The organism is uncultured Selenomonas sp., assembly GCA_905372355.1.
GTDB lineage: Bacteria > Bacillota > Negativicutes > Selenomonadales > Selenomonadaceae > Selenomonas.
Map to the genome: position 1 here is coordinate 113878 of CAJPOT010000004.1, position 56229 is coordinate 170106.

At 58.7% G+C, this 56229-nt stretch carries 58 protein-coding genes and 2 tRNA genes (2 of these 60 cut by a window edge); 13 read left to right on the plus strand and 47 right to left on the minus strand.

Going from position 1 to position 56229, the window contains the following annotated elements; genetic code table 11:
* The 8 genes from rph to ispE all read right to left on the minus strand — a co-directional run.
* A protein-coding gene (gene rph / locus QZ177_RS03670; RefSeq protein ID WP_294175559.1) for a ribonuclease PH crosses the window boundary here: on the minus strand, positions 1-232 show its start. Its footprint begins 515 nt before the window's first position; 232 of the gene's 747 nt are visible here — the first part of the coding sequence; it begins with the start codon at positions 230-232; the stop codon falls past the left edge of the window.
* A gap of 57 nt (positions 233-289) precedes the next feature.
* Positions 290-946, minus strand: coding sequence for a coenzyme F420-0:L-glutamate ligase (locus tag QZ177_RS03675; protein ID WP_294175560.1), 657 nt, complete (start codon positions 944-946; stop codon positions 290-292).
* A 12-nt stretch (positions 947-958) separates the two neighbouring features.
* Positions 959-1501: a hypothetical protein gene (locus tag QZ177_RS03680; protein ID WP_294175561.1), complete on the minus strand. Its 543-nt coding sequence runs from the start codon at positions 1499-1501 to the stop codon at positions 959-961.
* Between the two features lie 34 nt (positions 1502-1535).
* Positions 1536-1973, minus strand: coding sequence for a thioesterase family protein (locus tag QZ177_RS03685; protein ID WP_009645602.1), 438 nt, complete (start codon positions 1971-1973; stop codon positions 1536-1538).
* Between the two features lie 11 nt (positions 1974-1984).
* A complete protein-coding gene (locus tag QZ177_RS03690) occupies positions 1985-2926 on the minus strand; it encodes a ribose-phosphate pyrophosphokinase (RefSeq protein ID WP_009645597.1) in 942 nt (313 codons plus the stop codon).
* Entirely contained in the window at positions 2923-4311 is a 1389-nt protein-coding gene (gene glmU, locus QZ177_RS03695) for a bifunctional UDP-N-acetylglucosamine diphosphorylase/glucosamine-1-phosphate N-acetyltransferase GlmU (protein ID WP_009645600.1), read from the minus strand. The genes QZ177_RS03690 and glmU overlap by 4 nt, the downstream gene beginning before the upstream one ends.
* 104 nt (positions 4312-4415) lie before the next feature.
* Positions 4416-5111 (minus strand): GntR family transcriptional regulator, encoded by a 696-nt coding sequence (locus QZ177_RS03700; RefSeq protein WP_265070108.1) that lies wholly within the window; start codon positions 5109-5111, stop codon positions 4416-4418.
* 29 nt (positions 5112-5140) lie between these two features.
* Positions 5141-6004: a 4-(cytidine 5'-diphospho)-2-C-methyl-D-erythritol kinase gene (gene ispE / locus QZ177_RS03705; RefSeq protein ID WP_294175562.1), complete on the minus strand. Its 864-nt coding sequence runs from the start codon at positions 6002-6004 to the stop codon at positions 5141-5143.
* 169 nt (positions 6005-6173) lie between these two features.
* On the opposite strand from ispE, the gene QZ177_RS03710 reads away from it, so the two are divergent.
* From QZ177_RS03710 to sstT, 6 genes are all read left to right on the plus strand, one after another.
* Complete coding sequence (locus QZ177_RS03710; RefSeq protein WP_294175563.1) at positions 6174-8147, plus strand: HAD-IC family P-type ATPase; 1974 nt, start codon at positions 6174-6176, stop codon at positions 8145-8147.
* Between the two features lie 229 nt (positions 8148-8376).
* Positions 8377-9741, plus strand: a complete 1365-nt coding sequence (locus QZ177_RS03715; RefSeq protein WP_294175564.1) for a cytochrome ubiquinol oxidase subunit I — start codon at positions 8377-8379, stop codon at positions 9739-9741.
* Positions 9741-10757, plus strand: a complete 1017-nt coding sequence (gene cydB, locus QZ177_RS03720) for a cytochrome d ubiquinol oxidase subunit II (protein WP_294175565.1) — start codon at positions 9741-9743, stop codon at positions 10755-10757. Before QZ177_RS03715 ends, cydB begins: the two co-directional genes overlap by 1 nt.
* 7 nt (positions 10758-10764) lie before the next feature.
* The gene (cydD, locus tag QZ177_RS03725) at positions 10765-12408 is read left to right on the plus strand and encodes a thiol reductant ABC exporter subunit CydD (RefSeq protein ID WP_294175566.1); all 1644 of its coding nucleotides are present in this window, start codon (positions 10765-10767) and stop codon (positions 12406-12408) included.
* The gene (locus QZ177_RS03730) at positions 12405-14048 is read left to right on the plus strand and encodes an ATP-binding cassette domain-containing protein (RefSeq protein WP_294175567.1); all 1644 of its coding nucleotides are present in this window, start codon (positions 12405-12407) and stop codon (positions 14046-14048) included. Before cydD ends, QZ177_RS03730 begins: the two co-directional genes overlap by 4 nt.
* Before the next feature lie 244 nt (positions 14049-14292).
* Positions 14293-15546 carry a serine/threonine transporter SstT gene (gene sstT / locus QZ177_RS03735; protein ID WP_265070114.1) on the plus strand — a complete coding sequence of 418 codons (1254 nt, stop codon included), beginning with the start codon at positions 14293-14295 and terminating at the stop codon, positions 15544-15546.
* Between the two features lie 60 nt (positions 15547-15606).
* Here the strand turns inward: sstT and QZ177_RS03740 are convergent, their stop codons facing one another.
* Both QZ177_RS03740 and hpnK read right to left on the minus strand, forming a co-directional pair.
* Positions 15607-17274, minus strand: a complete 1668-nt coding sequence (locus tag QZ177_RS03740) for a DUF6056 family protein (RefSeq protein ID WP_294175568.1) — start codon at positions 17272-17274, stop codon at positions 15607-15609.
* A complete protein-coding gene (gene hpnK / locus QZ177_RS03745; protein ID WP_294175615.1) occupies positions 17271-18116 on the minus strand; it encodes a hopanoid biosynthesis-associated protein HpnK in 846 nt (281 codons plus the stop codon). Before hpnK ends, QZ177_RS03740 begins: the two co-directional genes overlap by 4 nt.
* A 268-nt stretch (positions 18117-18384) precedes the next feature.
* On the opposite strand from hpnK, the gene QZ177_RS03750 reads away from it, so the two are divergent.
* Positions 18385-19089 carry a hypothetical protein gene (locus QZ177_RS03750; RefSeq protein WP_009647063.1) on the plus strand — a complete coding sequence of 235 codons (705 nt, stop codon included), beginning with the start codon at positions 18385-18387 and terminating at the stop codon, positions 19087-19089.
* 59 nt (positions 19090-19148) lie between these two features.
* Here QZ177_RS03750 and tadA read toward each other — a convergent pair whose 3' ends face one another.
* Positions 19149-19616, minus strand: coding sequence for a tRNA adenosine(34) deaminase TadA (tadA, locus tag QZ177_RS03755; protein ID WP_265070117.1), 468 nt, complete (start codon positions 19614-19616; stop codon positions 19149-19151).
* Positions 19606-19887: a rubrerythrin gene (locus QZ177_RS03760; protein WP_265070118.1), complete on the minus strand. Its 282-nt coding sequence runs from the start codon at positions 19885-19887 to the stop codon at positions 19606-19608. The genes tadA and QZ177_RS03760 overlap by 11 nt, the downstream gene beginning before the upstream one ends.
* A 156-nt stretch (positions 19888-20043) precedes the next feature.
* Here QZ177_RS03760 and QZ177_RS03765 point away from each other — a divergent pair, with 156 nt between their 5' ends.
* Positions 20044-20739: a nuclease-related domain-containing protein gene (locus QZ177_RS03765; protein ID WP_294175569.1), complete on the plus strand. Its 696-nt coding sequence runs from the start codon at positions 20044-20046 to the stop codon at positions 20737-20739.
* A gap of 60 nt (positions 20740-20799) precedes the next feature.
* Here QZ177_RS03765 and QZ177_RS03770 read toward each other — a convergent pair whose 3' ends face one another.
* The 4 genes from QZ177_RS03770 to QZ177_RS03785 all read right to left on the minus strand — a co-directional run bounded on the left by QZ177_RS03770 (position 20800) and on the right by QZ177_RS03785 (position 24772).
* Positions 20800-21450 (minus strand): DUF4352 domain-containing protein, encoded by a 651-nt coding sequence (locus QZ177_RS03770; RefSeq protein ID WP_294175570.1) that lies wholly within the window; start codon positions 21448-21450, stop codon positions 20800-20802.
* A 109-nt stretch (positions 21451-21559) separates the two neighbouring features.
* Positions 21560-22528, minus strand: a complete 969-nt coding sequence (locus QZ177_RS03775) for a malate dehydrogenase (RefSeq protein ID WP_009647064.1) — start codon at positions 22526-22528, stop codon at positions 21560-21562.
* A gap of 188 nt (positions 22529-22716) precedes the next feature.
* Positions 22717-22878, minus strand: coding sequence for a rubredoxin (locus QZ177_RS03780; RefSeq protein ID WP_009647070.1), 162 nt, complete (start codon positions 22876-22878; stop codon positions 22717-22719).
* A 97-nt stretch (positions 22879-22975) separates the two neighbouring features.
* The gene (locus QZ177_RS03785) at positions 22976-24772 is read right to left on the minus strand and encodes a heme NO-binding domain-containing protein (protein WP_294175571.1); all 1797 of its coding nucleotides are present in this window, start codon (positions 24770-24772) and stop codon (positions 22976-22978) included.
* A gap of 100 nt (positions 24773-24872) precedes the next feature.
* Here QZ177_RS03785 and QZ177_RS03790 point away from each other — a divergent pair, with 100 nt between their 5' ends.
* Positions 24873-25274 carry a GtrA family protein gene (locus QZ177_RS03790; protein WP_009647066.1) on the plus strand — a complete coding sequence of 134 codons (402 nt, stop codon included), beginning with the start codon at positions 24873-24875 and terminating at the stop codon, positions 25272-25274.
* A gap of 20 nt (positions 25275-25294) precedes the next feature.
* On the opposite strand, the gene QZ177_RS03795 is transcribed toward QZ177_RS03790, so the two are convergent.
* From QZ177_RS03795 to QZ177_RS03810, 4 genes are all read right to left on the minus strand, one after another.
* Positions 25295-26173, minus strand: a complete 879-nt coding sequence (locus QZ177_RS03795; protein ID WP_294175572.1) for an NAD(P)-dependent oxidoreductase — start codon at positions 26171-26173, stop codon at positions 25295-25297.
* Positions 26174-26293: 120 nt separating this feature from the next.
* Complete coding sequence (locus QZ177_RS03800; RefSeq protein WP_294175573.1) at positions 26294-26761, minus strand: dihydropteroate synthase; 468 nt, start codon at positions 26759-26761, stop codon at positions 26294-26296.
* 27 nt (positions 26762-26788) lie between these two features.
* Positions 26789-27775 carry a flotillin-like protein FloA gene (floA, locus tag QZ177_RS03805; protein ID WP_294175574.1) on the minus strand — a complete coding sequence of 329 codons (987 nt, stop codon included), beginning with the start codon at positions 27773-27775 and terminating at the stop codon, positions 26789-26791.
* A 14-nt stretch (positions 27776-27789) separates the two neighbouring features.
* Positions 27790-28434 (minus strand): NfeD family protein, encoded by a 645-nt coding sequence (locus QZ177_RS03810; protein WP_009647068.1) that lies wholly within the window; start codon positions 28432-28434, stop codon positions 27790-27792.
* Between the two features lie 202 nt (positions 28435-28636).
* Here QZ177_RS03810 and QZ177_RS03815 point away from each other — a divergent pair, with 202 nt between their 5' ends.
* Both QZ177_RS03815 and QZ177_RS03820 read left to right on the plus strand, forming a co-directional pair.
* A complete protein-coding gene (locus QZ177_RS03815; protein ID WP_294175575.1) occupies positions 28637-30016 on the plus strand; it encodes a sodium:solute symporter family protein in 1380 nt (459 codons plus the stop codon).
* Positions 30013-31317, plus strand: coding sequence for a M18 family aminopeptidase (locus QZ177_RS03820; RefSeq protein ID WP_294175576.1), 1305 nt, complete (start codon positions 30013-30015; stop codon positions 31315-31317). Before QZ177_RS03815 ends, QZ177_RS03820 begins: the two co-directional genes overlap by 4 nt.
* 102 nt (positions 31318-31419) lie before the next feature.
* On the opposite strand, the gene QZ177_RS03825 is transcribed toward QZ177_RS03820, so the two are convergent.
* From QZ177_RS03825 to QZ177_RS03835, 3 genes are read right to left on the minus strand one after another with little or no spacing between them, the layout of a single operon-like run.
* Entirely contained in the window at positions 31420-32112 is a 693-nt protein-coding gene (locus tag QZ177_RS03825) for a PilZ domain-containing protein (RefSeq protein WP_264918629.1), read from the minus strand.
* Between the two features lie 20 nt (positions 32113-32132).
* On the minus strand, positions 32133-33413 hold the full coding sequence (locus QZ177_RS03830) for a metallophosphoesterase family protein (RefSeq protein ID WP_294175577.1): 1281 nt from the start codon (positions 33411-33413) through the stop codon (positions 32133-32135).
* A gap of 51 nt (positions 33414-33464) precedes the next feature.
* On the minus strand, positions 33465-34409 hold the full coding sequence (locus QZ177_RS03835) for a sirohydrochlorin cobaltochelatase (protein ID WP_294175578.1): 945 nt from the start codon (positions 34407-34409) through the stop codon (positions 33465-33467).
* Between the two features lie 135 nt (positions 34410-34544).
* On the opposite strand from QZ177_RS03835, the gene QZ177_RS03840 reads away from it, so the two are divergent.
* Positions 34545-34621, plus strand: a tRNA-Pro gene (locus QZ177_RS03840).
* A 2-nt stretch (positions 34622-34623) separates the two neighbouring features.
* A tRNA-Arg gene (locus tag QZ177_RS03845) sits at positions 34624-34700 on the plus strand.
* Positions 34701-34848: 148 nt separating this feature from the next.
* Here QZ177_RS03845 and QZ177_RS03850 read toward each other — a convergent pair.
* The 24 genes from QZ177_RS03850 to QZ177_RS03965 form a co-directional block, all read right to left on the minus strand.
* Complete coding sequence (locus QZ177_RS03850; RefSeq protein WP_294175579.1) at positions 34849-35892, minus strand: hypothetical protein; 1044 nt, start codon at positions 35890-35892, stop codon at positions 34849-34851.
* Positions 35893-36001: 109 nt separating this feature from the next.
* Positions 36002-36319 (minus strand): hypothetical protein, encoded by a 318-nt coding sequence (locus tag QZ177_RS03855; protein ID WP_009644907.1) that lies wholly within the window; start codon positions 36317-36319, stop codon positions 36002-36004.
* A 77-nt stretch (positions 36320-36396) separates the two neighbouring features.
* On the minus strand, positions 36397-37788 hold the full coding sequence (locus tag QZ177_RS03860) for a FapA family protein (RefSeq protein ID WP_294175580.1): 1392 nt from the start codon (positions 37786-37788) through the stop codon (positions 36397-36399).
* Between the two features lie 24 nt (positions 37789-37812).
* Positions 37813-38571: a FliA/WhiG family RNA polymerase sigma factor gene (locus QZ177_RS03865; protein ID WP_009644937.1), complete on the minus strand. Its 759-nt coding sequence runs from the start codon at positions 38569-38571 to the stop codon at positions 37813-37815.
* A 23-nt stretch (positions 38572-38594) separates the two neighbouring features.
* Entirely contained in the window at positions 38595-38981 is a 387-nt protein-coding gene (locus QZ177_RS03870) for a hypothetical protein (protein ID WP_009644942.1), read from the minus strand.
* A gap of 13 nt (positions 38982-38994) precedes the next feature.
* Positions 38995-39480, minus strand: coding sequence for a chemotaxis protein CheD (locus QZ177_RS03875; RefSeq protein WP_009644990.1), 486 nt, complete (start codon positions 39478-39480; stop codon positions 38995-38997).
* Between the two features lies 1 nt (position 39481).
* Complete coding sequence (locus QZ177_RS03880; protein ID WP_006191336.1) at positions 39482-40099, minus strand: chemotaxis protein CheC; 618 nt, start codon at positions 40097-40099, stop codon at positions 39482-39484.
* Positions 40100-40180: 81 nt separating this feature from the next.
* Positions 40181-40642, minus strand: a complete 462-nt coding sequence (locus QZ177_RS03885; RefSeq protein ID WP_009644993.1) for a chemotaxis protein CheW — start codon at positions 40640-40642, stop codon at positions 40181-40183.
* Positions 40643-40657: 15 nt separating this feature from the next.
* Positions 40658-42754, minus strand: a complete 2097-nt coding sequence (locus tag QZ177_RS03890) for a chemotaxis protein CheA (protein WP_294175581.1) — start codon at positions 42752-42754, stop codon at positions 40658-40660.
* 197 nt (positions 42755-42951) lie between these two features.
* Complete coding sequence (locus QZ177_RS03895) at positions 42952-43635, minus strand: flagellar brake domain-containing protein (protein ID WP_009644924.1); 684 nt, start codon at positions 43633-43635, stop codon at positions 42952-42954.
* 17 nt (positions 43636-43652) lie between these two features.
* On the minus strand, positions 43653-44582 hold the full coding sequence (locus QZ177_RS03900; protein WP_265070132.1) for a MinD/ParA family protein: 930 nt from the start codon (positions 44580-44582) through the stop codon (positions 43653-43655).
* Positions 44583-44585: 3 nt separating this feature from the next.
* Entirely contained in the window at positions 44586-46316 is a 1731-nt protein-coding gene (flhF, locus tag QZ177_RS03905; RefSeq protein WP_294175582.1) for a flagellar biosynthesis protein FlhF, read from the minus strand.
* A complete protein-coding gene (gene flhA, locus QZ177_RS03910) occupies positions 46317-48389 on the minus strand; it encodes a flagellar biosynthesis protein FlhA (RefSeq protein WP_294175583.1) in 2073 nt (690 codons plus the stop codon).
* Between the two features lie 36 nt (positions 48390-48425).
* Entirely contained in the window at positions 48426-49508 is a 1083-nt protein-coding gene (flhB, locus tag QZ177_RS03915; protein WP_294175584.1) for a flagellar biosynthesis protein FlhB, read from the minus strand.
* Positions 49509-49512: 4 nt separating this feature from the next.
* A complete protein-coding gene (gene fliR / locus QZ177_RS03920) occupies positions 49513-50295 on the minus strand; it encodes a flagellar biosynthetic protein FliR (protein WP_009644969.1) in 783 nt (260 codons plus the stop codon).
* 16 nt (positions 50296-50311) lie between these two features.
* Complete coding sequence (fliQ, locus tag QZ177_RS03925) at positions 50312-50581, minus strand: flagellar biosynthesis protein FliQ (RefSeq protein ID WP_006191321.1); 270 nt, start codon at positions 50579-50581, stop codon at positions 50312-50314.
* A gap of 11 nt (positions 50582-50592) precedes the next feature.
* The gene (gene fliP, locus QZ177_RS03930) at positions 50593-51348 is read right to left on the minus strand and encodes a flagellar type III secretion system pore protein FliP (RefSeq protein ID WP_037369275.1); all 756 of its coding nucleotides are present in this window, start codon (positions 51346-51348) and stop codon (positions 50593-50595) included.
* Positions 51349-51366: 18 nt separating this feature from the next.
* A complete protein-coding gene (gene fliO, locus QZ177_RS03935; protein WP_294175585.1) occupies positions 51367-51921 on the minus strand; it encodes a flagellar biosynthetic protein FliO in 555 nt (184 codons plus the stop codon).
* Positions 51921-52283, minus strand: coding sequence for a response regulator (locus tag QZ177_RS03940; RefSeq protein WP_006191318.1), 363 nt, complete (start codon positions 52281-52283; stop codon positions 51921-51923). The genes fliO and QZ177_RS03940 overlap by 1 nt, the downstream gene beginning before the upstream one ends.
* 177 nt (positions 52284-52460) lie before the next feature.
* Positions 52461-53645, minus strand: a complete 1185-nt coding sequence (gene fliY / locus QZ177_RS03945) for a flagellar motor switch phosphatase FliY (protein WP_294175586.1) — start codon at positions 53643-53645, stop codon at positions 52461-52463.
* Entirely contained in the window at positions 53638-54642 is a 1005-nt protein-coding gene (gene fliM, locus QZ177_RS03950) for a flagellar motor switch protein FliM (protein WP_009644962.1), read from the minus strand. The genes fliY and fliM overlap by 8 nt, the downstream gene beginning before the upstream one ends.
* 36 nt (positions 54643-54678) lie before the next feature.
* On the minus strand, positions 54679-55188 hold the full coding sequence (locus tag QZ177_RS03955) for a flagellar basal body-associated FliL family protein (protein WP_006191312.1): 510 nt from the start codon (positions 55186-55188) through the stop codon (positions 54679-54681).
* Between the two features lie 58 nt (positions 55189-55246).
* On the minus strand, positions 55247-55447 hold the full coding sequence (locus QZ177_RS03960) for a flagellar FlbD family protein (protein WP_265070137.1): 201 nt from the start codon (positions 55445-55447) through the stop codon (positions 55247-55249).
* A 156-nt stretch (positions 55448-55603) separates the two neighbouring features.
* Positions 55604-56229 carry the 3' portion of a flagellar hook protein FlgE gene (locus tag QZ177_RS03965; RefSeq protein ID WP_009644948.1) on the minus strand. Its footprint extends 928 nt past the window's final position, so 626 of the gene's 1554 nt are visible here — the last part of the coding sequence; its start codon lies off the right edge, out of view — the gene reads right to left on this strand; it ends in the stop codon at positions 55604-55606.

A 56229-nucleotide genomic window follows, 5' to 3' on the forward strand; every position in this document is an offset into this window, starting at 1 on the left:
CGCGTGGCGTGCGCGTCGAAGTCGCACTCGGCAAGAGCGCGTACTCTGCCTTGATCCAGCCCGTGCCCGTGCCGCGCAGAAAGTACGGCACGCGATCTTCGACGGACGCAGCGCAGATGACGCGCGTGCGTCCCATCTCGATGAGCACCGAACCCGCCGGCCCCTTTTGGAAGCCTCGCGTGATCTTCAAGGGACGCAGCGCCTCAGCGGCACGTCCGCGTATTCTCTGCATAGCGCATGTTCCTCTCCTCTCACGGGAAAAGGGCAGGGCGCCAAGCCCTGCCCCTCTTTATCCCTCCTGATATTGCCGGAAGTTCTTTATGATGCAGATCGGCGTCTTCTGCGAAGCGTTGCCGAACGGGTTGTCAATGAGGAGCTTCGCGACGAGCTCGCCCTTCGTGCCGTCTGTCACGCCGACGATGCGCGAGCGCTTGAGATCGTTGACATCGGCGATGACGGCGCCGAAGCAGCCGAGCCTCTCTTTGAGACGCGCGACGACATCCTCCGGATCGCGCGGCCCGTAGACGATGTGCTTGTCAAAAGGCGGCATCGTGCCCGTCACATCGTCGATGAGCGCCGTCTGCTCGCCGCCCCATTTATAAAAAAGGCCGCTCTTTCCCACGATCTTTCCCAAAGATCCCGCGAAGAGCGCGGCGGCGACGCGCCACTTGCCCTCGACGTTCATCAAGGACTGCATGCCGTGCGGACTCGCTAGGCTGCCGACATCCGGGATGAAACGGCAGCAGAACTGTGCGAGGCAGGAGATCTTCAGATCCTCGGGACGCACGATGCGTCCCTGCGTGATGGCGACGACGCTCTCTGCCACAGAAATCACGTCATCCTTGCCGATCTTGCCGCGCGTATACTTCTCCACGCAGTCGACGATGTCATCCCTGTCCGTCAGAATGCGCGTGGGAACGGGCAGAATCTCTACTTTCTCTTTCATGTTCGCCCCTCCTCAATCGTCCGCCAAAGTCACGCCGACGAGCGCGGCGACCTCCGCCGCACGCACGGGAATCGTCACCTTCGAATAACGCCACGGCCGTCTGCCCGTCTCCTGGTAGATGAGATCCGCCGAGAAATCGGCCATGTGCGCGACCGCCTCCTTGATGCTCCTGCCCTTTCGTGCCGTAAGCGTCACATACGCTTTGACGAAGATGCTTTTACCCGCTTCGATGAGCACCGCCTCGAAGTAATCATCCTCGCGTGGTGCGCCCTCTCGCTCGGCTCTGCCGCGCACTTCAAGCCCGTCGTACTGTTCGTAGGGCACGAGCGGACGCACAAGGGCGTCCATGATCGTGCCGACCTGCTTGCCGACATTGGCGAACTCCAGCTTCGTGACGAGCGTTACGCTTTTTTCATCCTGCGCCGTTACTTCGAGGGGCGTGCGCTCCGTAAGCTTCACGACGACCTCTTCCGTTCCCTCCTTGGCAAAGAAGAGTTTCACCACGATGATGCAAAGGAAAATCGCAGCGAGAACAACACCGATTGCAATATACAACTTTCAAGACCTCCCAAAGCTTCCTGGCGAACGTTCAGAGATTTTCTGCGCCCGTCGGCGCATCCTCCGAAAGCGCGGCATGAAGCTTTTCATAAAACTCTGCAGGCAGTTTCGTGATGCGCCCCGTCTCTCGGCTCGTGAAGACGTTCTGCGTATGACCGAGGACGAGCAATGCGTCGTCCGCCACGCGCCGCACCTCGTAGTCGAATGCCATCTTGACCTTTGTCAGCGCCGTCGGGCGCGTGACGATGGCGAGTTCATCGTCGAACTTGCCTGAGGCGACGAACTTTGCGCTGACATCGGTCAGCGGAAAGACGTAGCCCGCCTCCATCAGATCGCCCAATGTGATGCCGAGCGCGCGCAGGAACTCGACCCTGCCGATCTCGAACCAACGAATGTAGTTCGCATGATGCACGACGCCCATGGCGTCCGTATCGTAGAAATTCACACGATGGTATGCCTTGACCTCCATGACGCTCTCCATCAGCGAAACAGGTGACTGACCGAACGATGCTCCTGTATGCTGATGAGCACGTCGCCGATAGCGTCCGCCATCGAGAGCACGACGATCTTGTCTGACTTCTTGTCGCCCAAAGGAATCGTGTCCGTGACAATCAGCTGCTTGAGCACCGACGCGTTGATGCGCTCGATGGCAGGATCGGTCAGGATCGCATGGGAACAGGCGGCGTAGACTTCTTTTGCACCAAGCTTTGCAAGTGCCTTCGCCCCCTCGCAAAGAGAGCCTGCCGTGTCGACGATGTCGTCGATGAGGATTGCCGTCTTGCCCTCGACGTCGCCGATGAGGTTCATGACCTCCGCCACGCCCGGCTGCGGGCGGCGCTTCTCGATGATGGCGATCGGTGCGTGCAGGCGGTCGGCAAGATTTCGCGTGCGCGTGACGCCGCCGAGATCGGGTGAGACGACGACGGCATTTTCGAGATTGTGCTCCTTCAGATACGCGGCGAGGACGGGAGCCGCTCCGAGATGATCGACGGGAATGTCGAAGAACCCCTGGATCTGACCTGCATGCAGATCGACCGTCACGACGCGCGAGACGCCCGCCGTCTCCATGAGGTTCGCGACGAGCTTCGCCGAGATCGGCTCGCGCCCGCGCGTCTTGCGATCCTGACGCGCGTAGGCGTAGTACGGCACGACGGCCGTGATGCTGTGCGCCGACGCCCTCTTGCAGGCGTCCGTCATGATGAGAAGCTCCATGAGATTGTCGTTGACCGGCTGCGAGGTCGGTTGAATGATAAAGATGTCCTTGCCGCGAATGCTCTCGCTGATCATCACCTGCGTCTCGCCGTTGTTGAAATGACCGACGTATGCATCACACAGCGGCACGCCGATATGCGATGCGATCTTCTTCGCGAGCTCGGGGTTGGCGTTGCCCGTCATGATGCATAGGTTGTCAAGGTTCGTCATTTTCCAGTAGCCTCCATTTCTTCTTTGCGCTTGTCCGCCCAGCCCGTGATATTCTTCTGGTGGGCGCGCGCGATGGCGAGATCGCCTGCGGGGATGTCCTTCGTGATCGTCGACCCTGCGCCGATGTAGGCGCCGTCGCCGACGCTGACGGGTGCGACGAGGTTCGAGTTGCAGCCGACGAAAGCGCCGTCGCCGACCTTCGTGCGGAACTTCTGCCTGCCGTCGTAATTGACCGTGATCGTGCCGCAACCCATGTTGACGCCCGCACCGATGTCGGAATCGCCGATATACGAGAGATGCGGCAGCTTCGTCCCCTCGCCGACGACGGAGTTCTTGACCTCGACGAAATTGCCGATCTTGACGTGCGCGGCGATTTTCGTCGCGGGGCGAAGATGAACGTACGGGCCGAGCGTCGCACCGTCGGCGATTTCGCATTCATGCGCATAGCAGAAATGCGCCGTGACATGCGCGCCAACCTTCACGTCCTGAAAGCGCGAATTCGGGCCGATCTCGCAGCCCTCGCCGATGACCGTCGCACCCTCAAGCCACGTGCCCGGATAGAGAACGGTGTCGCGGCCGACGATGACATCGACGTCGACGTAGGTCGTATCGGGATCCATGAGTGTCACGCCCTCTGCCATCAGCGCCTCATTCTTGCGGCGGCGCAGGATCTTCTCCGAGGCGGCGAGCTGGGCGCGCGAGTTGACGCCGAGCGTTTCCTCGTAGTCGTCGGCCGTGGCGGCGAAAATCTTCTCGCCCTTCTTTCGGAGGATTTCGAGCACGTCGGGCAGATAGTACTCGCCCTGTGCATTGTCATTTTTGACCTCGTGCAGGGCGGCGAAAAGGTCGGGCGCTTCAAAGCAATAGATGCCCGAATTGACCTCGCGCACATTGCGCTCCTCCTCCGTCGCGTCCTTGTGCTCAACGATTCTTTCCACCGTGCCGTCTGCGGCGCGGATGATGCGGCCATATCCCGTTGCATCGGGCATGACCGCGGTCAGAACGGTCGCCTTCGCGCCCGATGCCGCGTGTTCTTTCGCGAGCTTCTTGAGGAGCTTCCCCGTCAGGAGCGGCGTGTCGCCGCAGAGCACGAGAACCGTGCCCTTTTCCTCGTGCAGCAGCGGTTCCGCCTGCAGGACGGCATGCCCCGTGCCGAGCTGCTCTTCCTGCGTGACGAAATCCGCCTCACCCGCAAGCGCCTTTTCCACCGTCTCGCCGCCGAATCCCACGACGACGATATTGCGCACGGCGCCCGCCTCCTTCGCGGCCGCGAGCACATGGGCGAGCATCGCCTTGCCGCCCGCCTTGTGCAGCACCTTCGGCAAAGACGACTTCATGCGCGTCCCCTTGCCCGCCGCCAATATGACTGTTGTCAGATCTGCCATTCGTTCAGCCTCCATTGCTCAAAGACATTTCCTCAGCATCGTTCTCAGGGAACTTTGCAGCCGATCCCTGCAGAGTTCTGAACACATCCTTTCCTGCCATCTTTTTAGATGCCGGCATTCTTCGCTGCCTCCATGCTCAGAAGAAGCGTACGCTCCGCCTTTTCCATATGGGCTTCCGCCGCCTGCTTCGCGCCCTGCACGTCGCCCTGGGCGATGGCGTCGACGATCTCTCTATGCTCCTCAAGCGTCTCCTTGAGACGACCCGGAAACGACATCGAGGCGGAACGAAAGCGCGTGAGCTGCTCGCGCAGGTTCGAGATGATGCCGACGAGACGCGTGTTGCGGCTCGCCTGATAGAGGAGGTCGTGAAAGCGCATGTCCGTTTCCACGATCTTTTCCATGTCGCCCGCCTCGATCTGTCCACCGATGGCGACGAGGAGACGCTGCAGGCTTTCCAGCTCATTCTCCGTGATGCGCTCCGCCGCGAGGGCGCAGGCGAGCGAATCGAGCGCCGTGCGAATCTCGAAGACATCGTTGACGTCGCGGATGGAAAGGTTCGCGACGTAGGTGCCGCGCCGCGGCATCATGACGACGTAGCCTTCCAGCTCCAGCTTTCGGATCGCCTCGCGCACGGGCGTGCGGCTGACGCCAAGTTCTTCGGCGAGCTGGATCTCCATGAGCCTCTGTCCTGGCGCAAGCGTGCCGCTCTTGATCGCATCGCGCAGAGCCTCAGCAACCACCTCGCGCAGAGGCTGGTAGCTGTCGAGGCGGATCGGTGCGAGCTTTGTTTCCTGTCCCATCGTTTTTCCCCCTGCACAGGTACGGCGCTTCAGAACATCTGCGCCCCCTGCGTCTTTGTGCAAAAGACGGCGGCATCCGTCTCTTCGCGCAGTCTCTTCGTCAGATTCTGCGCCGCCCCCTCGCTTTCCATCAGTGCGAAGACCGTCGGCCCTGAGCCGGACATCATGGCAGCGAGTGCGCCCTGCTCCAGCATCCTTTCCTTCAGACGACGGATCTCCTCATGCTCCTCTATGGTAACACTTTCGAGCACATTGCACAACTCCCGGCAAATGCGCAAGCGATCGCCCGCACCGATGGCGGCGAGCATCTTCTCCGTGTCCGGGTGGCGCACCGCCTTCTGCGCATCGTAGCGCCCATACGCCCAAGCGGTCGAGACGTCGACGGGCGGCTTCGCCAGCACGACGGGAAAGGGCGGCAGATCGGCAAGGCGGCGCAGAATCTCGCCGCGCCCCGTCGCCAACTGCGTGCCGCCCGCAAGGCAAAAGGGCACATCAGAGCCGATCTCGGCTGCAAGCTTCGCAAGCGCCGCCTCATTCAGCCCCTTCTTAAAAAGATCGTTCATCCCGAGGAGCACGGCAGCAGCGTCCGCAGAACCGCCCGCAAGCCCCGCCGCCATCGGAATCGTCTTTTTCAAGCGGATCGCTATGCCGCCCTCCGACGGAAAACGGCGCAAAAAGAGCGCCGCCGCACGCCACGCGAGATTGCTCTCGTCCGCAGCGAGCGCCGCGCTTTCGACCTCCAAAGAAATGCCCTGCGCCGTCTTTTCCAGCTCGACCTCATCCGCGAGCGCGACAGACTGCATGACCATCGCCACCTCGTGATAGCCGTCGGGACGTTTCCCCAGAATGTCAAGCGTCAGATTGATCTTCGCCCGCGCCAAAAACTTCAGCAAAAGAAATGCACCATCCTTCCCTATATACCATCATAAATTCTATCAATTTTTTCTCTTTACAGCAAGTCTTAGAAAAAATTTTGGTAGGAATTAACCGGCAAAAGGGCGAATCAAACAAAATAGATTCTATTCTATATTTATTATGCCTTGGAAAAGAGGGAACTTTATTATGGATGAAAAGTCTGCAGCACCAGAGGAGACGGAACGCATCAAAAAGGACGTGCGCTCCTCCCTCCTCATCGTCCTGCCCCTGACGCTTCTGGCATTCGCCTTTTCGCCGGGGCTGCTCGCAGCCTCCACGCTCGGCATAGACCTGGGACCAATCTCGCCCGAAGGAGCGCCGCTCCTCTTTGCAGGAATCGAGCTCTCCCTCGCGCTCGCCATGCTGCTCGCGTGCAAATCCATCCTCGTGCGCGGCGTCCGCCTGCTCTTCAAATCGCCGTGCGCCGATTCACTCATCGCCGTCAGCGCCATCTCCGCCGTCATCGCGAGCCTCCTCCTCATGGTGCAGATGATGCTGACGGGAGAAGCGCTCTTTCACCAGCTTCTCTTCACGCCGCTCGGCCTCTTCCTGACCTTCACGCTCGGCGGCAAATACCTCGAAGTGCGCCTCGCCGCACGGAAGCTCTCGCTCGACGAGGACGAGGGCATCGTGCCGCCGGGCGCAGAGGAGATGATGGCGGAGCATGAAGCCGAGCGCCAGAGGCGCGAGGAGGAGGAACGTCGAAAGAAGGAGTCCGAGGCGCGCTACCGCGAACTCGAAGCGCTGCGCGCCGAGGAGCGCCGCCTCGCCGAACTCGAAGCGAGGCGTGCGCGAGGCGAGGTGCTGCCCGCAGAGGAAGAGGAAGATGAGCCTGCCGCAAGCGACGCGCCCAGGCAGGAGGAAGCGGCGAAGACGCCCGAGCACACACCGCTGCTCGCCGTCACGGACAATGCCGCCCTGCGCTTTCTCGCCTTCGGCCTGCTGCTCGCCATCGCCGATGCTGCCCTCTGGCAGACCATGGGACTCGATCTTCTGCAGACGGCGATCTTCTTTTTCTCCGTGCTCTTCTTCGCTTGCCCTGCCGCACTCTTCTTTGCCTCCTCGTTCGCCCTGCCCGAAGCGCTGAAAAAGTGCCGCGCACAGAAGATCTTCGTGAAGAACGCCGGCGTTTTCGGCACTCTCAAGCACATCAGCGCCATCGCGCTCTCGAAGAGCGGCGGCATCACCGAAGGCAGGCCGTTCCTCGCGACCATCGTCGGCGAGGGGCTTTCCGACAGTGCGATCCTGGGACTCGCCGCGAGCGCGGAAAACGGCGTCTCCCATCCGCTCGCACGCGTCCTCGTCGCCAGCGCTGTCAGTCGGGGCGCTCGCCTCATGCGCACCTCGGCGACGAGCAGCATCCCCGGCAAAGGCGTCGAGGCGCTGATCAACGGCCGAGCCGTACGCCTCGGCAAGCGCGAATGGCTCGAAGAAGAGGGCGTCCAGATCAGCAATTCCCTCTTGACGCAGGGCGACCAATTCGCCTCGCGCGGCAAGATCGTCATCTATCTCGCCACGGGCAAGATCGCCAAGGGCCTCCTCGTGTTCTCCGACGAGGCGCGAAGCGACATGCCGCGCACGATCCGCCTGCTGGAATCTCTGGGCGTCCAGACCGTCATGATGACGGGCGACTGCCGCACTGCAGCAAAGCGCACGGCGAAGGATGCCGGCATATCCGTCTACCGCGCCGATCTTGCGCCCGCCGACAAGGCGAAGGAGGTGCAGATGCTTCAGGCGCACGGTCACTCCGTCGCCCTGCTCGCCGCCAAGAAGGAGGACGCGGAGGCAGCCTCGATGGCTGACGTCGTGCTCGCCATGCAGACGAGCGAGAGCGAGATCGCGCCTGACATCCTCATCGCCTCAGGAGATCCCTCGCACATTCCTCAGCTCATCACGCTTTCAAGGAAGACCGTCCGCACCGTGCGCCTCGCGCTTTCTCTCGCCTTCCTCGCCGCCGTCCTGGCGGCCGTCCTGCTGCATGCCTCGCTCTTCTTCCTCGGCGACCTGCGCTTTTTGCCGCTGCTCTCCGTCCTCTCCATGCTCGCGGGCATCGTCGCAGCGACGCTCGTGCCGCTCGGACTCAAGGGCTTCAAATTCGCGCCGCACACGCTCGACTACTGAGCTTCACGGAGCACGAAACATACGAGCATATCCTCTTCGCGGGGGCGGCTTTCTTCAACAATTTCAAGGAAACGCTGAGTTTGCCTGAAATCCCTTAAAAAAGTACGGTGATTTCCTTATCCAAAGATTCAAATTCACCGATACACTTATGCCTTGTTTTTTGCTGTCCCTTGTTTTATAATGGACGCATAAAAAATAATTATTTTCTGAAAGGAAGGGGTATCATCCTATGAGCACGGCTGTCCTATCACAATGGCAGTTTGCCATCACCTCGACGTATCATTTTCTCTTCGTCCCGCTGACGCTGGGGCTGACATTCTTCCTGGCACTTCTCGAAACCTGTCATGTCCGCACGAAGGACGCGCAGTGGAAGAAGGAAAGCCGCAAGCTGCTGCAATTCTTCAGCACGGTCTTCCTCATCAACTTCGCCATGGGTGTCGTCACGGGCATCGTACAGGAGTTCCACTTCGGCATGAACTGGTCGGAGTACGCGCGCTTCATGGGCGACATCTTCGGTGCGCCGCTCGCCTTGGAGGCACTCTCCGCCTTCTTCCTTGAGTCGACGTTCCTCGGCATCTGGATCTTCGGCTGGGATAAATTGTCACCGAAACTTCACTGCGTGACGATGTGGCTCGTCGCCATCGGCGGCAACCTCTCGGCGCTCTGGATCATCGTCGCCAACTCCTTCATGCAGCATCCGACGGGCTATGCCATCGAAGGCGGCCGCGCCGTCATGACGGACTTCGGCGCTCTCCTCTCGAATCACTACGTCATCGGCGAGATCACGCATACGTTCTTCGCGGGCATGTCGACGGCGGGCGTCCTGCTCGCAGCCATCACCGCCTACAAGATCCTGCAGGGAGGCCCTGCCGCCGACCTCTTCCAGAAGGCCATCAAGGGCATCCTCGCCTTCACGCTCATCGGCCTTCTTGGCGTCGCGGGTGCCGGCCACATGCATGCGCAGTACCTGAAGGAAGCTCAGCCCATGAAGCTCGCCGCCATGGAGGCTCTGTGGGAGACGGAAGATCCCGCACCGTTCGCCGCCTTCGCCATCATCAACGAGGACAAGATGCAGAACGACTTCGAGATCACGATTCCCGCGATGTTCTCCTTCATGGTCTACAATAAGCCTGCCGGCGAAATCAAGGGCATCCGCGACCTGCAGGAAGAAGCCGTCCAAATGTACGGCTCGGATAACTACGTGCCGAACGTCACGGCGCTCTTCTGGGCGTTCCGCATCATGGTCGGCGCGGGCGGCCTCATGATCCTCATCACGGGCGCCGCACTCCTTCTCGCGATGCGCGGCAAGCTCGCAGACAAGCGCTGCATGCTCAAGGTGCTGCTCTACAGTCTGCCGCTTCCCTTCATCGCCAACTCCGTCGGCTGGTTCGTCACCGAATCGGGACGTCAGCCTTGGATCGTCGTCGGCCTGCAGAAGACGGTCGACGCCGTCTCCCCGAACCTCACCGCAACGGATATATGGCTGACGATCATCGGCTTCACGCTCATCTATCTCGTGCTCATCGTCTTCGCCCTCGGCGTTGCGATCCGCTTCATCAAGACCAGTCCTTCGCCGGAAAGGAGTGCAGCATAATGGATTTGAACATCTTATGGTTTGTCCTGATCGTCGTGCTCTTCACGGGCTTCTTCTTCCTTGAGGGCTTCGACTACGGCGTCGGCATGCTGCTGCCCTTCGTCGGCAAGACCGACGAGGAGCGCCGCATCACGCTGCGCACGATCCTGCCCGTATGGGACGGCAACGAAGTCTGGATGATCACGGCGGGCGGCGCGAGCTTCGCGGCCTTCCCGCACCTTTACGCGACGATGTTCAGCACGTTCTACCTCGCGCTCTTCTTGATGCTCGTCGCGCTCATCCTGCGCGGCGTCGCGTTCGAACTGCGCGGCCACAAGGACTCCGCCGTCTGGCGCAGCGGCTGGGACAAGTGCATCGTCTTCGGCAGCGTCGTTCCCGCCTTCCTCTGGGGCGTCGCCGTGACCGATCTCATCGCAGGCCTTGCCATCGACGCGAACATGACGTACACGGGCGGCTTCTTCGGTCTGCTCTCGCCCTATTCCATCGTCGGCGGCCTCGCCTTCGTCTTCGTCTTCGCCTTCCACGGCGCGGCATTTTTGACGATGCGCCTCGCTGACCGCCACCTCATCATGCGCGTGCAGGACGTGGCGAAAAAGGCCGGCGCTCTCGCCGTCGTCTTCTTCGTCTTGTGCATGGGACTCACCTACGTCTATACCGACCTCTACGCGAATCCCTTCGCTGCAGGCGCTCTCGTCCTCGCCGCCGTCGTCTGCCTCGCTTCCTATGCGAATGTGATCAACAAGGCCTCGACGAAGGGCTTCGTCTGCAGCGGCCTCGCCGTCGCCCTGACGGTCGTCGCCTTCTTCCTCGGGCTCTTCCCGCGCCTCATGGTGTCGAGCCTTTCGCCCGAGTACAGCCTGACGATCTACAATGCATCCTCGACGCCCTACACGCTGTCGATCATGACGATCGCTGCCGGCTGCCTCGTCCCGATCATACTCTGCTATCAGATCTGGACGTACTACATCTTCCGCAAGCGCGTGACGGCTGCCGACGCCAACCACCACGGCTATTGAGCAGCACATGAAGAACAGTCTGCTCTTCCTCACGCTCAAGGAACAAAAGCATATCGTCCTCTGCCGCGCCTTGCTCGAAGCACTCTCGGGCGTCTTCGTCATCGCCGCGGCATGGCAGACGGCTTCCGTCGTCAACAAGGTCTTCCTCCATGGCGCGGGAATGCACGAAACAGCATCAGATTTTCTGGTGCTGTTTTTGTGCGTCCTGGGCGCGGCTCTCCTGCGTCTGCCCAAAAGCAGCCTCGAAGACCGTCTGTCCGAGCACATGCGTCTCTTCTGCCGCAAGACGCTGCACCGTGCGCTTCTTGCAGAGGGGCGCGATACGCACGGCGTCCTGACTCTGGCGTTAGAACGCGTGGATGCACTCGAGCCGTGGTTTCATACCGTCGTTCCGACGGCCATATCGTTCGCCGTGCTCGTGCCCTTCATCCTCGCAGTCAGCGCCGTCTTCGATCCGCTCTCGGCATTGCTCTTTTTTGCGACGCTCCCCATAGCGCCCTTCTTGCTCATGCTCATCGGCAAGGCGACGCGTCGCGCGAGCGAGCGCCAATGGTCGAAGATGGAGGCTCTGACCGCGGGCTTCGGCGAGATGATCCGCGCGGCGATGACCTTGAAGCTCTTTCGCCGCACGGAATCTGAAGGTGCACATCTAAGGGCAAGCAGCCGCTCCTTTTCCGAAGCATCGCTCGCCGTCCTGCGCCTCGCCTTCGTCTCCTCCTTCGCGCTCGAACTCATCACGACGCTCTCGATCGCACTGATTGCCGTATCGATCGGCCTCAGGCTCATCGACGAACAGATCAGCTTTCCTACGGCATTCTTCGTGCTGATTCTCGCGCCGCTCTTCTACCAGCCGCTCAGAGAAGGAGGCATCGCCTTCCACGCCGCCATGGACGCGCACACGGCAGCAAAGGCGCTTGAGCCGTGGCTCGCCGCTCCCCTCGACAGAGAAGACGGCAGGAGCGAGCAGATCCTCGTGCCGCCGCGCCTCCTTGCCGAAAAACTTTCCTATCGCTATCCGCTGACGCAAGAAGCTGTCCTCCAAGGACTCGATCTCAACTTTCGCGCGGGCAAGAAGACCGCGCTCATCGGTGCGAGCGGTGCGGGCAAGACGACCCTGCTCAATCTTCTCGCCGGTCTTCTCACGCCGACCGAAGGAACGATCGTCCTGCAGGACGGCGCAGGCGACGGAAAGTCTTACGACCTCGCGCATCTTTCGCCTGCCTCGCGCCGTGCGCTCATCACCTATGTGCCGCAGGAAACGCATGTATTCAACGCGACGCTCGCCGAAAACATCAGCCTGTGGCAGGAGGGCGCGACGAAAAGCGCCCTGAGCGCCGCCCTTGAGCAAGCGGCGCTCGGCGGCTTCCTGGCGGCACTTCCCCAAGGGCTTGCCACGCCGCTCGGCGCTGGCGGACATCCGCTGTCCGCCGGTGAGAGGAGACGTCTCGGCCTTGCGCGCGCCTTCTTCCAAGCTCGCCCCCTCGTCATCCTCGACGAAATCACAGCAGGGCTCGACGAGGAGACGGAAAAGGCGGTTCTCGCCGCCCTCAACGATTTCTCTCGCCGCCGCACCTTGATCCTCGCCTCGCATCGTCCCGCGCTCATCGCTTGGGCCGATCATATCATCGACATAGGAGGTGACGCCGAATGACGGAAATCCTGCATCTCATGCGCCTCGCTTCTCCTGCCAAAGGACTGCCCGCGCTTCTCGCGGCATTCTTCGCCGCCCTCTCGGGTATCGCGCTCATCGGCGCCGCCGCGTGGATCATCGCGAGCGCCGCACTCGCGCCGCCCCTCTCGGCGCTGACGCTCGGCATCACCTGCGTGCGTGCCGCAGGCGTCGCGCGCGCCGTCTTCCGCTACCTCGACCGCCTTCTCTCGCACCGTCTCGCCTTCGCCTGCTACGAAAAGCTGCAGCTTCTGACCTACCGTCAAGCGGCAGAAAAGCTGCCGCTCAAGGAGGGCACAATGCGCGAGGGCGAATTCCTGCACGACCTTCTGACGGGCTGCGAGACGCTGCGAAACTTCTACCTGCGCACCGTGCCGCCGCCGCTCCTCGCGGGACTCGTCGCGTTCTTCACCGCTGTCGCGCTCCTGCCTCTTTCCACACTCGCAGCGGTCCTCGTCGCGGCGCTTTACCTGCTGCACCTCGCCCTGCCCCTCTTGCTCAGGGAGGAAAGCCTGCGCGAGGAAAGCGCCGCCTATCGGGACACGCTCCTCGATCTCATCGACGGGCGCACCGAACTTCATCAGGCGGGCGCACTTCCCCATGCCCGGCAGATGCTCGACGACGCTGCCAAAACCTTTCAGGAAAAGCAGTCAGAAAAGCGCCAAAAGCGCGAGCGCCTGTTCACGCTGCTCGACGCCTCGCGCGTCAGTCTCTGGGTTGGGCTGCTGCTGCTCCTCCTGCCTCATGCGCAGGCCGGCGAGATCAGCGGCATCGAATACGCCGTCTGGGCGCTCGCCCTTGAGGCCGCCCTCGCCGAATACCGCGCTCTTCCCGCCGCCGTTCTCGGCGCCTCGGCCGCCCGACAAGCGGCACAGAATATCCTGCCCTCGAAAGGCGAGATGCAGCCGGAAGCAGCTCCAACGAAAGAAATGGCGACAAGAAAGCCGCCCATGCCGGCGCTCCCCGCCGCCGACAGCGCCGTCCCCCTCTTGGAAGTACGAAACATCAGCTTCGCCTATCAAGCGGGACTGCCCGTCCTCGAAAACCTCACCTTCTGCATCCGACGCGGCGAGCACACGGCGATCATCGGCGAGAGCGGCGCGGGCAAGACGACGCTCGCGAGCCTTCTCCTGCGCCTTTGGGACATCGACAGCGGCACAATTTTCTATAGCGGCGTAGCCCATGCTTCTCTGACGGCAGACGCAGTGCGCTCCCTCTTCGGAGTCTCCTTGCAGGGCAGCTATCTCTTCAGCGCGTCGGTGCGCGACAACTTCCTGCGTCTGCACGAAAGCATCACGGAAGACACGATGTGGCAATCGCTCGAAACGGCACAGCTCGCCGACGTCGTGCACTCCCTGCCGCAAGGACTCGACGAACCGCTCGGCGAAAACGCCTCGCGCCTCTCAGGCGGCCAGAGAAGCCGTCTCTTAACGGCACTGGCGCTCGCCGCAGACGCTCCCCTGCTGCTGCTCGACGAGCCGACGGCAGGCCTCGACGCCGCACGCGGCGCAAAACTCATCGCCGCCGTGCTCGAAACCCTCGACAAAAGGGGCGGCACGCTCATCGTCATCACCCACGACCTGCCGCTCCTCAGCCGCATGAAACAGGTTATTTCGCTCTGAAGCGTACGGATCATCAACTTGCACACCAATGAGAGTATGCTATACTAAAGGTGGCAAACATGGATAACGTCAAGGCACACGAAATCCCCCCAAGCTGCCATCTTTGGGGGGATTTCTAGTCTCATTGTGCAGAAAGCCCATCGTGTCCACTGTGTAAATACACAAAGGCAGAAAAAACTTGCATATTTTCTGGCTTTATACTATACTGTCAAAGTACTTTACAATTATTAAAGGAGGAATTTCTTTGTTCAGTTCCATCGGCAGAAAGTATCAGGAAACTGCCTTGATCAAGCTCATCGCCATCGGACTCGTCCTCGGCATCATCGTCGCCGTTGCCTTGCCGCAGGTCGTTCCTGCGATCTCCATCCTCGGCGACCTCTTCGTAAAGGCGCTCAAGGGCGTCGCGCCCGTTCTCGTCTTCGTGCTCGTCATGAACGCCATGGCACAGAAGAACGCGGATGCCAGCGCTTCGATGCGCCCCATCGTGCGTCTCTACATCATCAGCACCTTCCTCGCCTCGATGGTCGCCGTCAGCTACTCGTTTCTCTTCCCGACGACGCTCCATCTCGCCGTCGCCTCGTCTGAGGTGTCTCCGCCGAGCGGCATCATCGAAGTTCTGCACAACCTCATCCTGAGCGTTGTCGACAACCCGCTGCACGCCATCGTGACGGCGAACTACATCGGCATCCTCGCATGGGCTGTGCTCGCGGGCGTCGCACTTCATTCAGCGAACGACTCGACGAAGGAGACGATCGCCGACCTCGCCAAAGCTGTGACGAAGATCGTGCAGTGGGTCATCCGCTTCGCCCCCTTCGGCATCTTTGGCCTCGTCGCGAACGCCATCGGCGAAAGCGGCATCGCTGCCCTCATCGGCTACGCGCAGCTCCTCGCCGTCCTTCTCGCCGCATTCTTCTCCGTCGCGCTCATCATGAACCCGCTCATCGTCTTCCTGCACATCCGCCGCAACCCCTTCCCGCTCGTCTGGACGACGCTCCGGGAAAGCGGCATCTACGCCTTCTTCACGCGCAGCTCTGCGGCGAACATCCCCGTGAACCTCTCGCTGTGCAAACGTCTCGGACTGTCGGAGGACACCTATTCGCTCTCCATCCCGCTCGGCGCGACGATCAATATGAGCGGCGCCGCCATCACGATCGCCGTCCTCTCGCTCGCTGCCGCACACACGCTCGGCATCGAGGTCGACATGCCGACGGCGCTGCTCCTCTGCGTCATCTCGACCGTCGGCGCCTGCGGCGCCTCGGGCGTTGCCGGAGGCTCGCTGCTCCTCATCCCCGTCGCCTGCTCGAGCTTCGGCATCCACAACGATGTCGCCATGCAGGTCGTCGGTGTCGGCTTCATCATCGGCGTACTGCAAGACTCGTGCGAAACGGCTCTGAACAGCTCCAGCGACGTCCTCTTCACCGCCACCGCCGAATTTGCCGAACGCGCCAAGGAGGGCACCCTCGAATCCACTGACCTCGTACCGCACCACGAAAGCTGAACGGCATACATACGAAAAGACCTCGGACTGCAAGTTCAAGTCCGAGGTCTTCTCATTTCATTATCGTTCCACACGAATGTCCTTGATGCCGTAATACTGACAAAGGCCATCCTTCGTCACGCCGTTGTCGAAGTCGACGAAGAAGACGTGGCGCAGAGCGCGATTTTTCAAAAGGATGGGTTTCATATAGGCGATCTCCTCGCCATTTTCTGCTGCCTGCTTGACGATGGCGAGGCGCACGTCGTTCTCCTGCTGCATCGCCGCCGTAATGAAGAGTGCAGCGGTCATCGTGAAGAGGCCGATGGATAGAGATGCCACCAGGAGCGTCTTCTTCGCGCGATTCCACAGGCAGTCGCGGACGAGGGGATCGCGCAACACAGCACAGGCGGCGATGAGGATCATGGCGACGGAGCTGAAAGTCGCCCGCGCCGGAAATGTCGGCGCGGCAATCATGACAAAGTTGTTGAAAAGCGCCAGCGCGATGAGGAACGCTGCATAGCGTGCTGCAGGAAAAGCATGGAGCACACTGCGCCACGAAACCGTGCGAACGGCAGCAAGCGCCTTGCGCGAGAAGCCCAAAGAACGCTTCAAAAGGCCATAGAAGAAGAAGATCGTGAGCCAATAGATCGCCATCTCCTCGAATCCTGCCATGACATTGGCAAAGTGCTCGACGGTGCGTGGCTTATCAAGCCCCAGCGGTGCGAGCACATGGGCGACGAGAAAATCGCGCAGCGCATTGGCAAAGAAGCTGCCGTTGAAATAAGAAACGACGAGCAGAACAATGACGGCAAGGCAAAGCATCCTGCCCCAGCCAAAAGCTTGCCCGGAAGGTTCCGCCGTCTCACCGCCAGCCCTTGCATCCTCCGCAAGATGCAGTCGATAGATCCGTCCCGCGGCGATCAGCAGCAAGATGACGGGCAGGAGATAAAGTACCATCTCACCGTTTCCCGCAAACTGGTTGCCGATATGGGTGAAGATTCCTTTGCCGCTTCCCTGCGCGTCGTAGCGCACGAAATTGCCGGGCGCCGCCACGAGCAGCACGAGTCCTGCGAGTGCGCCGAAAGCCCCCGCCGGCATCCAAAGGGGCAAGTCGCCCTTGCGCCTCGCCCACCAAGAAAGTCCCGCCGCCAATACGAACACCGTAACGGCAAGGTTTTCCACCGACCAACCCGCCAGGACGCCAAGCGCGAACATCGGCGCGATGAGCCAATACTTTTCGGGTGCCTGCCCCTCATCCATTGTTTTGCAATGAAGATTGTACGGCACGAGAAAGAGGGCGACGATCACCCCCGTCCACAAGTAGACGGCAGCGCCGCATTTCCAAACAGCCACCTCGCCAAAATGCGGGAACGAGAGCCAGGCAAGAATCCCCATGGCAGCAAAAATGCCCGGCTCCTGCCAGAAGCGTCCATCGCGCCGCGCATGGATTGTCAGCAATACGATGAACACAAGGAACATCAAGGCGTTGGCAACGTCGAAGATCCCTTTGCCCAAAAGGAGAAAGACGTCGAGAAAGAAGAATGCTGCCATGCGTCCGCCATGCAGCAGGTAATGACGCTGCAAAGATTCCATGACGTCCGAAAGAGAAGCGATGTGCCGCCCCGTCTGCCAGATCATCGAATAGTCATAGTCGTCGCGATGCAGCGGCATGAGATGATTGAGCGCATACATCAGCGCAAAGATTCCCGCCGCCACAAGAACTGTCTGCCAGACTCTTCCTCTCGTCATGCAATCCTTCCTCCCAATGCCTGAAAGTTCACGATCTCAACGCCCTCTTCTGCCGCCAGCTTCGCGACCTTCGGCGAGAGGATCGCGCCAAGCTCCGCTTCGAAGTCGTGCTGCCAACCCGAGGCGCGCACGATTTCCTCATTCGCCGTGCCCGGATGCATCATGACCTCGGTCACACCTTCTCGAAGGTTCTTGATCGCATGAAGCAGCTCCGCCTCATCGACGGCCTCTCCCGCGACGATGCCCGCAAAATGATTGGGCACAGAAATCCCCGCCTTCCTCGCCAGACTCGCGGCGTTCCTCGCGAGGAGCGCAAGTCCGGCGCGGCCTGCGAACTGGCCGATGCCGCCGAACTTTCCGGCAAAGAGCGGCGCAAACGGTGCGCGAAGCGCGGGGATCCCCGCCTCGCGGCAAAGCCCGATGACGATTTCGATGATTCCCGGCAGGACGTGCATGTGCTGATGGCTGTCGGCATGATCGAGCGAAAGTCCCGCCGCCTCAAACTTTTTCAACTGCGCGGCAAGCTCGGCGCGCACCTCCGCCAGGTGCACGCCGCCCTTCGCATAACGCTTGGAAAAAGTGCCATAGTTCGGCAAAAAGACGCCGCTTTCATCGACGAGTGACGGAATCTCCTCGGGTGGCAGGACGGGAAAACCATCGACCAGCGTGAAGTGTATGCCAAGACCGAGTTTCGGCAGGCGTCGCACGCGCTCCGCTGCGTCCTCGAACGCCGCGCCGCCCGCCATCAGCGTCGCCGAACGCAGCACGCCCATCTCGACACCCTTTTCCACCGCCTCATTGATGCGCACATGGCGACCGAAATCATCGGCATTGACGATCATCCGCTTCAATATTTCCTCACATCCATTTCATACAGGACAGATTTTTTCCTTCGTACATCTTGATTATACCGCAAGAAGAAGATGTTTTGCAAACGGCAGGGAATCGCAGGCGAAGGTCGAATATAAACTACACGCACAAACGTCCACTTTGTGGACATTGTGCGCCGCCCTTAATGAAAGTTACCCAATCAGTCTGCGCCCTTCGGGCTTGACTTCTTGGACTTTCATAGTAAAAATGTATATGAGAGATTCAAGGGAGGATTCATCCGTGACAAAAGAGGATTTTGATGCGCTCGTCGCCCTTGTGCTCGCGAGCAAGAGGAAACCGCCCGAGGCGCTTTTTGCGAGCGGCTTCGGCGACTGGCATGCGCGCGCACGGCTCGGTCATTTTCTTGCCATGCAGGAAATCGGCAAAGCACAGGAGGCGCGGGAGCTTTTCTGCTCCGTTCTCGATGAGGACGTCGACGAGGGAAACAGCGAGGATATCGAAGAAAAGATCTTCGCCCTGCAGCGCCTCAGCGAAATCGAGCATGCGGCGAAGGAGAACGAAGATGCGCTCACCCATATAAACCTCGCGATCGAGCTTGCTGAAGAGACGGACTATCTCTACAAGTTCATCCTGCGCGGCGAGCTTTGGGCAGCGCGTTGGAACATCCTGCACGCGATGGGACGCGCCGCCGAAGCCGAAGCCGAATGTGATGAGCGCATCGCCGCCTACGAGAATATTCCCGTCAAGCACAACAGCTATCTCTATTACGGCTACCGCTTCAAGGCACAGCTCGCCGCCGAGCGCGGCGTCGTCCTCGTCGCAAAGGACTACATGCACATGGCGCTTCACGAGATGGAGATTCCCGCAGAATACGAAGACGCACTCGAAAAGGCGTTCTCCGCCACACATGAGAACGCCTCTTGGATCTTGAACGAAATCGACCGCGCAACACCGCGCCCCGAGCTTCTTGCCTGGGATATTTAAGGAAACAAGACGGGCATCCGATCACTCGGGCGCATCGAACGCTTGATTCACACGATTCTTCAAAGCACTGCTTTTTTGCGCCGCTGCCCGAAGAATCGCTTCATGATGGCTCTGCATTCGTCCTCTAGGACGCCTGCACGCATCTCCAGCTGATGGTTGAGCGCGGGATGGCAGACGATGTTGAAAAGCGACTCGCACGCGCCCGCCTTTGCATCCGTTGCACCGTAGACGACGCGATCGACGCGGCTCATGACGAGCGCGCCCGCACACATCGGGCAAGGCTCGATCGTAACGTAGAGCGTCAGCCCCGAAAGGCGCCAGCGGCCAAGCTTCTTCGCCGCTTCCTGCAGAGCGATGATCTCGGCATGTGCCGTGCCGTCGTGCCAAGTTTCGCGCATATTGTGCGCACGCGCGACGACCGTGCCAGCCGCATCGACGAGCACGGCGCCAATGGGCACCTCGCCCGCTTGGAAGGCCTCCTGCGCCTCCTTGAGCGCCTCCTTCATAAAAGTGACGTCATCCAGCATGAATTCGACTCACAAGCCCGCGCAGGTCAAGCGCCTGCCGGTTCCGATAGAAGAGCGACTGCGTAGCGCGGTGCACATCGAGATGATAGGCGTCTTGCTCCGCCTCTTTCTCCCTTTCCTCGCGATTCTTCTTATTCTTCTCCATCGCCGACTCGAGCATGCGCTTGAAGTTTTCCTTCTTGTTCCCGCTCTCGCCGTCCTTCGCCTCGCGGCGACGTACATCATAGACGGCGCCCTTCATGCGCGCGATCTTTTCAACCTTGTCAATCATGGCGGACACCTCCTGAAAATGAAAAAGGATTCCATCAAAGGAAAATCGTTTTCCCTTATGTTTCTTATATCGTTCAAAATAGTCTGCACCTTAATAAAAAACCTATGCTTCTTAGGCTTTTTGTCTTATTAGATTTCTCCAAGAAAGGAGTCATTCATGACCACAGTTCAACCACAAAACACACTTCCTGCCAATACGGCGCAACTGACCTACCGTTTCCTCGCAGGAGTCTGCCTCATCGTCTTCCTGCTCTGGCTCGTAGGACTCGTCTTCCTTGAGCCCGATCCCTACGCGCTCTACATCTTCACAGGAATCATTCTCGCCATCGTCACGCTGGCCGCCGGAAGCAGTGCACGCGGACCGAAGGCGACCACGATGAAGAGCTCGGAAAAAGTCGAATTTCTCAAGAGTCTGCCCGAATCCTTCCAGATCTTCACGAACGTGAGCATCGGCGTGCGCACGAACCTCGATGCCGTCATCGTCGGAGCGAACGGCGTCTTCATCGTCGACGTCAAGACCCGCTCGGGCAAGATCGAACCGACGGCTGGCAGCGACTGGATTCGTCACAAGGTCGGCAGCAAGGGCACACCGTACCGCGTGCCGATGAAGAATCCCCTGCAGCAGATGAAGCGCGACATTCGCGAACTGCAGTCGTACCTTGCCTCCTGCGGCGTCCGCCCATGGATTGACGGCAGCGTCTGCTTCACGCGTGCAGAATTCGATGAAGAAATCGAGGGCTGCTACACATCGGAAGAGGCGGTACTCGATCATATCAAGAACTTCCCCGACGAACATCCGCTGTCCGACGAAGAACAGAATACGGTTGCCGCAGCGCTCGCGGAACGACTGTAACCTGAGCACGCCAATACTCGCTTTGCGTGCAGGAAAAAAGGAGCCAGCCGGCTCCTTTTTTCATATCCCTTTCACACTTTCCGGCAGATGGAACTTCATCACGTCGCCTCCGCCTGCAGGCTGGATCGTCAGCACGGAGGGATGCTCGTCCGCATCGAGCTTGAAGACGAGGCTCGCCGTCGCCGCTGCCCCCGGTGGGATGTCGACGGCGTTGAACACGGGCGTCTGCCGCGCAGCGAGAGCCGCCATGCCGTCCTTCGATACGCTGTGACGCTCCTGATCGCTGTCCGTGAGCGATATGCCCTGCGGCACGACGCTCACGGGCTGCTTGTCGGCATTCGCGATCGAGGCCTTGACGATGAGGAACGGCCCATCCTCCTTCGCGCCCTCGATTGATTCGACGCGCTTCGCCTCCAAGATCATGACCTGCAGCGAATACGGACTCTTGCCTTCCTTCTTTTCCTTGTCCGCTTCTTCCTTCGCCTTTTCCTGCGCTTCCTTCACGTCCTTGGCGTCCACAGCGGCCGCTTCGCCGCCCTTCGCCGCCTTCCCTTCCTGTGCCTTCTCCTGAGACGATGTGCTCGCCGCCTGCTGCGAACTGCCTGCAAGAAGCCTTGCACTGCCGCCCGCAAAGAAGAACCAATAGCCGCCAATGCAAAGGACGACAGCCGCCAGCGTGATGGCGGCGAATCTCCCTGCCAAAGCCTTCATACATCCACTCCCCTTTTTCCACTCGTATGACATTATATCGTCAAAAAAGCCATTTTCCCAAAGAAAAAGCTCCCGCAAGATGCAGGAGCTTTTTTTAACGTATGAGAGATTACTTCAGCGCATCGCCGAGCTTCGAGTTCGTGTTGCGTGCAGCAGCGACGCTCTCCTCGAACTTCGCCTTCTCCTCGTCGGAGAACTTGACCTCGATGATCTTCTCGCAGCCGCCCTTGCCGAGGATGACGGGCACGCCGATCGCGAGATCCTTCTCGCCATACTCGCCGTCCAAGCCGACGCAGCACGGAATGAGCTTCTTCGCATCGAGAGCGATCGCCTCGACCATCATCGCCGCCGCAGCGCCCGGAGCCATCCATGCGGACGTGCCGAGGAGCTTCGTGAGCGTTGCGCCGCCGACCTTCGTCTTCTCGACGACGTCCGTCAGAGCTTCCTTCGAGAGAAGCTGAGTCACGGGAACGCCGCGCAGCGTAGCATGGCTTACGAGCGGAACCATCGTCTTGTCGCTGTGGCCGCCCAGCACCATGCCGTCGATGTCCGTCGGCGTCGCAGGATAGCCAGCTTCCGTTAATGCAACGGAGAGGTAATAGCGGAAACGGCTGCTGTCAAGCATACCGCCCTGACCGAGGATGCGGTTGCGCGGCAGGCCGGAATCCTTCAGCGCCAAGTACGTCATGGCGTCCATCGGGTTGGAGATGATGATGAAGTACGCATCGGGGGAGAACTTCAGAGCCTGATCGACAACGCTCTTGACGATCTTTGCGTTGACGCCGATCAGATCCTCGCGGCTCATGCCCGGCTTGCGCGGCATGCCGGACGTGATGACGACGACCTCGGAGCCCGCCGTAGGAGCATAGCCGTTCGGATCGTCCGGCAGAGCCGTGACGCCCTTCACCGTCGTGTCAAAGTTCAGCATGTGAGCCGTCTGCATGATGTCGATGGCCTTGCCTTCAGGCACGCCTTCCTTGATGTCAACGAGGACGACCTCGCTGCAGAACGCCTTCGTCGCAAGAACGTTCGCAACGGTAGCTCCGACATTACCTGCACCAACAACTGTTACTTTCATGTAAAATCTGCCTCCTTTGAAATTCGGCGAGACATCCCCCACTTGCCGGGACGCATCTCCAGTGCTTGGATGATAAGTAAAACCCAAGTTCATCGCCTTTGATTATACCAAAATTTACAGAAATAATCAATTTGTTTCATGCAAATTTTGATGAAATCATTACTCCCATTTATCAGTATGCGCAAAGGCTATGCTTGCTCTTCAAACATATCCTTGCCCACACCGCACAAGGGACAGACGAAGTCCTCCGGCAGATCTTCAAACTTCACGCCCGGCGCAAGATCATAGTCGGGATCGCCCTTCGCCTCATCGTACACCCAGCCGCAGACCGTGCAAGTCCAAGTTTTCATAAGAAATTCCTCCTTGTCAGAATGAAATCTTCGGGGCAACGCCCCGCTACGCTCCTATGATACTATGCACGGTCAGACAAAGCAAGCGTTTTGAAAATCATATTTTGAAATTCTTGATGTCGTCCGTGAACGACACGGCGATCTTTTGGAAATCCTGGATCTTTTCCATCATGTCCTGCAGCTTCCCGTGATGGTCGCCCACCGTCTCGTTGACGGACTTTGCTGCAGCGGAATTCTCCTCGGAAAGTCCTGCGACATTTTTCACCTGTCCGATGGCGTCATTCATGCGTCTCATCTCGTCGTTGAGACGCTCTATGATGCCGCCGATGCTCGCCGACACCTCGCGGATATTCGCGACGAAAGCGTTGTTGCTCTCAACGACCTGCACGAGTTCGCCGCTCTCCTTGCCGAGCGCATGGTATTCCGTGTCGATGCTCGCGACGACGTCATTGATGATGCGCGTGATGTTGCGCACGTCAGATGTGATCGTGTCCGCCTGATCGCGCGACTCGGCGGCGAGCTTGCCGATCTCCTGCGCGACGACGGCAAAGCCCCTGCCCTGCTCGCCGGCGCGCGCCGCTTCGACCGAAGCGTTGAGGGCGAGGAGATTCGTCTGCGAGGCGATTTCTGTCACCATGTTGGCGATGGAGATGATCTTCTCCGTCTCACTCTTCAAGGAGTCGGCGGCGTTGCGCACGGCAGCGAAGTTTTCCATGCTCCTGCCCAGCGCATCGCTGGAGGCGCGCACGCCGTCGAAACCGCGCGCCACATTTTCCACGGCTTCCGCAAGGCTCCGATTGTTCTTCTCCTGCGAGGAGACGACCTGCTGCAGCGCCTCGACGTTTCGGTTCAGAACCTCCGCCACCTGCCCCGTCGAAGAAGCGCTCTCTGTCGTCGCTTCCGACACGCTGTCGACGACCTCCGCGATGTGGGCGGAAGCATGACTCATGTTGCTCGCCAGTTCATTGAACTTGCCGCCATAGGCGATGAGCTCATCCCCCATGCCGCGAAATCCGGTGAAGTCTGCACGCACCGACTTCTTGTAGGCGTCGATCAGCGCCCCCAGCTCCTCAAATTCATCGCGCGAGGTCAGCACGAGATCAGCGGAGAAGCGATGTTCGGCGATGTCCGCAAGCTCGCGGCGCAAAAGGCGCAGCGGTGCGAGCAGCAAAAATGCGCCGGCGCCGCCCACGATGCCCATGAGAAGGGGAAAGGCGAATACGACAGAAGATGTGCCGAAAAACCAAAAGAGCACGCTGAGCACGAGCGAAGCGGCGAAGGACATGACGGCGAACTTGACGGGCAACGAGCGAGAAAACAGGCCAAGCGCACAGCTGAACGAAAATCTCCGCTTTTCCAATATGCGCTCCTTGAAGCGCAGCCGCAGGCGCACGACGCCGTTTCCTTCCTCCACGACATTGACCTCGACCGGCTCCTTGAAGTAGTCGATCGCGCCCTTCAACAGGCCGCGGAAGTACGGAATGAGGCTGCGCTTCGACTTGTAAAGAAGCTCCGCCTCGTGCTCGGACAGCGGCGTCACCTTCAAGAGCGGCGGATTCGCGCCCGGAATCTTCTTGACGATTTCCACATGCACATTGTAAATGGACGCGAGGAACGTATAGATGTTCTTGCCTTCAAAAAAGGACGGATATACAGCGGCAAAGGTCAGGACGTTGTCGCGCCCCAATTCGTACCAAACGTCATCCGGCGTCTGCCCCGTATGCCTTGCCAGAGCATCGACAAAGGTGCGGATCTCACTGTCCGGCACATCTTCCAACGGGGTGAAGATGCGGCCCGGCGCCCATCCCGCCTCCCGGCATGATTCTTGGACGGCCGTCCCATCCCAAAGCTTCTGCGCCGTATCCATCCACGTCGCCACAACAGTTCCCTTCATGATCCGCTCCTCTTCTTTCATCATATCCTGCGGCGCATTTCCTTTCCTCTCCTGCCCTTCTTATGCTATACTGACAACAAACAGCAAGGGGAGGATTTTCATGTCCGCATTTTCCAAGACGATGCGCCGTCACTTCTTCACACGCGAGTTCCTATTGTTTCTCGCCGTCGGCTGCCTCAACACGTTCAACGGCAGTCTGCTCGCCAAAATTTTCGAGCTTCTCGTCGATACGAATCTCGCGTTCAACATCGGCTACATCCTCGCAAACATCATCGCCTACGCGCTCAACAGCCGCTTGATCTTCCACGAACCGATGACGCTCGAAAAGTGTGTGAAGTTCGCGATTTCCTATATTCCGAACTATGTGATTCAGAACGTCATCGTCTTCCTCTTCTACAACCAGCTCGGCTTTCCCAGTCTCGCGGCTTTCATATTAGCCGCCGTCCTCGGCGTGCCCATCACCTTCCTCGCCGTAAAGCTCTTCGCCTTCGGCAGGAAGTGAGCCGCCCTCAAAAAGCTCCTTCATTCGCCTTCGTACCAGCAAAAGATTGCCTGCGTGCCGCAGTCTTCCATGCCTCGCGCGGAAAGCTCCTCGTAGAGCTTCTTGGCGAGTTTGAGACCCGGAAGGTCAAGCTCCATCTCCTCAGCCGATTCGACGGCGATGCGCATGTCCTTGAGGAAATGCTTGATGAAGAAGCCCGGCGACCAGTCGTTCGCGAGCATCTTCGGTGCGAGGTTCGTCAGCGACCACGAGCCTGCCGCGCCGCCTGCAATCGTCTGCTGCACCGCCTCAGCGTCCAAGCCGCTCTTCTTCGCATACGCCATGGCCTCGGCAACGCCGAGCATGTTCGAGGCGATGGCGATCTGGTTGCTCATCTTGACGAACTGCCCGCTGCCCGCCGCACCGAAATAATGCGCGGTCTTTCCCATGGCGGCGAAGAGGTCTTTGCACCTCTCGAATGCTTCTCGCTCTCCGCCGACCATGATGGCGAGCGTCGCGTCTCTCGCGCCGATGTCGCCGCCCGAGACGGGCGCATCGAGCGCTGCGACGCCTTTTTCCTTCGCCGCAGCGAAAATCTTCTTGGCGAGCGCAGGGCTTGACGTCGTCATGTCGATGACGATGCCGCCCTCCTTCGCTGCGAGGACGCCTTCAGCGCCCAGGTAAATCTCCTCGACGTCCTTCGGGTAGCCGACGATGGAGATGACGATGTCCGCCTCCTTCGCCAATTCTTTCGGCGAGGCCGACCAAGCCGCCCCTTCCTCGATGAGTTTTTTCGCCTTTTCCTTCGTGCGCGTGTAGACGCTGACGGGATAGCCGGCCTTCATGAGGTTCCTCGCCATACTGCTTCCCATGACGCCCGTGCCGATAAAACCGATTTTTTCTCTTGCCATACGATTCATCCTCCCTTGAAAAGCGCGATTTCGTCCCGCACTTTCCTGGATGCTTCTTCCTGTTTCCTACATATTGCAAATCCCCGCCGCCTGCCGCTGCTGCGGAGTGTCGGGGATTCTTCTCTCCTCTCACGAACGGAAATACGGACTCCGCCTGCGCTGCGCCTTGGGACGTCCGATGACCTCGGCGAGCACGACCGCCTGCAGCAGGCCGGCGGGCGTAAGATCGAGCGCGAGGGCGCGGGGGCGCGCCGCCTCTTCCGGCGAATGCTGCAGCTTTTTCCCCCTGCTTTCCGCATGGCGCAGAGAAGCGGGCGAGCGGGCAGCAGAAGCAGACTCGATTTCGGAGAGCGCCTCGCTCGGTACATCGCTCGTCTCAACCGCTGCCGCCCGCTCGTCCAAGAAGCGGCGCAGCAAATCCCGTACTTCTGCGGGATTCTCGGCCATGACCTGCGTCGTTTCAGCCGTTCCTCCCATTTCGTCCGGAGATGCCGAGGATTCGGGCGCTTTCTGCCGACGCGCCTCTTTTTTCTTCTTGTCCAACAGACTTTTTACGAGGAGGAATATGACGAAGAGGACGATGCCCGTGACGCTCATGTCGACTGCCTCCTTCCCTCTTCCATCTTACTTCGCCGTATGCGGCGGATTCGCGCCCGCCTCGCTGATCGCCGTGCGCATGTCGGTGTCCGCCTGCACGTTGCGCAGGTTGTAGTAGTCCATGACGCCGAGGTTGCCGCTCTTCAAGGCTTCCGCCATCGCGTGCGGCACTTCCGCCTGCGCCTCGACGACCTTCGCTTCCATCTCCTGCGTGTAGGCCTTCATCTCCTGCTCCTTGGCAACCGCCATGGCGCGGCGCTCCTCGGCCTTCGCCTGCGCGATGCGCTTGTCGGCCTCCGCCTGATCGGTCTGCAGCTCCGCGCCGATGTTGCGCCCGACATCGACGTCCGCGATGTCGATGGAGAGAATTTCAAACGCCGTCCCTGCGTCAAGCCCCTTGCCGAGCACGGTCTTCGAGATGACGTCGGGATTCGCGAGCACCTCGCCGTGGCTCGTCGAAGAGCCGACCGTCGTGACGATTCCCTCGCCGACGCGTGCGATGATTGTCGGCTCGCCCGCGCCGCCGACGAGGCGGTCAATGTTGGCGCGCACGGTCACGCGCGCCTTGATTTTCAGCTCGATGCCGTTCATGGCGACGGCGGAGACGATCGGCGTCTCGATGACCTTGGGATTGACGCTCATCTGCACGGCGTCGAGCACGTCGCGTCCCGCAAGGTCGATGGCAGCCGAGCGTTCAAACGGCAGGGGAATCTGCGCGCGGTGCGCGGCAATCAGGGCGTCGACGACCTTGTCGACGTTGCCGCCCGCAAGGTAGTGCGCTTCGAGCTGATTGACCTGCACGTCAAGCCCCGCCTTGTTCGCCTTGATGAGCGGCATGACGATCTTACCGGGCGGCACGCGGCGCATGCGCATGCCGATGAGCGTGATGATGTTCACGGGAACGTTCGCCGCAATCGCCGAAATCCAAAGCCCAATGGGCACGAAATGCAGGAACACCATGACGACGAGGACAGCGACGACGAAAAGAAATGCCAATGCTATGACGCCTTCCATAAAGAACCCTCCAATCAATCCTTTTCCCTGACGCGGCGCACGACGATGCGGCTGCCGTGCACCTCCGTCACACAGACGCGCTCGCCCTTCTCGATGTAAGCGCCCTCGGAGACGACATCGACGGGCACGCCGTCGACGAGGATCGATCCGGCAGGACGCACGTCGGTCAGAACAAGAGCTTCACGTCCGATGAGATCCGTGCGCTCCTCAGCGCTCACATAGCCCTTTGCACTCGTCGAAGCGTCGTGCAGCACGACCCTCTTCCAAAGGCGGCTCTCGGGCAGAAAGCGCGCGATAAGTGCGAAGAGAAAAAGCGCGAGCGCGAATGCGGCAAAAAGCGCGTAGACGGCATTGACGTCGCCGCCAAGCGCGAGAACGACGCTGTAGAGCATCGCCGCGACGCCGAGAGCGCCCAAGACGCCCGTAGCAGGCAGGAGCACCTCGGCTACGATCAAAAGGATGCCCACGAGAAAGACGGCGACCTCGTAGAGACTCACGAGTCCCTTCACATACTGACTGCTGAAGAAGACGCCCGCCGCAATGAGTCCGAGCAAGACGCCGAATCCCGTGCCGCCCGTCTTGACCTCCATGAGTACCGCAAGAAAGATCACGGCGACGAGGAGCACCTGCAGGGCGGGAGTCCCGCCGACAAATTCCATACGATCACATCCTTTCCCACGAACCTTCTCCCTATATCTATTCCATGAAGAAACACAAAAACCTGCCGAAAATCCTTAAAATCACAGGAGAAATGCCCAGTACAAGCCAACGGAAGAATCATTTGCCTGTCGACTTTCGTAGGCGTATAATGGCAGAAAGGAAAATCTTCCGACAAAAATCGTTCTGGGAGGCTCACTTTCTATGGCAATTTCTACAACACAGCTTGCACTCATGCTCGCGACCATCGCACTCGTCCTCGCGAGCGGTCTCTATGCCGCCCGCTCCATCCGCTCGGCGGAAGGCTTCAGCCTCAATGGGCGCAGTGCTGGTGCGCCGCTCGTCGCAGGCACGATCGCCGGCACCTGCGTCGGCGGCGGCGCGACCGTCGGCACGGCGCAGCTCGCCTACTCGCTCGGGCTTTCCGCGTGGTGGTTCACGCTCGGCACAGGAATCGCTCTCGTCGTCATGGGGCTTTTCTATGCGAGACCCTTGCGGCGCACCTCGCTCGAAACGATCCCCGAGTTCCTCGGCATCCGCTACGGCAAGAGCGCGAGTGTCTTTTCGAGCCTCGTCTCCTCCGTCGGCATCTTCTTCAGCGCCGTTGCAAGCATGCTGCCGGGGCTTCATCTCATCTCCACGCTCTTCGGTGTCGGCTACGGCACGGCGGCATTCGCCCTCATTACCCTCGTTGCCTGCTACGTCTTCTTCGGCGGCATGAAGAGCGCCGGCGTCGGCGGCATCTTGAAGATGATCGTCCTATGGCTGAGCCTTTGTCTCGCAGGCGTCACCGCCTGGCGCGGTCTTCCCGCGCTCACAGCGGCGGCGCCGCTCGCGTCCGGTACATGGAGCCTCGGACATGCCGGCGCCCAGAGCATCGCCGCCGGACTCCTCTCGCTCATCGTCGGCATCATCTCCACGCAGTCCTACATCCAGGCCATCTTCTCCGCCGCCAACCCACGCACGGCAACCGTCGGTGCATTCACCGCCGCGCTCATTGTCATCCCCGTCGGGCTGCCGAGCTCGATCATCGGCATCTACATGCACGCGGCCGCGCCCGACATCGCGCCCATCCTCGCACTGCCCACCTACCTTTTTACGCACGCGGGAACACTCATCGGCAGCATCGCCATGGGCGGCATCGTGCTTTCCCTCGTCGGCAGCATCGGCGGACTCTCGCTCGGCATCGGCACCATGCTCTCACACGACGTATTCGCACCGCTCCTCGCCGTGAAGAGCGAAGGCCGGCTTCTCCTTCTGCACCGCCTCATGGTGCTCCTCGTCATGGCGCTTGCCGCCCTCTTCGCCATCTGCTTCATCGACAGCGAGGTGCTCGTCTGGAACTACCTGTCGATGGCGCTTCGCGGCGGCGGCATCTTCCTGCCGCTGACACTGGCGATTTTCTTTCCTGAGCGGCTTTCCCCGCGCTGGTCCATCGCCTCCATGCTGCTTTCTACGGCAGCCGCTACGGCGGCAGCCGTCGCAGGAAGCGCCATCCATCCGCTCTTCATCGGGCTGATCGTCAGTGCGGCACTCATCTTGCCGGGAATTCGTAAAAACCATACACGGAGGAATCTCTCATGACAAATACAGCCATACCCGCAGCGGCGGAAGAACTGCTCGGTTTCATCCAATGCTCGACCTCCCCTTTTCATGTCGTAGAGGAGAGCGCCAAGAGACTTCTTCGTGCGGGCTTTCAAGAACTCAAACCCGCGGACTCGTGGCGTCTTGCCGCCGGCGGACGCTACTTCCTGCGCGTCTACGGTTCGACGCTCCTCGCCTTCGTCGTCGGCGAGAAGCCGCTCAAGAGCCACGGCACGCCGCTCCTTATGGCGGCGGCGCACACGGACTTCCCGTGCTTTCGCCTGAAGCCCGAGGCAGGCATGACACGCGACGGCTGCGGCACGCTCAACGTCGAAACGTACGGCGGACTCATCCTGCGCACCTGGCTCGACCGGCCGCTCTCGCTCGCGGGCAAGATCGTGCTGCGCGGCAAGGACGCCTTTCATCCCGAGGTGCGGCTCGTCGACTTTCAAAAGCCGCTCATGACGATCCCGAGCCTTGCCATCCACATGGACCGTGACGTCAACAAAGACGGCGCGCTGAACGCGCAAAAAGACATGCTGCCGCTCGCCGCGCTCGTCGGTAGGGACGCAGAAGAGGACTTCTTCCTCGCCTGGCTCGCCGAAGCCTGCGAAACAGAGCGGGACGCCATCCTCTCCTACGATCTCGGCGCTTACCCTTGCGAGACGGGCTGCACCTTCGGACTTCGCGACGAATTCATCTCCTCGCCGAGGCTCGACAACCTCACCTCCGTGCTCGCCTGCCTCAAGGGCATCGAAGAAGCGCATCCCACACAGGGCATCCGCCTCATCGCGCTCTTCGACAACGAGGAGGTCGGCAGCCGCACGAAGCAGGGCGCCGGCTCCGCCGTGCTCGGCGATGCGCTGCGCCGCATCTATCAAGAGCTTTCGGGCGAAAGCGACGCCGTCTGCCGTGCGCTCGCCGACGGCTTTTTGCTCTCCGTCGACGTGGCGCACGCCGTCCATCCTTCGCACGCGGCGAAAAGCGATCCCGTCGTGCGTCCCGCGCTCGCAGCAGGCGTCGTCCTCAAGCAGGCGGCGTCACAGAGCTACGCGGGAGATGCCGAAGCCTCCGCCATCGTGCGCGCGCTTGCCGAAGAGCATGAGATTCCCTGGCAGAGGTTCGTGAACCGCGCCGACAGCCGCGGCGGTTCGACGCTCGGCGCCATCGCCTCCTCCTTCGTCCCCGTGCGCACGATGGACATCGGAGCTCCCATTCTCGCCATGCATTCGGCGCGCGAGACGATGGGCGTCGCCGACCAAGAATCGCTTGAGCGGCTTCTCACGGCCTTTCTCGCTTGAAAAAGCAAATACCCTCCTGCGCGAAACCGCAGACACGAAATACTCCCCCGAAAGCCATCCTCGGCTCTCGGGGGAGTATTTCGTCGCAATCTTGTTCCACGTTCAAATGCCAAGTCCGCGCTCCAAATACTTGCGCTGCAGCAGGAAGATACATCGCACGAGCTGGTTCTGCTGCCTCTTGTCAAGATATGCCGCGAAGTGTGCGCCGATATGATAAACGGGCGTCGCAAGCGCCGTGCGGTCGAGCGAGCGCATGACGATGGCCGTCGTCTTCAGCTCGCCGACGGCGGGCAGATCGGGGATGGCGATCTCGATTTCCATGCCGTCTTCCAGCGGCTCTTTCCACACGAAAGAAACGCCGTTGCCGCTGATGTCGACGAGCGTCGTGTCCTTCGCCTTGTTCTTGCCGCCGTAGAGATTCGACAAGGTCACCTGCATGGGAAGCGGCACGGGCACGCGCACGAAATCGCGCTTCTGCTGGCGCTCGACCTCCGCCGGAAGTTCCATGTACCAGATATGATCGGGCAGGGGACTGCTCGCGCAAAACACCGAAGAAAAGCGATAGGTGCACTTCTCACTCGGCATGGCACAGTGAAAACGTGCGCCGGACTCAGGGCCGTGCGCATATTCGGCATCCGTCAGGCGCATCTCGACGATCAGACGGTCTGCCGTCATCTCCTTGAGAATTCCTATACGCGTCTTCTTTCCGCCCTCCTGCAAAAAATAGATCTTCTCCTCCAGCGCGAGCACTTCTTCAGGCGCAAAACATTCTGCCGCCATACTCTCCGTCGTCATATCTCCTCTTCTTCCTGTCATCACTTCCGCAAACTCACTTCATCGACAAGGCTTCCGTCGGGCAGAAAGCACGAAAAGTGCAGACGCTCTGCCGACGCCTCCAATGTCATATAATTGCCGCGCTCAGGCTGGGCGAGCACCTTCTTGTCGAAACGCGCATTCACAGGCACATCGTAGTAGCAGTTGCCGCAGTTTCCCGTATCGATATAGAAAGGCCCTTCCTTGCTCGGCGCAAAATTCACGATAGACCCTAGCCGCCGATACGTATGCTGATGCGCCGTCAAAACGACATCGGGACGCAGTTCATCGAAGAGCGGCATGAGAAGACGCCCCGTCGCACTGATGTCACCCGTGACGGGATCGCTCAAATCGGGGTAGTCGTACTCGATGACGTCCTTGTGCATCAAGACGATCTTCCACTTCTTGCGGCTCGCCGCCATGTCGCGGCGCAGCCAAGCCATCTGCTCCTCCAGGAGTCCCGCACGCAATGCCTCGACTTCCTCCCACTGCGTGTTGAGCGCGACGAAGTGGCACGGCCCGTAATCGAAGGAATAGTACCAATGCGAGAAGCGCAGACTGCCGTTGCCGGGCACGGGAAAGTAGCCAAGCCAAGCCAAGGGCAGGCGACATTGCCAGTCGAGATCATACGCTTCATGATTGCCCATCAGCGGAGCGCACGGCAGGCGGCTGATGAGTCCCGCCGCCCCCTCGAACCACTGCCGCCACTGGTAGGCGGCCTCCCCATTGTCGACGAGATCACCCATCATGATAAAGAAGTCCGCGTCCGGGTGCTGCGCCGCCGCACTTTCCGCCGCCTTCTTCCATGTGCGATATCCATCCGAGCACTGCGAATCGGGAAAGATCAGCGCCTTGAATGCACCGTCCCCCGCTGTCCGCAAGGAAAACCAAGGCGACGATGTATCGCCCGTGCGCAGGCGGTATTCGTAGGAAGCACCCGGCGAAAGCCCTGTCAGAAGCGCCTCATGCGAAAACAGCCGCTCGCCGCCGTCATCGAGAAGTTTCTCGCTCACCGCGAAAGAAGAAAACCCTGCTGCACCCACAAGTCGCAGATCGACGACAGCCTGCACCTCACTCACCGTGGACTCCCATGCAATCATGCGCGAGGTTCGACTGTCCTCGGTGACGATCTGCCGCACGAAGAACGCTTCCAGCCCCTCAGCAGCAAAAGCCCTGCGCCAGCGCGCGGGGAACAGACTGCCGATTCCCAGCGAGAACAGCGTCCGCAGCGATATTTTCAAAAACCCGCGCCGCGACAGCGCCGGTAAAGAGGCAGACAGCATGGCGGAACCTCCTTCGCACCATCCGATGCAGGCCTTCTGCATCCGTTGCCCTCAAAAACGCTTGCTCTCTGCCGCGTCAAGCAGCGCCTCATACGCCTCGGCTGCCCGTGTCGCAAAGATTTTGCGCACAGCGGCGTTCTCTCCGATGCCCTTGAGAATCGTCTGCACGCAAAAGCCTTCGCGCTCCAAAAGCGATTTGTGCGAATCCGGCTCGTCGCCCGCCATATCGTTCGTCGCATGATCGCCTGCCACGAGCATCAACGGGGCGAGCGTGACCTTCCTTATGCCCGCCTCCTTGAGCTTCGGCACGACATCGTCCAGATTCGGCCGTCCCTCGACGGTGTAGATGCAGACGCGCTCTTCACCGAGATTTTCCAAGCGCTCCTGCATGACAGCGTAGTAGGCATTTGCCGGATGCGGCGTACCGTGCGCCATGAGGAGCACGGCTTCGTCTTCTGCACGCGCCGGCAACTCCCTCACAACGGCCGCCATGACCTCTGCGACATCATCGCGCTTCTCCTCCTGCCCTTGCCAATAGACGAGCGGTGTGCCGAGCGTCATACGACGAAACCACGGCTTACACTCGTCGAAGACTTCCCGCTTATAGGCGTACTCGATGCCTGGGATGATGTCGAGCGAGACGAGAGCGACGCGCGTACAGCCCTCTTCCTTGAGCTTCTGCAGCGCCTCTTCGGGCGTTGGATAGCGGATGCCCTCGTTCTTTTCCACGCGCTCAATAACGATGTGCGACGTGAAGGCGAGCATGACCTTGACGGCGGGATGCATGCGCCGCACCTCCTCCGCCACGGCGTCAATCGTCTTCTCGCGCGTCTCCTTGAACGTCGTGCCGAAACTCATGACGAGGATGGCATCACGTTCCTCACCAGCAGCGAGCGCGGCATTGTCCGCCACAAGCACGCCGAGGCTTGCGGCTCGCCGCAAAGCGGCGCCCGCCGTCTTGACCTCCTCGTGGAGCTTGTAACCTGTATGTGCCATAGATCTGCCTCCTTTCTTCCATCATAATTCTCTCAAGAATTCCCTGTCGAATCGCCGTTCTCCGACAAATCCTTGACAAAGCTCACGGTGTCCTTTATAATTTCTTTATTGCGCGATGCGATACATCGGCATTTTCGGGGCATGGCTCAGTTTGGTAGAGCACCTGGCTTGGGACCAGGGGGTCGCAGGTTCAAATCCTGCTGCTCCGACCATCGCGTCAGTAGCTCAGTCGGATAGAGCAACGGCCTTCTAAGCCGTGGGTCGGGGGTTCGAATCCCTCCTGTCGCACCAAGGATATTGCGGGGCTTGGCATTTTTGCCAAGCCCTTTTGTTTACTATGAAAGTCCAAGAAGTCAAGCCCGAAGGGCGCAGACTGATTGGGTAACTTTCATTAAGGGCGGCGCACAATGTCCACAAGGTGGACGTTTATGCGTGTAGTTTACTCTTCGTGCGCACGCTTTTCCATGTGACGAACGAGTTCGATGGCGCCGAGTCCAAGTCCCAGTCGCTGAGAAATTTCCTCCGCGCTCATTCCTTGGCGCAGAAAGGCACGGATCTGTTCTTGCTGACGGCTCGGAGGCACATCAGGCGACGGGCTTTTCACATCGTCTGCCTCGTCCGCTTCCCGCACAGCGGTCAAATCCTCGTCCGAAAACTCCGGCGGCTCTTCCTCGTCCGCCGGTTCGTCCTCTTCGTATTCGTCCGCCTCTTCTTCCATCACTGCCTCTTCGTCTTCTTCCTCCGACTCGTCTTCCTCGTACTCCTCGTACTCATACGCCTCATCATCCTGCGTCTCATCGGGCATTTGGGCCGTCGACAACGCACGGGATGCGGCATCTTCGTGGACGGGAATCTCCCGACGCATATTCTCCTGCGCCGCCTGAGCGCCATGCGCGATGTTCGCCGCCGTGTCCGTCTCCATTTCTTCAGGCGGCAGCTGCAAATCTACCGCACCGCCAATCGGGCTTCCGGCCATCTGCTTCATCAAGGCTGCCTGAAAGCTCGAAGCCGTCTCTCCCGCACCGGCGGTGGAAGCCACAGCAGGCGCAATGGCTGCAGCGGACGGTGCGGCAACTTCGACGGCAGAAGGGGCGGAAACAGCGGGCGCCGCAGTGACGGGAGAAGCAGTCGGGGGCGCCTGTGTCGCCGTGCGGGGCGCAGAAGACGCGAACTCCATCTGCTGCGGCAAAGCACCGAGCCGTGCGCCGTAGACCTTCTCCCACTGCGCGAGGGCAGCGAGGCGCTCATCCAAAGCCGCCTTCTGCGCGTTCGCCTCCGCCAAAATACGCTCCAATCGTTCGACATGGATCTGCATCCTGCCGATGACGGCGTCACCTGAGCGCTCGATCTCATAGCGCAGACGGCTCGCGGAAACTTCGACCGACTCCTTCTCCTTGGCCTTTCCCTTGCTCAAAAGACGCCGCATGATGAGGACGAGCACCGCCCCCAAGACAATCAATGCGCCCAGAATTTCCGTGATCACTTCTCGCAGCTCCCCTTATCTCCAGAAATCGCTGAGAAATTCAGCTCTCCCTCTAAAATAGGGCTGTCATATGAGTCGACTACGACTTATGACAGCCCCGTTTCATTCCCTACGTAGATATATCAATATTGCGTCCGCGGAACACATCGACGGCGAACCTCTCTGTTGGCGCTTCCTCCTCCTGCTCGGCATGCCTGTCGCCGCCAGAGCCTCGCCGGCCGCGCCCCTGCTTTTTGCGTCGATCGGGATCGTCCTTGATGCGTTCTTCTTCTGCCTGATCCTTCTTCCTGACCTGCGTCTGTTTCAACGCCGTTTCCTGCTTGTCACGCACGGCCTGAAAATCCTGCTGCACAGCCGACTGCTGATTCATGTTATGCTGTACCTGCGTCGCTTCGGAAGTGCGCGGCACGATTGCTTGCAAACTCATCGGGGTTACATCCATGCATCCCACCATCCTTTCCAAGCGCAGTCAAGGGGACACGATCTGCAAGAACGTCGCTCGTATCAATAAGCGCCCGTGCGGATCTGATCGCCTTCCACGCTCAACGTGCAGCGTTTCTCCTCCGAATGAACATTCTTGATGACGTTGTTGATCTTGAGCTTCACGCCTGGATATATCGTATCGGCAGCACGAATACGGCCGCGCTTCATGCTCTGAATTTTCTCCTCAAGTCCGTCCATCTCTTCCAGAAGACGCTCCAACTGGCCCTCTACTTGGAAGCGCACCTTCCCCAACTGTGCGACCATTTCCTGCCTCTCGGGCGGCAGTTTGCTGATGTCAACCTTGCCGAGCGTCGCGAGCGTCTTCTTGATCTCATCGAGCTTTTTCTTCGTATCGCCGTACTCCTGGCACACTGCCTTGTACTGACGCTGCACCATCGGATTGACGCCGACTTCAAGTTTCGTCGCGACATTCGCGGGATTGCCGATCTGCGTCGCCTCGATTTCTTCCCCGGCGAACGTCGATCCTCCCATGATCTGCCCGCGCCTGCCGAGCACTGTGACCTTTTTGCCTGCGCGCACCTGTGAATTCAGTACAACGTCGGCAATCGTGACATTATGTCCCGCTTCGATCTCTGCATTTTCTGCAAAAAATGCCATGAGCGTCCCCTTCGCCTTGACGAAGCCGCGATTCATGCCCTGGATACCGCCCTTGACGAGGATATTATTTCCCTCGACCTCGGCGCCCGAAACGATGCCGCCGACCTCGATGTCGCCCGTAGCCTTGACGACGAATCCCGCCTGCACGCTTCCCTGGACAGCGACCGCCCCCGTGAAGTCGATGTTGCCCGTGCCGACACCCACATCCTCCTTGATGACGAGGCGAGGGTCGACGCCGATGACTTTTCCTGTATCAACAATTTGACCGTCGATATCGGCATAGAGGAAATTCTCATCGCGAATCGAAGCGTTTTTCCCCGCCTTGAATACGAGCGGCCTCCCCTTCTTTTGGTTGACCTTGCCACCGAGCACGTTCATGCCCGGCTCTCCGTCCGTCTGCAGAACGCGTTCAGCGAGAAGCTCGCCCTGCTTCACGAGCACGAAGAGGTTCATATTCTTGTAGTCCGCACGATCATATTCGTCGGTCTTGGGGCGTCCCTTGACCCCGAGGTCGTAGTTCTTCTTCAGATAGGCATCCTCGCCATGCTGAGGCTCCTTGCCAAGCGCCGCTTCGAAATCCTGGCCATCCTTCGCGCCCTGCTCGATCGCCGCCTCGTCGAGGCCGAATACGACGCCCTTGTCCTGGAGCGCCTTCTTGATCATCTCCGCCGTCGGATATGCGTTGGAATCCGTGTGGTCAAACCCGACCGTAGCCACCATCTTGTCCGAACTGACATGGATATTGATCTTGCTGTAGACTGGACGCTCTCCGTCAACCCTTTCCTGTTCGCTCATGCCCTTTTTTGCCTCCTTCTTGCCTCACTCCATGAGGCTTTTTTTCCATCTCGCCAAAAAGCCCCGAAGCCGAAAGACAGCCTTCGTATGGAGCTGAGAAATCCGCGCCTCCGAAAGATGCAGGATGAGGCTGATTTCCTTTAAGGTAAGTTCCTCATAATAATAGAGAGAAACGACCGTGCGCTCCTTCTCCGGAAGCTGGTCGATTGCTTCCGCTAAGGTGTCACGCAATTCGTTTTTCTCGGCATTTTCTTCGGGATCGATCGTCTGTGAGGACGGGGATTCCGTGCGGACATACTCTTCAAGCGGAATGACCGTCGCGATATTCGTCTGCGAAACGAGATCGTGCAGCTCCTTCTTCGATATCTTGAGTTCCGCGGCAAGTTCGTCGTCCGTCGCCGAGCGCCCCAGGCGGCCTTCCAATGTCGTCACCGCCTGCTCATAGCGCCGAATCTTCTGCCTTTTCGATACGGGAATCCAATCCATCGTACGCAAATAGTCAAGCATGGCGCCGCGAATGCGCACGCCGCCATACGTTTCAAATTTGTTGCCGCGCTCGACGTCGTATCGCTCGATTGCGTCAAGCAAACCAAAAAAGCCGCTCGAAACGAGATCGTCCCGATCAACATGTGCGGGCAGGCCGACGACGACACGTCCCGCAATGATATTGACGAGCGGCAAGTACTTTTCGACAATCTTGTCACGAACTTCCGGTGCGCGCGTTTCCCGGTAAAGCGCCCAAAGATCTTGAATTTCTGCGGAGGGGGTCTCTGCCTTTTTCATCAATCAGCCGCCTCCTCGTCTAGTCATTCTCCGCGGGGAACCGCAGCGGCGGGCTCTTCCATGACCTCAAAATCCGCATCCTGCTCTTGACCGTCCGCTTGCGCGTCTGCTGCTTCCCCATCTTCTCCGGCATTTTCCGAGCCTTCCGACTCCTCTTTATCATTCGCCGTCTGCGTCGCTTTTCCCTCTTTCCTCGTTGGAATTTCCTCCGACTGCGCTTGCGCAAAAAGGGCAGGGAACTGCTTTTCTAAAAAAAAGGCAACGAGAAAGATGAGCGCGGTGACGACGAGAAACACCGCAAGGCTTCTCCCCGCTGCAGTAGAAAACCGTGCACCTGCCGAAACGGCCGTCAGAACGGTGAGGAAGGCAGCGAGGACGCCCGTGACGAGTGCTGTTCCAATCTTAAACAAAGTTCATCCCCCGTTAAATAATCTTTTCCCCGCGATCGATCGTCTTGACCTTGTAATCTCCCGTTGCCAAATCGACTTGTACCGTGCGGCCGTACGTGCCGCCCGTATCCTCGGCAACGATGCGTATGCCTTCCTTGGCGAGCGCCTTCTTTGCAGCCTCCGCATTTCTCAGACCCACGCGCATGACGTCGGACGCATTGGCGAACGAGAACATCTGTGCGCCTCCCGCGATCTTCGCGACGAGACGGTTCTTCGCCGCACCGAGTTTCAAGACCTCGCCGAGCAACAAAGGCACGCCCGTATCAGCAAACTTCGCATGATTCTCGTGCGCTCTCGCCTGCGTGCTGTCCGGCAGCATGATGTGCACGAGGCCGCCGACCTTCGTCTGCGGATCGTAGAGGGATATGCCGATGCAGGAGCCAAGACCGTAGCTGATGATCTGCTGCGGAGCCTTACCGACCTTGTAATCCGCGATTCCTACGCGTAACATATCAGCCATGTCATCCAACCCCCACTGCAGAAAGAATCATTTCCATGGAGCCTGGATCCGGTACAAGGAAGAAGTGCCCGCGCAACTCATCATCTTCGGCAAGGAACTCCGTCTCGATGACCATGGCGTGATCGCCCATCTGGCCGAGCTGTACGAGCACGACGTTCAAGATGGCGCCTGCCATATCCATAGCGAGCGCCGGAATCGACGGAATGAGCGAGAGGTTCGTGAAGCTGTAGAGCGCATTGAGGTAAGCTCCTGCCAAGATGTTGCCGATTTCCATCAAGGCGGACTCTGCCATCATGTCGAGATGCGTCGTCTCTCCCGACTCCTTGCCCATGAGGGCGTCGACAAGGTAGAAAGCGCTGTCCTTCGGCATGAGGAACAGAATGTTGCTCGGCGCCTTGCCATAGACGCGCAGAAAAACACCGACGACGATCGTCTCCGGCCCGCCGACGAGGTCGGGAACCTCGTCGAGAGGGACGACCGAAACCTTCGGCACATTCATATCAATGCGGCGGTTGATGAGCTGCGACAAGGCCGTCGCAGAGTTCCCCGCACCGACATTTCCTATCTCCCGCAGCACATCAAGCTGTACCGGGGAGAGATCGATAATATCTTCCGTCATAACTGCACCTCTAGCATACTGGCATGATCCGATAGAAATATCCATCTCCCGTCCTGCCGGGCAGGAGAAGGAAGCAACTTCTTATTTCATATCTTCCGGCAGGTCAACGATCTCATCGAGATTCAGCATGATGATCAGTCGTGCATCAATGTTGCCGATGCTGCTGACAAAGCGGTTGCTCGTGCTGTCGCTGACGTCCTTCGCCGGATTGATGTCACGTCCGGAGATCGTCAGCACTTCCGTCACAGCGTCGACGATCATGCCAATGGAGAACTCGCCGATCTTCATGATGATGATGCGCGTCGCATCCGTGTAGGGAGCGTCCTCAAGACCGATGCGGCGCTTGAGGTCGATGACGGGAAGGACGCTGCCGCGCAGATTGATGACGCCCTTGATGTAGTCGGGGGCGAAGGGCACGCGCGTGATGTCCGTCAAAACCTTGATTTCCTGCACGTTCAGGATGTTGACGCCGTACTCTTCCTTCAAGAGCTTGAACGCGGCCACCTGAACGTCTTCCATGATTGTCTTCTTTTCCTTAGCCATGTCTAATCCTCCCCCTTACTGCTGCACGACCGTACCGACATCCAAAATCAAGGCGACACGGCCATCTCCGAGCACGGTGGCTCCGGAGAAGAGCTTGAGTCCGGAAAGGAGTTTTCCGAGCGTCTTGATGACAATTTCCTGCTGACCGATAAGGTTGTCTACGACGATACCCGCCTTACGCTCGCCGACATAGACGACGACAACGAAGATGTCGTCGTTGTCCTCGTCCGTCGTGCGCGGCACCTGGAGCGCCGTGCTGAGGTTGATGATCGGGATGATCTGCCCGCGCAGTACGATGACCGCTTGATTCTGCACCGTCTTGATGTCGTCCGGATGAATGTTGATCGTGCTGTCGATCGAGCCGAGAGGAATCGCATACATCTCCTCCTGCACCTTGACGAGGAGAGCCTGGATGATGGCGAGCGTCAGCGGCAATTTGATTTTGAATACCGAGCCTTCATCAATCTTCGTCTCAACATCGACGTGACCGCCCAACGACTCAATCTTGCTGCGCACGACGTCCATGCCCACGCCGCGGCCCGAAATGTCCGTGATGTGATCGGCCGTGGAGAATCCTGGCGCAAAGATGATGCGCACAGCATCCGTATCGGAAAGTGCGTCAGCTTCCTCCTGCGTGTAGAGACCCTTCTCCACAGCTTTTGCGCGAATCTTTTCGGCGTCGATGCCCGCACCGTCGTCCGTGACCATAATGACGACGTTATTTCCCTCGTGACGCGCGATGAGTCCGACCTCGCCCGTGCGCGGCTTGCCCTTTTTCTCACGGTCGTCAGGATGCTCGACACCATGATCGAGCGAATTTCTCAGAAGGTGCATCAATGGATCGCCGATCTCGTCGATGACCGTGCGATCGAGTTCAGTCTCCTCGCCCTCAACCGTGAGGTTGATGTCCTTGTTGAGCTCCTTGGCGATATCGCGCACCATGCGCGGGAAGCGGTTGAACACCTGGCTGACAGGAACCATGCGCACCTTCATGACGACGTTCTGCAAGTCCGTCGTCACGCGATCCATCTGCTCCAACGTCTCCGTCAGTTCCGGCATGCGGTTCGTCGTGCCGATCTGCTCAAGGCGCACCTTGTTGATGACGAGCTCGCCGACGAGGTTCATGAGGTTGTCGAGCTTCTCGATGTCAACGCGCACGGACTGGCTCGCATGATGCTTCTTCTCTGCGGCTGCGTGCTTTGCCGCGGGCTTTGCTGCCGGTTTCGCCGCAGGCTTTGCCGCGGGCTTCGCCGCAGGAGCTGGTGCTGCGGGGGCGGGGGCGGGAGCGGAAGCCTTCGGCGGCTCTGCTGCTGCCGGAGCAGGCGCAGGCGCTGCGAGATTGTCGGGGTCGACTTCCTCGATCTTCACCTCTTCCAATTCAGAAACGGGTGCAAGCGCATCGGAAACCGCCTGCGTATCGGATGTCGTTACGAGAACGAGATCGAAATCATGATCGAACTTTTCCGCCTCCAGATCTTCCGCCGGCGGAACCGACTTGATGACGTCGCCGATCTCGTCGAGGGCATTCATGACCATGTAGGTGCGCGCTGCCTTCAAAAGGCATGTATCGGCGAGACGGATGTGTATGTGAAAGACAGCCATGCCGCCCTGCTTCGCCGCGCGCATCGCATCCTTGTCATCCTCGGTATAATCGAGCGAGGAGGCGGGCGCTGCCTCAGCCGCCGGCGCATCCGCTGCGGCCGGCGCCGCTTGCGCCTCCGGCTGCGGCTCGCCCTTGGAAATGGACGAGAGCTTCTTCACGAGATCGGAAACGTCGACGAGATCCTCGGGGTCGCCGTTGCCGACGTTCTCGATCATCTCCTGCAGGGAGTCAAGGCACTTGAAGATCGTCTCGATGATGTCCTCCGTCACCTTGAGCTGGTTGTTGCGGATGAGGTCGAGGACGTCTTCCATCTCGTGCGTAAGTTCGGCGATCTTGTTGAACCCCATCGTCGCCGACATGCCTTTCAGCGTATGCGCGTTACGAAAGATCTCGTTGACGACGGACACATCGTTCGGGTCATTCTCGAGGCTCAGCAGACCATCGTTCAAGGACTGCAGATGTTCGCGCGACTCGTCCAAAAACATGTCCATGTACTGATTTGTTTCCATTTCAAATCCCCCTGTTTGTTTTCTGCCGCCTCCGGGCGTCTTGCTCATTGCAGTATCTGCGCAAGAGGCACAGCAGCCTGTCAGTTTGCTCCGCAACCTTCGCCAAGAGCCCTGGTACCAGCCAGGCAGAACGCGAATCGCGAATCACTTGCATCATTCTTTAATATTCTTCGCCGTCACCGCTAAAAATCCTGCTTTTATTCCCGAGCGGGACTGTCAGGGTGCAAGGTGAGTTGGCGGCGCAGTTCACTGAAAACGAAGTGAACAATTTTATTCATTGTTCCCCGATCAAGCTCCAGAAAGTGCGCCCCTAGCTGCCAGCCGCGATCGCTCGGCTCAAGCGGTAGGGAACGTACGATGCGAGCCATGACGGACAGCGTGCCGATATTGGGGAAGTTCGTAAACACGATGGACGCGCGGCTGTTGACCTTGACGTGACGCGGCACAATGAAGGAAACACCGCCGCCACTGACGTCCGTAGTGTAAAGCTTCATAAGCTCGCTCTCGCGCCCCTCCGTATCGATGATCCGCACCTGAATCGGCAGGCGCACCATTGCACGCACAAAGCTGCGGTTCTGATGGCGCTCGACGACTTCCGGCTTCGTGATCATCCAGACAGGAATCGGATCGCGCGCCTTCCCCTTGAATACGGAAAAAAATCGGTAGCGACATGCCTCGCCCACAGCGAGGCCATAGAGCTGCTCACCCGCCGCCGGTATGATGGGGCGGCGCCTTTCGTCCACGGGCATGGCGACGATCAATCGGTCTGCAGTGATATCTTCTATGCGGCTCGTATATCTTATATCGTCATCTTCCAGGTAAAACTCAACCCTCTGCCCAATTTTCAACACCGTTGCCGCATTCATCAAATCGCCTGCCATGGCAAGGCACCTCCCCATCATCGTGTAAAATCAAGGAAATATTGCAGAAATGATTTCCAACCTTTTTTGATAAAGACCTTTTCCCCATAGAGCATGGATCTCGCAATCGCCTTGATGCACTTTGCCGCAAGCGCGTCTGGATACGCCTCAAGAATCGGCTTCTGCTGACGCACCGCCTGGATCATCGTGCGATCCTCGTAAATCGCCCCGAGGGATTGGATTTCCATGTGCAGGAAACGCTCCGCCGTCTTCCTGAGCTTTTCCGCCACTTCGAGACCTTCTGCCTCGTCGTAGACACGATTGACGACGAGGCGCATGTTCGGCTTCGCCGCATACATGCTGTACGCCTTCATGACGGCATAAGCGTCGGTCATGGCCGTCGGCTCGGGCGTCGTCACAAGGATCACCTCATCCGCCGCCAAGATAAAATCGAGGACGTTTCTGCCGATGCCTGCACCTGTATCGATGAGGATGACATCGGCTAATTCCCCGCAGCCCGTGAGTTTTTCTTCGAGCAAATCCCGCTCGGCGGGCGTGAACTCGCCCGCCTGTTCCATGCCCGAGCCGCCCGAGATATAGCGAAGCCCATAAGGCCCCTTCAAGATCACGTCGTCGAGCACGACATCCTCATCCAACAGATGCAGAAGATTATATTTCGAAGAGGTTCCCAAAAGGACGTCGACATTCGCCATGCCGAGGTCAGCATCGATGACAAGCGTCTTCTTTCCCTCGGCAAGAAAGGCGAGCGCAAGGTTCACGGTCAGGTTCGACTTGCCAACACCGCCCTTGCCGCTCGTGACGGCAATGATACGTGCACCCTCCTTTGGCACAGGGCGCGCCGCACTCGGCTCTGGCCCCTCCCGGGCAGCGTCCGTGCCGGAATCCGCAGCGGCAGAGTCCTTTTTGTTTTCTACGAGCTTTCGAAGGCTCGCTGCCTGGTCCTGCATAATCTACCTCAAAAAAAGTTCCGCAAGCTTTCCGGCCTCTGCCGGTACAATGTCATCGGGAACGCTCTGTCCGTTCGTCAGATAGGAGAGCCGCATTTCCTTCCTGCGCAAGATGTTCAGGATGATGCCGAGGCTCTTCGTTTCATCCGTCTTCGTGAAGATTACCTTGTCTGGCTTGCAGACGGAGAACTTGTCGATGATGTCTTTCGCATCCTCATTCTTCGTCGTGGCACTGAGGACAAGATACTTCTCAATATTCTGGTTAACGGCAAGAAATTCCTTGAGTTCCGCCATCTGACGACGGTTGTGTTGACTGCGCCCCGCCGTGTCAATGAGAATCAACTGCTTCTGACGAAATTTCTGTATGGCTTCCTTGAGTTCATCAGGCGTATAGACGATGGCGATGGGAAGTCCGAGGATATCGGCATACGTCTTGAGCTGCTCGACCGCCGATATGCGATACGTATCCGCCGTGATGAACGCCGTGCTGATGCCCTTTTCCAAGACGCACTGCGCGGCGATCTTCGCGAGCGTCGTCGTCTTGCCGACGCCCGTCGGCCCCAAGAGAGCCGCGATCTTTCGCTTGCGGCTTTTGAGTTCAAGTCCATCCGCCATCTGCACGTTGTCGGCGAGATACTTCTTCAGCCCTTCTAAGGCAAGCGGCGTATCCTTGTCGGCCAGAATGGCTTCAGCGGGAAGCTGCAGTACGACGTCGTCGATGATGTCCGATTCGACCTCTTGCTGCTTCAACACCTGCTGCAGGGACATCTCGTCCTCGGGCGTCTTCTCCTTGCTGACGACCTGGACGAGCATCGCCTTCATTTGAGCCAGCTCGTTTTGCAATTCCTCGATGGTTTCGCGCTGGCGCTCTTCCTCACTCTTGGAAGACGGCGACTCGTCTTCTCGCCGTTTTTCCTGTGAAGATGCGGCTGCCTCGTCCTCCTCACGCTTCCCCCTGCGCGAAGATGACGCCTCCCTTTCCACCTCTACTCCTGCAGTTTCTTTCGCCTCCGCTGCATGCACTTTTCTTCGCTTTGGCTGTGCAGGCTTCCTGCGCCGCGCCTTGCGTACGGGCGGTTCTTGAGGGGCTTCCCCGGCAGACGGCACGAGCGGTTGAAAGGGAGCTTCCGGCGTCTTTCCCGAAGGAAACGATGGTACGAACGGCTCAGCCGAAGCATCACCATGCGCGACGGGCGATGCTGCACGCGCCTGCCTCGCAGCCTCAGCAACCGCAGCTTCCGTGCCTGCCGTTCGGTAGCTTTTGGCCGCGCTCTGCGAAAGCCGAGGCTGCTGCATCGGCTGCTGTGACTCGATCGGCGGAGGCTGCTGCATCGGCTGCTGTGACTGCATAAGCGGCGGCACAGGAGCGACCGGCGAACCTGCAGGAACTGGGACAGGCGCCTGCTGGGCGGGAGCAACAGGCGCCGCTTGCGTCAGTGCAGCCGCATGACCTTGCGGCAGCGGCACCGCGCTCTTCGGCTTCGTTTCTCCGCCTGCTGCCTCAGCCTGCAGTTCGGCAAGCGTCGGCAAACGCTCAGACCGCTTCTTGGGGGGACGCCGCGTCACCTCGTCGAGAGCCGCCGTCACCTCGAAAATCTCTTTTGCACCATAGCCAAGGATGCCGCCCTTCTTTATTTTTTTTGTATGCAGAATCACCGCGTCGTCGCCGAGCTCATCTTTCACCTGAGCCATGGCATCCTTCATTGTGGCGGCCTGAAACACCTTGATGCGCAATTAAATTCTCACCGTCCCAAGAATCTGAAGTTCAACCGTCTGCTCAATTTCCGCATGCGAGAGTACGACGAGCCCCTGTACGGAACGTTCGACAAGCTGTCGGAAGTAGGTGCGCACGGCGGGGCTTGTTAGCACGATCGGTTCGTAGCCCATGTTCGTGAGCTTCGGCAATTCCGCATTGAGCGACGCCAAGAGGCGCTGCATCGCATCGGGATCGAGGCTGACGTAAGAGCCGTGCTCCGTGCGCTGCACTGCACCGGCGATTTTGTTCTCCAATCCCGGGTCGAGCGTGATGCAAGGCAGCACGTTGTTCTGCACATACTGCTGCGAGATCTGCCGCGCGAGTGCATGGCGCACATACTCGGTGAGGATGTCCGTATCCTTTGTCGCGCGCCCGTAGTCGGAGAGTACTTCGAGAATCGTCTCCATGTCGCGTATGGAAACGCGTTCCGCCAGGAGGTTTGCGAGAACCTTCTGCACCTCGCCAACGACGAGAACCTCGGGCACAACCTCGTCGACAAGCGCCGGATTCGTCTTTTTCAAGTTGTCGAGGAGGTTCTGCGTCTCTTGACGTCCGAGGATCTCCGCAGCATGCATCTTGATGACTTCCGTCAGATGCGTCGCGAGCACAGATACGGCATCAACGACCGTATAGCCGTTGAGCTCTGCCTGCTCACGCTGATCTTCGGCAATCCACAGCGCGGGAAGACCGAAGGCCGGCTCCGTCGTCTCGATGCCCGGTACTTCTTCGAACACCGTACCCGAGTTCATCGCGAGGTAATGATCGAGCATGAGTTCGCCGCGTGCTGTTTCGATTCCCTTGAGCTTGATGATATAGTTGTTCGGCTTGATCTGTATGTTGTCACGTATGCGAATCGTCGGCACGACGAGTCCGAGTTCCAACGCGCACTGCCGTCGGATCATGACGATACGTTCCAAAAGATCGCCGCCCTGCCCCGTGTCGACGAGCGGTATGAGACTGTAGCCGATCTCAAGCTCCATCGGATCAACCTGCAGCAGATTGACGATGTTCTCAGGCTTCGTGGCGTCCGCCTTCGCCTTCTCCGCCTTCTTCTGCTCGGGCACTTCCTCAACCGCCTTTTCCGAGCCCTTGAGGCGGCGAGCCGCGATGAAGCACAGGACGGCAAGCGCTCCGAGTGGGATTCCCGGCATGCCCGGAACGATGGCGAGGAACAGCAGCACGCCGCTGACGATGTAGAAGATGCGGCTGCGGTTGAAGAGCTGCAGCGCCACGTCGAGTCCGAGGTTGCCCTTCGAGGATGCCGAGCGTGTGACGAGTATACCCGTTGCCGTCGAAATCATCAGCGCCGGAATCTGACTGACGAGACCTTCGCCGACCGTCAGCAGCGTGTAACTCTGCAGAGCCTGCAGCGCCGTCATGTTGCGCGTCAGCATGCCGATGACGAAACCGCCCGTGATGTTGATGATGATGATGATGATGGCCGCGATGGCATCGCCCTTGACGAACTTCGAGGCGCCGTCCATCGCGCCGTAGAAATCAGCCTCCTGCTGAATCTTCAAGCGCCTCTTGCTCGCCTCGGCGTCCGTGATGGCGCCCTGGTTCAGATCAGCGTCAATCGCCATCTGCTTGCCCGGCATCGCATCGAGAGTGAAGCGCGCCGACACCTCTGCGACGCGCTCCGCGCCCTTCGTGATGACGATGAACTGAATGATGATGAGGATTACGAAGATGATGAAGCCGACGAGTGCGTTACCGCCGACGACGAAGTTACCGAACGCCATGATGACATCGCCCGCATAGCCGTTCAACAAGATCAGCCTCGTAGCGGATATGTTGAGCGCCAGCCGAAAGAGCGTCGTCACAAGGAGCAGCGATGGAAAGACCGAAAAATCAAGAGCCTCCACATTGTAGATCGTCACCATGACGATGACAAGCGCCAGCGTGATATTCACGCAGATCAACAAATCAAGAAGAGCCGTCGGCAACGGGATGATCATCATGACGACGATCGTGACGATTGCCACAGCTATGAAGATGTCGCTGTATTTCGTTATGAAGCCATTGGAAAGCGTCGGATTTTCTGTCGCCATGCTGTTCTTGCTCCTCTATCCCTGGGAAACTTCTCCTCAAGCAAATTTTTTCTTTTTCAATCGGTAGACGTAAGCGAGCACCTCTGCAACCGCTTGGTAAAGTTCGGGCGGCACGATGCCTCCGACCTCCACCGCCGCATAGAGCGCCCGCGCCAGAGGCTTGTTTTCCACGATCGTCACGCGGTGTTCTCTCGCGATATCCTTGATCTTCTGCGCGACGAGATCCTGCCCTTTGGCAACGACTTCCGGCGCCTTCATGCCCGCCTTGTACTTCAAGGCGACGGCGTAATGCGTCGGGTTCGTCACGATGACGTCGGCTTCCGGCACTTCCTTCATCATGCGATTCATCGCCATCTGCTGCTGCTTCTGGCGGATCTTGCCCTTGATCTGTGGATCGCCTTCCGTCTGCTTGAACTCTTCCTTGATGTCCTGCTTGCTCATCTTGAGATCCTGCGTCGTCTGCCATTTCTGATAGGCAAAATCCGCTGCCGCCATGACGAAGTAGACGATGATGATCTGAAATACGAGTGAGAAAATGATGTCGCCCATACGCGCCATGCTGCTCTTGAGATCGAGATAGATAAACTCCGGCATATACATGATCTCTCCGGACAAGTAGACGTAGAGAAACGCGCCGATGATCGCGATCTTCAAGAGGGACTTCAGCAGTTCCACGAGCGAGCGCTTCGAGAAGATGCGTCCGAATCCCGTGATGGGATTGAGCTTGTCCAGTTTGAAAGAAAGCGGCTCCGTCGTGAACATGAAACCGACTTGGTAGAAATTGATAGCCAGTCCCATGACGAGAATGGCGATCATCACAGGAAACGCCGTCTTCGCCAGAACGATCATCCCATCGATGATGAGGCGCATGACCGTTTCCGCATCGATCGTCTGGTTCATGTTTGCATAGATATGAATCGTGTACGTCTCGATTTCTGTTAAAATCGTGCTGCCGAGCGCGCGCATCACGAAGAATCCCGCCAAGAGCACGAAGGCGCCGCTGAGCTCCTGGCTTCTCGCGACCTGCCCTTTCTGCCGCGCATCATTGCGCCGTTTCGCCGTAGGCTCTTCCGTCTTCTCTCCGGCAAAGAGCTGAAGGTCGAAGACGAACTCGGTCATTTCGCTATTGTATTGCATGGAGGGCGGTAGTGATCTGCGCATACGTTTCATTGAACAACACATCCAGAAACAAGACGTAGAACGGCATGAGGATCGAGAGAACGAACATGCCGATGACAATTTGAAGTGGCAGGCCGACGACAAAGATGTTGAGCTGCGGCATCGTGCGCGCCAAGATACCAAGACCGACGTTCGTCAAGAGTATGGAGAACGTCACGGGCATCGCCAGCTTCATGCCCGTAACGAAAACGCCGTTGACCAGATTGACAGCAAACCCCGCAAGGTTCGACGAAGGAGAAAGCCCCATCATCGGCACGGATTGAAAGCTCTCAAACAGCGCCGCAATGAGCATATGATGTCCATTGACGACGAGAAAGACGATGATCGCCAAATTATAAAGAAAACTTCCGATAAGCGGAATTTGCTGACCGGAAGTCGGGTCCATCACATTGACCATTGCGAATCCAACCTGCATATCCATGACCTTGCCGGCGAAATGAATGGCCGAAAAAGTCACATATGCCACAAAGCCGATCAACCAGCCAACAAAGAGTTCTCCTGCTGCTGCCGCCGCATAAAGGAAGACATTGTCCGGCGCCGACACAGGGCCGTAGCTGTCCACGATGGGGAACAGCACGAAGGAAAACGCAACAGCAGTCCCCACACGAATATGCGCGGGGATATTCAGACTGCCAAAAAAAGGCGCGATGACGAAAATTCCCGTAACGCGCGTCAGAACGAGCAGATAAGCTGCCGCATGACCCTGGAGCAGGGTGTAAAAATCCACGGCGCATCTCCCCTCGTTATCCGATATAGAGCGGCAAGTTCACGAAAATATTCGTGAAGTATTCCACGAGGATGCTGAGCATCCACGGCCCAAAAATCAAGATGGCGACAAACACCGCAATGATCTTCGGAATAAAAGCAAGCGTAGCCTCCTGAATGGACGTGGTCGCTTGAAAGACGCTCACAAGGAGTCCAACAGCAAGACCGAGGCCAAGCATGGGGGCGGACACCAAGAGCACGATCCAAAGGGCGTTCTGCCCGATCTGTATGATGAGATCGCTGGACATCCGCGTCCCTCCTACCTAAAGCTCATGATGAGCGACTTAATCAGAAGATGCCAGCCGTCGACCATGACAAAGAGCAGGATCTTGAACGGCAGGGAAATCATGACAGGCGGCAACATCATCATGCCCATTGACATCAAGGTGCTCGCCACGATCATGTCGATCACGATGAACGGGATGTAGATCATGAAGCCGATCTGAAACGCTGTCTTGAGTTCGCTGATGACGAAGGCCGGTATCAAGGTCGCCGTCGAGACGTCCGCCTGCGACTGAGGCCGCTCGGCATCGGAAAGATTGACGAAAAGCGCCAAATCCGACTCACGCGTCTGGCGGAACATGAACTCCCTGAGAGGCGCAAGCGTGTTGTCAATCGCCTGCTCCTGTGTGATCTGCCCTGCAAGGTACGGCTGAATTCCCTGCTGATTCGCCTCGCTCCAATACGGCTGCATGATGTAGAACGTCAGAAAGAGCGACAGGGCAAGCACCACCTGATTCGGCGGCACATTCTGCGTCGACATGGCGTTCCTCAAAAAGCCGATGACGACAACGATGCGCACGAACGAGGTCGTCATGACCAAGATCGACGGCACAAGCGAAAGGATCGTCAGAAGCGCCAGAACCTGCAGGGAGGCCGCGACGTCCTGCGGACCCGCCGCCTCGCCGACACTGACGCTGAAACTTGGAATCAGAGGCGCCGCAAGAGCTTCCTGTGCAATGAGCAGCAAGGAAAAGAAAAGGAAGCTTCCCAGCAAAATCGGCCGCTTCTCCATCAACGCTTCACAACTCCTCTACTTCCGAAATACGTCATTCTTGAATATCGTCGGGATTCTTTCGGCCAGCTTGTCAAGAGAGCCAAACTGCCGCTCAAACCCCGCTGTGCTGGGAAACGGCGTTGGCGACGCCTCCATGCTCTTCTTCAAGATTGCCTCCGCCTCCGCCGCATCCTCAACCTCTCCCAAGAGAGTGATCGTATGTTCCGTCACGCCGAGTAGCAAAATTCTGCCCGCCAACTCAACGACACAAGCAGAGCGGCCAGGGCCAAGTGGAAGATTTTCCAGCAAGCGCCCGCCGCCACCTGACATCGCACGCCCGAAACGTCCACCCAAGATCTTGGAAACGTAATAGGCAAGACCAGCCACGAAGAGAAACACGACAACGAGGCTCGCGACATAGGCGATGGTAGACCACCATGAAACACCTGGTGTACCGTTCGGCGCCGGATCCTGGTTTTCATAGCCCGAAAGATATCCTCCGCCGTCTGCGGCCAAGCCGACGGATGGAAGGACAAGGGTAAAGAAAACCCACAGGAGGAGGCAAAGGAAGTACCCCTTTCTTCCCAGCATCAGCCAAGCGCTTTACGCACGGCCTCAAGGACGCGATCCGCTTGGAACGGCTTGACGATGAAATCGCGTGCGCCCGCTTGGATCGCCTCGATGACCATCGCCTGCTGGCCCATAGCGCTGCACATGACAACTTTCGCATTCGGGTCAACCTTCTTGATTTCCTTGACCGCACTGATGCCATCCATCTCAGGCATCGTAATGTCCATCGTCACGAGATCGGGTTTGAGCTCCTGATACTTCTCCAAAGCCTTCATACCATTTTCCGCTTCACCAACGATCTCATAGCCGTTTTTGGACAAGATGTCCTTGACCATCATTCGCATGAATGCCGCATCATCCACCACTAAAACTCTGCTTGCCATAAATATCTCTCCTCATCTGATCTATATGCCTGTTTTCCACGCGCAGATGCCGTTCATGCACATCCGCGTTGGACTGCACAAGAGCCGCCCGCGGCTTTTGGCGCAGTCTGCGATGCAAATCACATCGTATATCCTATTGTATATGAATCACCCGAAAATGTCCAGTGAGGGACACGCTTATTGCAGTTGCTGCGCCCTTTCCGCCGGACTTACGATGTCGGTGATGCGCACGCCGAAGTTTTCGTCAATAACGACGACTTCGCCCTTTGCTAAGAACTTACCGTTGACCATGATGTCAACCGGTTCGCCTGCGAGCTTATCAAGCTCGACAATGGAGCCGTTCGTAAGTTCCAGAATATCCTTGATTGTCTTTCTCGTGCGTCCTAGCTCCACGGTTACCTGAAGCGGCACATCGAGAATCAAGCCGATATTCGCATCATTCACTTGCACGGGAGCTGTCGAAAGCGGTGCAAACATCGCAGGCTGTACGGGCACATTCGACGCCACATGCGGCGTCGGTGGCGCACCGTAGGCCGGAGCGGCGCCCGTCATCGGCGCTGCCGGCGGCGGAGCCGCTGCTGCCGACGTTGGCGTGGGTGCTGCCGGTGCCGGTGTTGGTGCTGGCATTGGCTCTTCCTCCTCTGCTTCGTTGTTCAACAAATATCCCACCATTTCCTTCGCGACAGGAATCGGCAGAATCTGCATGATCTCGCTGTCGATCAACCCGTCGACTTCCATGCGAAAGGAAATCTTCGCGATCGGGTCTTCTGCCGAAACAATTTCCGTGACCTTGTCCTGCGATCCGAGATCGATCATGTTGACCTTCGGCGGCGAGATATCAATCTTCTTGTTGAACATCGTCGACAACGATGTGGCGACCGACCCCATCATCTGGTTCATCGATTCGCCGACGGCGCTCATGTGGATCTCGTTGAGTTCCTGCGTCGGGTTCGTGCCGTCGCCGCCCATCATGAGATCGGCAATGATCGAAGCGTCCTGCGCCTGGATCGCGAGCACGTTGTTTCCGTCGATGCCGACCGTATAGCCGACCTCCACGATGAGGTAAGGCATCGGGTACTGGTCTTTGATCGAGGCCAGCGTATCCACCGACACTGTTGGTGTCGTGATCGAAACCTTGTGTCCTAAGAGAACCGAGAGCGTCGTCGCCGCGCTCCCCATGGAAATGTTGCCTATTTCTCCGAGCGCGTCGCGCTCCATATCCGTCAGAGCATCCCCTTCTTGAGATGGAGAACCTTCCGCGGGCGCCGGGTTATCCGCCGGGGCATCGGCTGCTGCCGTGCTGTCGCCGCCGCCGTTTAATAACGCATCAATTTCCTCTTGCGAAATTAAATCATCACTCATCCGTATCTTCATCCCCTTCAAAGGCTACTTGTGTAATCTGGACTGCCGAACGCTTGCCTTGAGTGCCCGGCCGGCAAAGGAACTTGGGCTTCTGCCCGACGAGGATCTTCAGTTCATCCTTGACCTTCGTATCGAGCTGCAGCACATCGCCGAAGCCCAAGGTCAAGAACTCGCGAATCGTCATATTGATGGTGCCAAGTTCCACAATCAAAGGAATCGGCGACTTATGAATCTTCTTCTCAAGTGCACGAATCTTGTCCGGGTTGTTGTCCTTCGCGACGGAAGCCGCCACCCAGAAGGAAGTCGAGAGTTTCGACATGACGGGCTCCAAGACAAGATACGGGATGCAGAGGGTCATGAAGCCCTCCACCTCACCGATCTTGACCTGCACAGTAACGATGATGACCATGTCGCTCGGTGGCACGATCTGCACGAATCCTGGATTCGCCTCGATTGCCTCAAGAATCGGATTGATCTCAGTCACATTCGACCAAGATTCCTTGAGAAACTCGCTCGCCTTCGCGATAAACTTGCGCATGACCGCTTCTTCAATCTCCGTGAGGATGCGTGGCTTTAGCGTGTTCTCACCCAAGCCTCCAAATACGCGGTCGATGTAGGCAAAGGCAATGCCCGTGTTGACCTCCATGATGATGTTGCCCTTCAAAGGCGGCAACGCCATGACGCCGATGACACTCGGATTACTCAAAGACTGCAGGAATTCCTGGTAAGTGAGCTGCTCCACGGAAACGACTTCCACGTTGACCATCGTCCGCAAATGGGTAGATAGGTGGGTGTTCAAGAGACGCGCGAAGTTCTCATAGAGCATATTCAGCGTGCGGATCTGGTCTTTCGAGAACTTATCCGGTCGCTTGAAGTCGTATGTCTTGACCTTTCTCTCTTCCTCTTCCGCCTGCACTTCTTCGGCGGAAACCTCACCGGTCGACAGAGCTGAGAGAAGTTTGTCTATCTCGTTTTGTGACAAGACATCTTCTGCCAATCTTCCTCCTCCTTTCTCCCATGCTCAGATGACCCATCACTGCATGAGGAAGCTCGTGATGTAGACCTCATACACCGACCCTTCACCCAATGCCTTGTTCAGGCTATCGCGCAAGGTCGTCTTCAACTCATCCTGTTTGCCCGCATCGAGTTCCTCAACCTTCAGGGAGCGCAGCGTCTGCAGTGTCACATCCATGACCTTCGTCTCCGCCGGCGCCAGGAGCTTGCCATCGGCAATATTGTCCTTCTTGCCAGGGTTCATCTCCAGGACAATGCTCGTCTTCAAGAAGCGCCCCGCTTTGAGGCCACCGACGTTGACGAGTATGCCATCCTTGGGATCGCCGAGCTTGATGAAGACTCCTGGATCGTGGCTCAGCCTCGAGGGGCCGCCGTCACCAGCATTGTTCGCCATCATATGCTGCGTGATGAAAAAGGAAATACCGACTGCCGCGGCCAACGCCACGACGACGATGACAACGATCAGGATGATCGGGGACTTCTTGCTCGGCTCTGGAGCAATGGCCTGCACTTCTTTTTCTTCCGCCATGAAACTTCCTCCTCCTAACTCTTCTCTCTATCATCAATCATCCGAGAAAACCCCGGAATCACAAACCATGCACGCCGCGGCGGTATTCCATGACACGCCGCACGATCTCCTCCATCGATTCTTCCACGATGAGTTTCTTTCCATTCGTGAGGGTGACGACCGTATCGGGCGTTTCCTCCACCGTTTCTATTATTTCGGCGTTGAGGACGAATTCCCCTTTTTTGTGCGCCTCCGACTTGAACTTTGTCAGTTTGATCATTCGCCCATCCTTTCGCCGTAAGAAGTACGGACAGAAATCCAGCCGTACTCCTTAAGAATAAGTGCGGGGACAGGGCGAGGGGAAGATCCCCCGCCTCCCTGTCCTTATAAGAGCTGAGATACCGCGTACACTGCGGCCTCTCAGTTCAGACTGTCATCAACGCTTCATATTGATGACGGTTTCAAGCATCTCATCGCCGACCGTGATGACCTTAGAGTTGGACTGGAAGCCCCTCTGCGTCACGACCATATCAGCGAACTCGTTAGCGATGTCGACATTCGACATCTCAAGCGCCGACGGCGTGAGCGTCAGCCCCAGGGCACTGACCGTCTTGATGTTCGCTGTGCCCGAGTTGTTCGACTCGCTGTAGAGATTCGCCCCTTTCTTCGTAAGGCCCTGTGCATTATCGAACTGCGCGACGGCAACCTGTGCCAGCGAGCGCTTCTCACCATTCGTGTAAGTGCCCGTCAAGATGCCGCTCTGATCGGTGTTAATCTCCTTCAGCGTACCCGCAGGATGTCCATCGTAATCTGCCTTGATCGTATCACTGCCGCTGTACTGTGTGAGATTCGTAAGGTCCACCGACACATTCATCTCGTTAGAGGCACTCGGGCTAAGTGGACCGGAACCTGCGCCATTTTTCAAGGTCAATGTCGGATTGCCCGAGCCATCTCTGTATTTGCCATTTTGATAAAATCTCAGCACTTGCGCCTTCATCGTCACAGTCGTGTTGCCATCAACTTCCTTGATTGTGCACTTGCTGTCCGTAGTGGCCGCCGGGT

Bases quoted from the DNA above. Each gene is read 5' to 3' on its own strand.
- cydB (WP_294175565.1), top strand. From the start codon at position 9,741: ATGGATTTGAACATCTTATGGTTTGTCCTGATCGTCGTGCTCTTCACG.
- QZ177_RS03875 (WP_009644990.1), bottom strand. From the start codon at position 39,480: ATGGCTGATATGTTACGCGTAGGAATCGCGGATTACAAGGTCGGTAAG.
- fliQ (WP_006191321.1), bottom strand. From the start codon at position 50,581: ATGTCCAGCGATCTCATCATACAGATCGGGCAGAACGCCCTTTGGATC.
- QZ177_RS03890 (WP_294175581.1), bottom strand. From the start codon at position 42,754: ATGGAAACAAATCAGTACATGGACATGTTTTTGGACGAGTCGCGCGAA.
- QZ177_RS03860 (WP_294175580.1), bottom strand. From the start codon at position 37,788: ATGAGCGAACAGGAAAGGGTTGACGGAGAGCGTCCAGTCTACAGCAAG.
- fliO (WP_294175585.1), bottom strand. From the start codon at position 51,921: ATGCTGGGAAGAAAGGGGTACTTCCTTTGCCTCCTCCTGTGGGTTTTC.
- QZ177_RS03855 (WP_009644907.1), bottom strand. From the start codon at position 36,319: ATGAGTTTGCAAGCAATCGTGCCGCGCACTTCCGAAGCGACGCAGGTA.
- floA (WP_294175574.1), bottom strand. From the start codon at position 27,775: ATGGAAGGCGTCATAGCATTGGCATTTCTTTTCGTCGTCGCTGTCCTC.
- QZ177_RS03730 (WP_294175567.1), top strand. From the start codon at position 12,405: ATGACGGAAATCCTGCATCTCATGCGCCTCGCTTCTCCTGCCAAAGGA.
- QZ177_RS03955 (WP_006191312.1), bottom strand. From the start codon at position 55,188: ATGGCGGAAGAAAAAGAAGTGCAGGCCATTGCTCCAGAGCCGAGCAAG.
- QZ177_RS03685 (WP_009645602.1), bottom strand. From the start codon at position 1,973: ATGGAGGTCAAGGCATACCATCGTGTGAATTTCTACGATACGGACGCC.
- QZ177_RS03880 (WP_006191336.1), bottom strand. From the start codon at position 40,099: ATGACGGAAGATATTATCGATCTCTCCCCGGTACAGCTTGATGTGCTG.
- QZ177_RS03710 (WP_294175563.1), top strand. From the start codon at position 6,174: ATGGATGAAAAGTCTGCAGCACCAGAGGAGACGGAACGCATCAAAAAG.
- flhB (WP_294175584.1), bottom strand. From the start codon at position 49,508: ATGACCGAGTTCGTCTTCGACCTTCAGCTCTTTGCCGGAGAGAAGACG.
- glmU (WP_009645600.1), bottom strand. From the start codon at position 4,311: ATGGCAGATCTGACAACAGTCATATTGGCGGCGGGCAAGGGGACGCGC.
- QZ177_RS03960 (WP_265070137.1), bottom strand. From the start codon at position 55,447: ATGATCAAACTGACAAAGTTCAAGTCGGAGGCGCACAAAAAAGGGGAA.
- QZ177_RS03830 (WP_294175577.1), bottom strand. From the start codon at position 33,413: ATGCTGTCTGCCTCTTTACCGGCGCTGTCGCGGCGCGGGTTTTTGAAA.
- QZ177_RS03790 (WP_009647066.1), top strand. From the start codon at position 24,873: ATGTCCGCATTTTCCAAGACGATGCGCCGTCACTTCTTCACACGCGAG.
- QZ177_RS03825 (WP_264918629.1), bottom strand. From the start codon at position 32,112: ATGACGACGGAGAGTATGGCGGCAGAATGTTTTGCGCCTGAAGAAGTG.
- QZ177_RS03810 (WP_009647068.1), bottom strand. From the start codon at position 28,434: ATGGAATTTGTCGGCGGGACTCCCGCCCTGCAGGTGCTCCTCGTCGCC.
- fliP (WP_037369275.1), bottom strand. From the start codon at position 51,348: ATGGAGAAGCGGCCGATTTTGCTGGGAAGCTTCCTTTTCTTTTCCTTG.
- QZ177_RS03835 (WP_294175578.1), bottom strand. From the start codon at position 34,409: ATGGCACATACAGGTTACAAGCTCCACGAGGAGGTCAAGACGGCGGGC.
- tadA (WP_265070117.1), bottom strand. From the start codon at position 19,616: ATGCTGGATGACGTCACTTTTATGAAGGAGGCGCTCAAGGAGGCGCAG.
- QZ177_RS03740 (WP_294175568.1), bottom strand. From the start codon at position 17,274: ATGACGAGAGGAAGAGTCTGGCAGACAGTTCTTGTGGCGGCGGGAATC.
- QZ177_RS03770 (WP_294175570.1), bottom strand. From the start codon at position 21,450: ATGAAGGCTTTGGCAGGGAGATTCGCCGCCATCACGCTGGCGGCTGTC.
- cydD (WP_294175566.1), top strand. From the start codon at position 10,765: ATGAAGAACAGTCTGCTCTTCCTCACGCTCAAGGAACAAAAGCATATC.
- QZ177_RS03675 (WP_294175560.1), bottom strand. From the start codon at position 946: ATGAAAGAGAAAGTAGAGATTCTGCCCGTTCCCACGCGCATTCTGACG.
- QZ177_RS03785 (WP_294175571.1), bottom strand. From the start codon at position 24,772: ATGAAGGGAACTGTTGTGGCGACGTGGATGGATACGGCGCAGAAGCTT.
- QZ177_RS03715 (WP_294175564.1), top strand. From the start codon at position 8,377: ATGAGCACGGCTGTCCTATCACAATGGCAGTTTGCCATCACCTCGACG.
- QZ177_RS03815 (WP_294175575.1), top strand. From the start codon at position 28,637: ATGGCAATTTCTACAACACAGCTTGCACTCATGCTCGCGACCATCGCA.
- QZ177_RS03865 (WP_009644937.1), bottom strand. From the start codon at position 38,571: ATGAAAAAGGCAGAGACCCCCTCCGCAGAAATTCAAGATCTTTGGGCG.
- QZ177_RS03760 (WP_265070118.1), bottom strand. From the start codon at position 19,887: ATGATTGACAAGGTTGAAAAGATCGCGCGCATGAAGGGCGCCGTCTAT.
- fliY (WP_294175586.1), bottom strand. From the start codon at position 53,645: ATGAGTGATGATTTAATTTCGCAAGAGGAAATTGATGCGTTATTAAAC.
- QZ177_RS03780 (WP_009647070.1), bottom strand. From the start codon at position 22,878: ATGAAAACTTGGACTTGCACGGTCTGCGGCTGGGTGTACGATGAGGCG.
- QZ177_RS03800 (WP_294175573.1), bottom strand. From the start codon at position 26,761: ATGAGCGTCACGGGCATCGTCCTCTTCGTCATATTCCTCCTCGTAAAA.
- QZ177_RS03765 (WP_294175569.1), top strand. From the start codon at position 20,044: ATGACCACAGTTCAACCACAAAACACACTTCCTGCCAATACGGCGCAA.
- QZ177_RS03700 (WP_265070108.1), bottom strand. From the start codon at position 5,111: ATGGGACAGGAAACAAAGCTCGCACCGATCCGCCTCGACAGCTACCAG.
- QZ177_RS03940 (WP_006191318.1), bottom strand. From the start codon at position 52,283: ATGGCAAGCAGAGTTTTAGTGGTGGATGATGCGGCATTCATGCGAATG.
- QZ177_RS03900 (WP_265070132.1), bottom strand. From the start codon at position 44,582: ATGCAGGACCAGGCAGCGAGCCTTCGAAAGCTCGTAGAAAACAAAAAG.
- QZ177_RS03895 (WP_009644924.1), bottom strand. From the start codon at position 43,635: ATGGCAGGCGATTTGATGAATGCGGCAACGGTGTTGAAAATTGGGCAG.
- flhA (WP_294175583.1), bottom strand. From the start codon at position 48,389: ATGGCGACAGAAAATCCGACGCTTTCCAATGGCTTCATAACGAAATAC.
- QZ177_RS03885 (WP_009644993.1), bottom strand. From the start codon at position 40,642: ATGGCTAAGGAAAAGAAGACAATCATGGAAGACGTTCAGGTGGCCGCG.
- QZ177_RS03775 (WP_009647064.1), bottom strand. From the start codon at position 22,528: ATGAAAGTAACAGTTGTTGGTGCAGGTAATGTCGGAGCTACCGTTGCG.
- QZ177_RS03690 (WP_009645597.1), bottom strand. From the start codon at position 2,926: ATGACGAACCTTGACAACCTATGCATCATGACGGGCAACGCCAACCCC.
- QZ177_RS03795 (WP_294175572.1), bottom strand. From the start codon at position 26,173: ATGAATCGTATGGCAAGAGAAAAAATCGGTTTTATCGGCACGGGCGTC.
- QZ177_RS03820 (WP_294175576.1), top strand. From the start codon at position 30,013: ATGACAAATACAGCCATACCCGCAGCGGCGGAAGAACTGCTCGGTTTC.
- hpnK (WP_294175615.1), bottom strand. From the start codon at position 18,116: ATGATCGTCAATGCCGATGATTTCGGTCGCCATGTGCGCATCAATGAG.